Source organism: Pantoea sp. M_10 (assembly GCF_008631515.1).
Lineage (GTDB): Bacteria > Pseudomonadota > Gammaproteobacteria > Enterobacterales > Enterobacteriaceae > Pantoea > Pantoea anthophila.
In genome coordinates, this window is the sequence record NZ_VWUL01000009.1 from 1 (window position 1) to 57,671 (window position 57,671).

Here is a 57,671-nt window from a genome sequence, read left to right on the forward strand (position 1 = left end):
AATTTGCCTGGTGGCTTTAGCGCGGTGGTCCCACCTGACCCCATGCCGAACTCAGAAGTGAAACGCCGTAGCGCCGATGGTAGTGTGGGGCCTCCCCATGCGAGAGTAGGGAACTGCCAGGCATCAAATTTAGTGTGCTGATATGGCTCAGTTGGTAGAGCGCACCCTTGGTAAGGGTGAGGTCCCCAGTTCGACTCTGGGTATCAGCACCAGTTAAGACACGAGTTCGGTAAAGAAAAGAATTTGCCTGGCGGCTGTAGCGCGGTGGTCCCACCTGACCCCATGCCGAACTCAGAAGTGAAACGCCGTAGCGCCGATGGTAGTGTGGGGTCTCCCCATGCGAGAGTAGGGAACTGCCAGGCATCAAATAAGAGAGAGCCCTTCGCGTATGCGAAGGGCTTTTTTCGTTGTGGCTGCAGAAAATGGAGCAGCGCCTTTTCCGGTTATCAATAGTGATAGAAAAGCGTAGTCGCCTCAGTCTGTGCTCCTGTGCTCCTGTGCTCCTGTGCTCCTGTGCTCCTGTGCTCCTGTGCTCCTGTGCTACCCAGCCCAGCCCCCCTTTACTGACCTTTATTCGGGCCATAAAAAACCCGGCACCAGGCCGGGTTGGAAACAACGAGCAGTAGTACCGGTCAGTGAATAACCTGAGACAGGAACGCCCGGGTCCGCTCCGATTTAGGATTCGCAAAGAACTCCTGCGGCGGAGCCATTTCAACGATCTCACCGCGATCCATAAAGATCACCCGGTCTGCAACGGTGCGGGCAAAGCCCATCTCATGCGTCACGCACAGCATGGTCATCCCATCTTCTGCCAGACCAATCATGGTATCCAGTACCTCTTTTACCATCTCCGGATCCAGCGCCGAGGTTGGCTCATCAAACAGCATAATTTTCGGCTTCATGCAGAGTGAACGGGCAATAGCAACGCGCTGCTGCTGACCACCCGAAAGCTGACCGGGGAATTTATGGGCATGTTCCGCAATGCGCACGCGTTGCAGATAGTGCATGGCCAGCTCATCGGCTTCTTTTTTAGGTATCTTTCTCACCCACGTCGGGGCCAGTGTGCAGTTCTGCAGGACCGTCAGATGCGGAAACAGATTAAAGTGCTGAAAGACCATTCCTACTTCGGTACGCACGCGTTCAATGTTACGGATGTCATCGTTTAGGTGAATACCGTCAACAACAATACGTCCCTGCTGATGCTCTTCCAGATGGTTAATACAGCGGATCGTGGTCGATTTGCCGGAACCAGAAGGCCCGCAAAGCACAATGCGTTCACGCGGCTTAACCTGCAGGTTAATGTCTTTCAGTACATGGAATTGCCCGTACCATTTATTCACGTTCTCAAGCGAAATCATCAACGCGTCGGAAGAGTGTGTCATAGAGTCAGTCATGTAAAACCTCAGTGCGATGTACGCCCGGTGTGAAAGCGCTTTTCCAGATACTGGCTGTAGCGCGACATGCTAAAACAGAAGATCCAATAGACCAGTGCAGCGAAGACGTAGCCTTCGGTCGACATGCCCAGCCAGGTGGGGTCCACCGTGGCTTGCTGAACGCTGCTGAACAGATCGAAAAGACCGATGATGATGACCAGGCTGGTATCTTTAAACAGAGCGATGATGGTATTTACCAGCCCGGGGATGGTGAGTTTCAGTGCCTGTGGCAGGATCACCAGCATCTGGGTTTTCCAGTAACCCAGCGCCAGAGACTCAGCCGCTTCATACTGACCTTTCGGCAACGCCTGCAATCCCCCGCGTACCACTTCCGCTACATAGGCGGACTGAAACAGAATGACGCCAACCAGGGCGCGCACCAGCTTATCGATGGTGGTGCCTTCAGACATAAACAGCGGCAGCATCACCGACGACATAAACAGCACGGTGATCAGCGGCACGCCGCGCCAGAACTCAATAAAAATAACCGACAGCGTGCGCACCACAGGCATTCGGGAGCGACGGCCAAGAGCCAGCAGAATCCCCAGCGGCAGTGCGCCCGCAATCCCAACCGATGCAATAATCAGCGTCAGCGTTAATCCACCCCACTGGCGTGTCTCAACGCGCTCCAGTCCCAGATAGCCGCCATACAGCAGAAACCAGACGATCACCGGATAGATGACGGCCCAGGCAGCAATATAGCGCCCGCGGAAGGGCAGGCTTTTCAGGAACATCGGCACAATCGACACCAGGCCAATGATCAGCGCCAGGTTGATACGCCAGCGCAACTCATGCGGATAGAGGCCATACATGAACTGACCGAAACGGGCATGGATAAAGACCCAGCAGGCGCCCTCTTTCGTACAATCGGCGCGGGTGGAGCCGATCCAGTTAGCCTGAAAGACCAGCCAGTTCAGCGCAGGCGGGATCACATGCCAGATTATCCAGATGCACAACAGCGTCAGTAACGTGTTAAACCAGCTGGAAAAGAGATTTTTACGCGCCCAAAGCCAGGCGCGACTGACCGGCGTCGTCGGGACGGGGGTCGTTTCATGCGTAGTTACAGACATAGTCATCCCGTTCTCTTAACGCTCAACCAGCGCAATTTTGCGGTTATAGACGTTCATAAGCAGTGATATCAGCAGGCTGATGATCAGGTACACGCCCATCGTAATAGCAATCGTTTCGATGGCCTGGCCGGTCTGGTTCAGGACCGAGCCGGCAAACAGCGACACCATATCGGGATATCCGATAGCCGCGGCCAGTGAGGAGTTCTTCACGATGTTCAGGTACTGACTGGTCAGCGGGGGAATAATCACGCGCATGGCCTGAGGAATGATCACCTGACGCAGCGTCACCGGATTCGGCAGACCCAGCGAACGTGCGGCTTCGTGCTGACCGTGCGGTACCGACTGGATGCCGGAGCGAATCACTTCTGCAATAAACGACGAGGTATAGATCGACAGGGCCAGCGTCAGTGCCGCCAGCTCCGGGATCATTACCGAGCCACCACGGAAATTGAATCCGCGCAGCTGCGGCACATCCCAGTGCGTTGCGGCGCCAAACCCAAGATGCGCCAGAACCGGAAAAAGAATCAGCATCGCAACGGCGGCAGGCCAGGTGCGACGTAACTCGCCGGTTTTCAGCTGATGCTGACGGTTGAAGCGGTAGAGACCATAGCTGATGGCTAGGGCCAGAAGCAGCGCGATAACAAACGGCCAGCTCCCCGGAGCATAGGTCGGCCACGGTACATAGAGCCCGCGATTACTGACATAGGCCAGGTCAAACGCATTCAGCGCCTGTCGTGGGCCAGGCAGATTGCGCAATACCGCAAAGTACCAGAAGAAGATCTGCAGCAGTGGCGGGATATTACGGAAGGTTTCGATATAGATGGTCGAGAGTTTCCGCAGCAGCCAGTTGTCAGAAAGGCGGGATAATCCCACCGCGAATCCGAGAATGGAGGCGAAAACGATACAGAGTGCCGAGACCAGCAGTGTGTTGGTTAAGCCAACCAGAAACACGCGCGCGTAGGTATCGTCCTCGGTGTACTCAATCAGATGCTGAACGATACCGAAACCGGCAGTGCGCTCGAGAAAGCCAAATCCTGATGTAATGCCGCGATTGGCAAGGTTGATAATGGTGTTATGCACCAGATAACCCACCACACCAAGCACTGCGATAACGGCAATGAACTGATAAATCCAGGCGCGAACCGTGGGATTACCAAATGAAAAATCCCTTTTCACGGTTGGGCGTTGTGACATGTTGAAACCTCAGTAACGAAAGCTGTGGCAGGGCACCGCAGAAGGCGGTGCCCGATTGGCGAGGTCTGTTAACGTACCGGCGGAGCGTACTGAATACCGCCCTGGTTCCACAGCGCGTTCTGACCGCGTGCGATCTTCAGAGCACTGTCTTTACCGACGTTACGATCAAAGCTTTCCTGATAGTTGCCCACCTGCTTGATGATGTTGTAGGCCCACTTATTATCCAGCTTCAGATCTTTACCAAAGTCACCCTCAGCACCCAGCAGATGCGCCATATCTGGCGTGGTCGGCTTGGCTGTCATCTGATCAACATTCTTCGAGTTGATACCCATCTCTTCCGCATTCAGCATAGCGAAGAGCGACCATTTCACGATGGTGAACCAGTCATCATCACCACGACGCACCAGCGGCCCCAGGGGTTCTTTGGAGATTACTTCTGGCAGCACAATAAATTCGTCCGGTTTGCCCAGCTTAATACGCAGTGCGTAAAGCTGAGACTGGTCAGAAGCCAGGGTATCACAGCGGCCGCTGTCCAGCGCTTTGGCTGATTCATCTGAACGGTCGAAGGTGACCGGCGTGTACTGCATTTTGTTGGCTTTAAAGAAGTCCGCGACGTTCAGCTCGGTATCGGTGCCTGCCTGAATACAGACGGTCGCGCCATCCAGCTCTTTCGCACTTTTCAGGCCCGCTTTCTGGTGAGTCAGGAAGCCGATGCCGTCGTAGTAGTTCACGCCCGCAAACAGGAAGCCCATGCCGCCATCACGTGAGGAGGTCCAGGTGGTATTACGAGAAAGCACATCCACTTCGCCTGACTGCAGCGCGGTAAAACGCTCTTTCGCGGTCAGTGGGGTGTATTTCACTTTGGTTGCATCGCCAAACACAGCAGCAGCCGTTGCCCGACACACATCCACATCGATACCGGTGAACTTGCCGCTGGCATCCGCATAGGAGAAGCCCGGCAAGCCGTCACTGATCCCACATTGAACAAAACCTTTTTTCTTAATTGCATCCAGTGTGGCGCCGGCGTGTGCTTGCTGAGTAACGGCAACCAGCGAGGCGGCAGCGATCAGCGTAGAGAGCATCATCTTTTTCATAAAGCATCCTGTGTGGCGGGATCGTATTGTTATGTTTGCGCACTTTAGTGTGCGTTTTCCTGTCTGTGGCGGTCAGCCATTCACGACCCTGCAAAGCTGATGCCAGGTTTGCAGGAGCCTGAATTTGTATGAAAGAACGGTTAATAATCGGAAGCACTTAGAAAGTTCCGCTAATATGGCGCACCAAAAGGAAGCAAAGCGAGTCGACCCGATCACATTTAGTGCAAATAGTTTCACTATATGGAAGCAATGTGAGCCTTCGCGCAGGCAGGCATGTATGAAGGAGACACGTTACTTTTTTAATGCGCGGAAAGTCACACACCCGGAGCGGAAGGGCGCTGTCAGGGGGAAGAGCATTCAGGTCAGCCTGTAATCCAAGCTGAGAGGAGGAATAAGAGAGGGCGAAATATCACGTCTGCGATTGCAACTATAGTTACCATATGAGAGGCAACTGTTTCATCCCTGAGGTCACCGCTTTGTGCCATACCGCACAAATAAAAACGCCAGCCCGAAGGCTGGCGTGATTAACAGACAGAACTCAGAATCAGTTCATGCCGTATTTTTTCAATTTCTTACGCAGCGTACCGCGGTTGATACCCATCATCAGGGCAGCGCGGGTCTGGTTGCCACGGGTATACTGCATCACCATGTCCAACAGAGGCTGCTCGACTTCAGCCAAAACCAGCTCATACAGGTCGCTCACATCCTGACCATTCAGTTGAGCAAAATAGTTCTTCAGTGCCTGTTTAACCGAATCACGCAAAGGTTTTTGAGTTACCTGATCCTGTGAGTTAACGGTAGAAACGGTCAGTACGTCAGAATTTACGCGTTGTTCGAACATAGTTCTTTCAGCTCTTTATTTCGTTACGCAAGATTTTCGAAGTATGCCTCCAACGCCTCCAGCTGTTCGCTGGCATCCTCAATGGCGTTGAATGTGCGCCGAAACTGGTCATTCGGGGCGTGCTCCTGCAGATACCAGGAGACGTGCTTTCGCGCTATACGGTATCCCTTGCCTGAACCGTAAAAGTCGTGCAGCTCACGTATATGCGAAACAAGCAAGCGCTTGACCTCTGCCAGTGGCAGCGGAGCAAGCAGCTCCCCAGTGTCCAGATAATGCTGGATTTCCCGGAAGATCCACGGTCTTCCCTGAGCAGCGCGTCCTATCATCAGAGCATCGGCCCCTGTATAGTCGAGCACCGCTCTGGCTTTATGCGGGTCAGTTATGTCTCCATTCGCGATAATCGGAATGGAAACACTCTGCTTAACTGTCCGAATGCTGTCATATTCAGCTTCTCCGTTGAACAGGCAGGCACGAGTGCGGCCATGTATCGTCAGAGCCTGTATACCGCAGCGTTCAGCCAATTGGGCAATCGCGACACAGTTCCTGTTTTCAGGATCCCAGCCAGTACGAATTTTCAGCGTAACCGGCACGTTCACTGCATTAACCACTGCGGAGAGAATGGACTCCACCACGGCGGGATATTGCAGTAAGGCTGACCCCGCCATTTTGCGGTTAACCTTCTTGGCAGGGCATCCCATATTAATATCGATAACCTGTGCACCAGCCTCGACATTAATGCGTGCAGCTTGCGCCATTTCGCTGGGATCGCAACCGGCAATCTGCACGGCGCGAATGCCTGGCTCATCACTGTGAACCATGCGCAAACGAGATTTGTCACTGGCCCAGACTTCGGGGTTCGAAGACAACATCTCAGAAACTGCCATACCTGCGCCCATTTCGTGACACAGCGTCCTGAATGGCCTGTCGGTAATACCGGCCATAGGCGCCGCAATCAGTCGATTTCTCAGCTGGAGGTTTCCAATACGCATGAAGTCAGAATGGCCATACTGTGTCTGCAAGGCGGCGTATATTACGCATTTTTGCAGGAAGATGAAAGGCCAAACTTTGAACAATCAGCAAGAAAGATCAATGAAATCCGGGTGATGATCGGGTGTGTTTTTAATTACACTTTAATATCAATGGTTTACTGATTTATGCTGAAATTGTGAACAAAAGTTTTTCCAGAAAAGTACGGCAATTCGCCAGATAAAAAACGTCACATGCCGTGATTAACGGTACAACTCTCCATGCCAGCCTGGAAAAGCCCGCAACTTACGCTGCGGGCTGGCTGATTGTGCTGTTTAGCCGCGTTTTGCCGGTTACCGGCATCGCCGTGAGCTACGGCGGAGGCGGACTTCAGGATTTGATGCCGGTAATCCGGCACCACTCCTCTTTCACCGCAACCGGGTCAAGCGTGAACTGACTTTCATAGGCTTCGCAGACACCTTCCGCCTGACTCTCCAGCACGCCTGACAGGCCGAGGTGACCGCCAGACTTAGGCAGCACGCTGATCAGCGGTGCCAGCTCACGCAGCGGACCGGCCAGGATGTTGGCGACCACCACATCCGCCTGCAGGTTTTCAGGCTGCTGGTGGGGGAGATAGAGTGACAGACGATCGGACACGCCGTTGCGCTCAGCGTTATCGCGGCTGGCCTGAATCGCCTGCGGATCGATATCAATACCGATTGCCTGAGCCGCGCCAAGCTTAAGCGACGCGATCGCCAGGATCCCCGAACCACAGCCAAAATCGATCACCGTTTTGCCCGTCAGATCCAGCCCGTCAAGCCAGGTAAGGCAGAGGGAGGTTGTCGGATGCGTGCCGGTGCCAAACGCCAGGCCTGGATCGAGCATGACGTTGACCGCGTCCGGATCCGGCACATCGCGCCAGCTCGGACAGATCCAGAGGCGCTCACCGAAGCGCATCGGATGGAAGTTTTCCATCCACTCGCGCTCCCAGTCTTTGTCTTCGATCTGCTCGATCCGGTGACGAAAATCGGCGCCTAACAGCGGATGCTGCGCCAGCTCGGCGGTAATCAGGCTCATATCGGTTTCAGCATCGAACAGGCCGATAACATCGGTGTCGCCCCACAGGCGGGTCTCACCCGGCAGCGGCTCATAAACCGGGGTATCGTGCGTATCCTGGAAGGTCACTGAGACCGCACCGATATCCATCAGGGCATCGCTCAGCGTTTCCGCGTGTTCACCTGAGCTGTTAATTTTGATTTGAATCCACGGCATAACGTTTCTCTTTCCGTCAATGTTGCGGCGCGTCGACCGGTTGCGGCGCGCGTCCAAACAGGTTGCCCACTAAAAATGCCAGCAGGCTCAGAAGCAGGGAGGGCACGATGGGGTGAAAGCCCAGAATCTGCAGTTTCAGGCTGGCCAGAAACGCATAGCAGCCACCACCCACCACCATGCCGGTGATGGCACCTGCGGCATTGGCGCGTTCCCAGTAGAGACCGAGAACCAGCGGCCAGAGGAAGACCGCTTCAAGCCCACCAAAGGCCAGCAGGTTAAGCCAGATAATCATATCGGGGGGATTCCATGCCGCGATCAGCAGCAGGAGACCCAGGGCGAAAGTAATGGTGCCAGATAACAGTCGCAGCCGCGCCTCATTTTCCATCTGGTGCGGGGCGACCCGCAGATAGAGGTCTTTGATCAGCGTCGCCGACGCCTGAAGCAGCTGGGCATTAATCGTCGACATAATGGCAGCCATGGGCGCGGCTAGAAACAGTCCGGCCGCTAACGGCGGCAGCACGGTAATCATCAGGGTCGGAATGACGCTGTCCGGCACGGTCAGATTTGGCAGTACCGCCCGGCCAAGCGCACCGGCCAGATGCATGCCCAGCATCAGCACCACCACCACAATGGTGCCCAGAATGATCGCCCAATGGACAGCCTTACTGTCCCTGTAGGAGATACAGCGCACCGCCGTATGCGGCAACCCGATAACGCCAAAGCAGACCAGCACAATAAATGAGCTGAGGAAGGTTGGGGTGATAACCTCTCCCGGCCCCTGCGGTGAGAGCAGTGCGGGGTCGATGTCATGCAGTTTCTGAACCGCCGTGCTCAGGCCGCCCGCCTGATGAATCACCGCAAACAGCAGCAGGAAGGTGCCAATCAGCATCACAACGCCCTGCATAGCGTCATTAAGTACGCTAGCGCGAAAGCCGCCAAACGCGGTGTAGAGGGCGATCGTGCCGCCAAAAATCAGCAGGCCGGTGTCATAGGGGATACCGGCAGCGGTTTCGAGCAGCCGCGCACCGCCAATAAACTGTACCGTCATGGCACCGATAAACGCGATCAGCAGGCTCAGACTCGCCAGCCAGATCAGCAGCGGGCTCCGATAGCGCGCATAGAGCATGTCATTCAGCGTGACCGCATTATGCTGACGCGCCAGGATGGCGAACTTTTTCCCCAGCACCCCCAGCGAAAGCCAGACAGCGGGCACCTGCACCATCGCCAGCAGCACCCAGCCCAGCCCATATTTATAGGCGGCACCGGGCCCGCCTATAAATGAGCTGGCGCTGATATAGGTCGTGGTGATGGTCATTGCCAGCACAAAACCGCCCATGGAGCGGCTGCCGAGGAAATATTCCGTCAGGAAACTGCCTTCACGCCGTTTGCGAACGGCAAATACCGACAGTGCGGCGATCAGCACCAGATAAATCAGCAGCGGCAGGATAATTTCACTGTTCATTTTTCTCCTCCAGCGGCATGTCGCGAAAAATCACCCGCACCATCAGCCAGCACAAAAAAATGAAGAACAGGGGGGCAAACAGGCAGGAGAGTTCAAACCAGCGCGGCAGACCGGTGATGCCGGTGTCATTGCCACCCAGCCAGGCGGAAAGCCCCCAGACAGCGAGCCAGAGCAGGGTGAGATAGAGCGACCAGCGCGCCTCTTTATGTGCCTGTATAAAACGAGCATCCATGATTCAACCTTAACGCCCAGCGGCAAAAGAAAAAGGCCGGATTAACCGGCCTCTGACTGACTCAGCGTTGCAATTACTTCTCGTGCAAGCCGAGTTTTTTCTCCAGATAGTGGATGTTGGTTCCACCGTGCTGGAAATTCTCGTCGGACATGATTTTCATCTGCAGGTCGACGTTGGTCTTGATACCGTCGATGATCAGTTCCGCCAGGGCATTTTTCATGCGGGCAATCGCCACGTCACGCGTTTCGCCATAGGTGATCAGCTTGCCAATCATGGAGTCATAATAAGGCGGCACGGTGTAACCGGAGTAAATGTGCGACTCCCAGCGCACGCCAAAACCGCCTGGCGCGTGGAAGCGGGTGATTTTACCCGGGCTTGGCAGGAAGGTTACCGGATCTTCGGCGTTGATACGGCACTCGACCGCATGTCCGCGAATGATCACATCATCCTGTTTGATCGACAGTGGCTGACCAGCCGCAATGCGCAGCTGCTCTTTGATCAGATCGACACCGGTGATCATCTCGGTCACCGGATGTTCTACCTGAATACGGGTGTTCATCTCAATGAAGTAGAACTCACCGTTTTCATACAGGAACTCGAAGGTACCTGCGCCGCGATAGCCAATTTCGATACAGGCTTTAGCACAGCGGTTGCCGATAAAGCTGCGCAGTTCCGGCGTAATGCCTGGCGCTGGCGCCTCTTCGACCACTTTCTGGTGACGACGCTGCATAGAGCAGTCACGTTCGCCCAGATAGATGGCGTTGCCCTGACCATCGGCCAGTACCTGAATCTCGATGTGGCGAGGATTCTCCAGATACTTCTCCATGTAAACCATGTCGTTGTTGAAAGCCGCTTTGGCTTCCGCTTTCGTCATGTTGATGGATTGCTCCAGATCTTTGTCGCTGCGCACAACGCGCATACCACGACCGCCGCCGCCGCCGGACGCTTTGATGATGACCGGATAACCGATGCGCTGAGCAAAGGCACGGTTTTTTTCCATATCATCAGTCAGGGAACCGTCAGAGCCTGGGACGGTAGGGACGCCCGCTTTCTTCATCGCGTTGATCGCAGAAACCTTGTCACCCATCAGGCGAATGGTGTCCGCTTTCGGACCGATAAATATAAAGCCAGAACGTTCAACCTGCTCGGCAAAATCGGCATTCTCAGAAAGGAAGCCGTAGCCTGGGTGAATCGCCACTGCGCCGGTGATCTCTGCAGCAGAGATCAGCGCCGGGATGTTGAGGTAACTTTTGACTGACTGCGCCGGGCCGATGCAGACGGTTTCGTCTGCCAGCAGCACGTGCTTCAGGTCACGGTCCGCGCTTGAGTGAACCGCAACAGTCTTGATGCCCAGTTCTTTACAGGCACGAAGAATGCGCAGCGCGATCTCACCGCGGTTAGCAATAACAATTTTATCCAGCATGATCTGCCCCGTTACTCGATGATAACCAGTGGCTCGTCAAATTCGACCGGCTGACCGCTTTCAACCAGAATGGCTTTCACCACGCCGGATTTGTCAGCTTCGATCTGGTTCATCATTTTCATGGCTTCGACGATGCACAGCGTATCGCCCGCGTTCACTTTCTGACCGACTTCCACAAAGGCTTTCGCATCCGGGCTCGGCGTGCGGTAGAAGGTGCCTACCATCGGTGAACGCACGATGTGACCGCTGATCTCAGCCGGTGCGGCTTCGGCAACGGCTGCAACAGGGGCCACAGCGGTGGCCAGCGCAGGCTGTTGTACCGGTGCAGCGTAAGCCTGCTGCATAACCGGGTAACCTGCGTTTGCAGGTGCGCGGCTGATGCGAACGGACTCTTCACCTTCAGAGATTTCCAGCTCAGAAATGCCAGACTCTTCAACCAGTTCGATCAGTTTTTTAATTTTACGAATATCCATGAGTGGGGTTCCGTACTCAGTTTGATTAATTAGTTTGAGACAGGCGTTTTACTGCCGTTTGTAAAGCCCATGTGTAGCCGTCAGCGCCAAGCCCGCAAATCACGCCAGCAGAGACATCAGAAAGATAGGAGTGATGACGGAAGGGCTCGCGTGCATGCACATTGGAGAGATGAACCTCGATAAACGGTATTTCTACCGCTAACAGGGCATCACGCAGTGCGACACTGGTATGGGTAAACGCGGCAGGATTAATGATGATGTAATCCACATTGCCTTTGGCCTCATGAATGCGATCAATAAGCTGAAATTCAGCGTTGGTTTGCAGGTGGCTCAACTCCACATTCAGCTGGTCTGCCTGATGCGTCAAATCGTCAACGATCTGACGCAGCGTGGTATGACCATACTTCTCAGGTTCACGCGTTCCCAACAGGTTCAGGTTGGGTCCGTTTAAAAGCAGAATATGTAATTTATGCGCCATCTTGCTGCCATCTCCCGCAATCATTGAGGCATCGCGTAAAATACCTTGCGAATCTCCATTTGTCACCTTTCACGGTGAAAAAGAAGACCCGACGAGCAATAAAGCCGGGCATTATATCCGTTTCGTGTCATTTCGCAGCAAAATACTGGTCTTATCTGCGAAGATGATCGGATGTGGCCTGCGGGCCACATCTTTTATCAGAAAACAGCAGCGGAAAACAACGGGTGAAAGCCTAGCGGGGCCACCATTTGAGAAACTTTTTGTAACGCCAGGCTAACAGTATCGCAGCAAGCAGGGCGTAGATAAGTGGCTGGGGTGACAGGATTTTTACCGACCAGATATAGTGAACCGGCACCAGGATCGCGACCAGATAGACCGCGTTATGCAGGGTTTGCCAGCGTTTTCCCAGCCTGCGCTGCGCGCGCTGAAACGAGGTCACCGCCAGGGCCAGCAGGATAAACCAGCTGATGATGCCCAGTGTGAGATAAGGACGGGAGATCAGCTCGCTGCCCAGCAGACGCAGATTGTCCGCACCCAGCTCCAGCAGGTAATAGCTCAGCAGATGAAGAGAGGCCCAGACAAATGTCCAGACGCCCAGCAGGCGGCGGGTGCGGATTAGCAGCGGCTGTCTGCCGTAACGCGCCAGCGGTGAGACCAGCAGCGTTCCCAGCAGCAGTTTCAGCGCCATTCGTCCGGTAAAATGCTGAATATCTTTCGCCGGATCGGCACTCAGCCCGCCCTGCATCGCGGCAAAAATCAGATAAACCAGCGGCAGCAGGGCCGCCAGATGCAGGATCACCTTTAAACCGGTTATCTGTTTTAACGACAGGCGCACCACCTAGTAGTTCTCCCGTAAATCGAGACCGCGATAGAGCGAGGCGACCTGCTCGCCATAGCCATTAAACAGCAGGGTCGGCTGACGCTCGACCTTCAGGCTGCCGCCAGGGCCGATAAAACGCTCGGTGGCCTGCGACCAGCGCGGATGATTAACGTGAGGATTCACGTTGGCGTAAAAACCATACTCATCAGCGGCAATCTGGTTCCAGGTCGTCGGCGGCTGATTGCTGGTCAGCGTGATTTTTACGATCGATTTGATCCCTTTGAAGCCATATTTCCACGGCACCGTCAGGCGAATCGGTGCGCCATTCTGCGGGGGCAGCGCTTTGCCATAGACGCCGGTCGTCAGTATCGTCAGTGGATGCATCGCCTCATCCAGACGCAAACCTTCGACATAGGGATAGTTGAGACCACCGCCAATAAAGCGATCTTTCTGGCCCGGCATCTGCTCAGGATCGTAAAGCGTCTGAAAGGCGACGAAACGCGCTTTGCTGGTGGGTTCGGCCAGCGAAATCAGCTTGTTCAGTTCGAAGCCAATCCAGGGCACCACCATCGACCAGGCCTCCACGCAGCGCATGCGATAGATCCGCTGCTCCATGGCGAACCGTTTAAAGATGTCATCCATATCCAGGGTCACGGGCTTCGCCACTTCCCCATCGATGGTCAGCTTCCAGGGCTCGGTTTTCAGCGTGCCGGCATTGGCGGCCGGATCGGCCTTATCCAGGCCAAACTCATAGAAGTTGTTATAGCCGGAGACCTTATCCGCCGGGGTCAGGGTCAGATCGGCCTGATACTGCGCCGGTTTAGTAAAGTCCAGCGGGCGGCCTGCCGGCGCTGGCGGGCGATCGTTTCCCTTGAACCAGCTGAGAATGTCGGCGTTTGCCACGCCAGGCACGCCGATGGCCGCGGCGCTCAGCCCCAGCGTTTTCAGCACCTGGCGGCGCTTCATATTAAAGATGCTTTCCGGCGTAACGTCGGCTTCAGTCAGGCAGGGTGTACGTTTCATGGGCCTTCTCCAGACAGATTCTTATCGACCAGCATGATGACTATCGCTGATGTCGGCCACTTTCGCTGCGAAAATGTGAAATTTCCTGGCGGGGCGGGGCGGGGCGATGAGAATGCACTGAAAAGTGCCGGTATTCACGTCAGCGAGACAATCCCGACGATATACTTCGGCTTCTGGCGTCCGGGCACTGCCGTCAGCGGTAAATTATGCTATTTTGCTCGCGTTTTCGTCAGGCTGACGGTACAAGGTTGGGTGATCCGGTTATCACCGCAGTAATACAGGCACAGGGATGCGATTAACCACAAAATTATCTGCGTTTATTACCTTTCTTAGCCTGCTGGCCATGTCACTGATGCTGGCTGGCTGCGCATTCAGTTTTTTCTGGTTCAGTCATCAGCGCGTGGAACATCGGGCACAGATCCTGGCGGTCCAGGTGGATCAGGCGATGCTCACCCAGACCCCGGATCAGCTGCATACCTGGCTCACGTCGATCATGCCAATCATGAATGCGGAGCAGATTTTACTGCACAACGGCAGACAGACGCTCCTGACGCTCTCCCGTCATGAAAACCCGATGCTGGAAGATGAACCCAACCGCTTTATCCAGTTCGAGGTGCCGCTGATGCATCAGACCGGCTTACAGCTGCGGGTTGTCACTCTCGATCCTGCCAAAACCTGGCTACGCTCCATCACCGGCACCTCGACGCTGGGCATTCTGTTTACCATCATACTGGTTATGAGTCTGATGCTGCTGATGATGCATCGCTGGCTCAGCCGTCAGTGGCGTGGCATGGAGCATCTCGAAGTGCGGGCCGAGGCGATTATCAACGGCGAACGCGGCGTCATGCCGAAGCGCGGCGTGGATGAGTGGCCGCCCAAGGCGAGCCGCGCGCTGGATCTGTTGCTGGTGGATGTGCAGGAAGCCGCCGAACAGCGTGTGCGTATCGACACGCTTATCCGCACCTTTGCCGCCCAGGATGGCCGGACCGGCCTCAACAACCGACTCTTTTTCGACAATCAGCTGGCGACGCTGCTGGAAGATCAGGAAGATGTGGGCACCCACGGCGTGGTGATGATGGTGCGGCTGCCCGATCTGGATACCCTGCAGGAGACGCTGGAGCCCGCGCTGGTCGACGAGTACCTCTTTAACTTCGTCAACATGCTCTCTACCTTTGTGCTGCGCTACCCAGGGGCGCTGCTGGCGCGCTATTTCCGCAGTGATTTTGCCGTGCTGCTGCCGCATCGCAGCCTTAAAGAGGCGAACAGCATTGCCGACCAGCTGATCAATGCGGTGGATTCACTGCCGCCGATGCGTCAGGTGAACCGTGATGATTTGATTCACATCGGCATCAGCGCGTGGCACAGCGGGCAGACCGTGCCGCAGGTGATGGAGAATGCCGAAATGGCCACCCGCCGCGCGGCTTTACTGGGCGGCAACAACTGGACCAACGGTGCAGGCAATCCGCAGGACGCCGGGCGGGGGAGTGTACGCTGGCGTACCCTGCTGGAGAATACGCTCAGCCGGGGTGGTCCGCGGCTCTATCACAAACCTGCCGTCAATATTGAAGGCAAGGTGCAGCACCGGGTGATGCTGACCCGCATCTTCGACGGCGACAAAGAGGTGCTGGCCGCCGAATATATGCCGCTGGTGCAGCAGCTGGGTATGGCGGATGCCTGGGATCGCCAGCTGATGACCCGCATTGCGGCCCTGTCTGAACTCTGGCCGGAAGAGACCCTGGTCATCCCGCTGACGATGTCCTCACTCCTGCAACGACCCTTTGTGCTTTGGCTGCAGAACATGCTGCTGCAGTGCCCGAAAGGACAAAGAAAACGATTTTTATTTGAACTTGCCGAGGCAGATGTCTGTCAACACATCAACCGCTTAACACCAGTATTCCGTGCGCTTAAGGCGTTTGGTTGTCGGGTGGCGGTGAATCAGGCCGGTTTAACCGTGGTGAGCAGCGCCTATATCAGGCAGCTGCCGCTGGAGCTGATCAAGCTCGATGCCGGCCTGGTGCGCAACATTGAGCGGCGCACTGAAAATCAGCTGTTTGTGCAGAGTCTGCTGGAAGTCTGTAAATCCACCGGCATTCAGGTGTTTGCCACCGGTGTTCGCACCCGATCGGAGTGGCAAACATTAGTGTCGCTGGGTATAGCAGGCGGGCAGGGTGACTTTTTTGCCCCTTCACTTCCGGTTAACAGTAACGTGAAGAAGTATTCCCAACGTTACCGTATTTGATGAATTGCCGTCCTGATGACGGCAATTAGCGCTTTTTTGTCATGTTAAGTCTCGTCTGAGCCCACAACCCGACTGCCGGAAATGTTAAATTTTATGTCGGGAATGGAAAGGCGAAAGGCGGAGAAAAGCAGGAGTGATGGCGTCTGGTCGCCATTCTGCCGATTTCTGTTACGGGTTCAGATGACTTAAACGCAATCAGGCCTCTTTTTTCACCGAAGCAGAACGTTTTTGCGCCTTGTGGCAGCTTCGTGTGGTTGGTAAAGTAAGCGGATTTTATTTTCCGCCCCCAGCTTGCAGGATTATCCCTTAGTATGTTTAAAAAATTTCGTGGCATGTTTTCCAATGACTTGTCCATTGACCTGGGTACCGCGAATACCCTGATTTACGTAAAAGGACAGGGCATCGTGCTGAACGAGCCTTCCGTGGTCGCTATTCGCCAGGATCGTGCCGGTTCGCCGAAAAGTGTCGCGGCCGTAGGTCATGACGCCAAACAGATGCTCGGCCGTACGCCAGGCAATATCGCCGCTATTCGTCCGATGAAAGATGGCGTTATCGCTGACTTTTTCGTTACCGAAAAGATGCTGCAGCACTTCATCAAGCAGGTTCACAGCAACAGCTTTATGCGTCCCAGCCCACGCGTGCTGGTCTGCGTTCCCGTCGGTGCCACCCAGGTAGAACGTCGTGCGATTCGTGAATCCGCTCAGGGCGCAGGCGCGCGTGAAGTCTTCCTGATTGAAGAGCCTATGGCTGCCGCAATCGGTGCAGGCCTGCCTGTTTCCGAAGCGACCGGTTCAATGGTAGTCGATATTGGTGGCGGTACCACGGAAGTGGCGGTGATCTCACTGAACGGCGTGGTTTACTCCTCCTCTGTCCGTATTGGTGGCGATCGCTTCGATGAAGCTATTATTAATTATGTGCGTCGTAACTACGGTTCACTGATTGGTGAAGCGACGGCAGAACGTATTAAGCATGAGATCGGTTCAGCTTATCCGGGCGATGAAGTCCGCGAAATTGAAGTGCGTGGCCGTAACCTGGCAGAAGGTGTACCGCGTGGCTTCACGCTGAACTCCAACGAAATTCTTGAAGCGCTGCAGGAGCCGTTAACCGGTATCGTTAGCGCGGTGATGGTTGCCCTTGAGCAGTGTCCGCCTGAGCTGGCCTCGGATATCTCCGAGCGCGGCATGGTGCTGACCGGTGGTGGTGCGTTACTGCGCAACCTGGATCGCCTGCTGATGGAAGAGACGGGCATTCCGGTTGTGGTTGCTGAAGATCCACTGACCTGTGTGGCACGCGGTGGCGGCAAGGCGCTGGAAATGATCGACATGCACGGCGGCGATTTGTTCAGCGAAGAATAATTGCCTCAACCGGTTAAGAACGCAACGATCATGCAGGGGAGTAGCATGTGAACCGGCGAAATCTGGCCGGTACAGTGCGTTCAGCCCAGGGAAGCGCGGTGGTCAGCCGTCGCTTCCTTACCCGTTGTCGAGGATCACGCAGATTATATGAAGCCGATTTTTAGCAGGGGACCTTCCCTGCAGTTGCGTCTTTTCCTGGCGGTTGTCGTGGCGATTGCCATCATTATTGCCGACAGTCGTGTGGGGTCTTTCACCCAAATACGCAACTATCTGGATACGTCGGTCAGTCCGTTTTACTTCCTGGCGAATGGGCCACGTCAGCTGCTGGACGGCGTCTCAGAGTCGCTGGCATCCCGTCAGCAACTGGAGCAGGAAAACAAAGCGTTACGTCGTGAGCTCTTCCTGAAAAACAGTAACCTGCTAATGCTGGGGCAATATAAGCAGGAAAACGCACGCCTGCGTGAACTGCTGGGTTCACCGCTGCGTCAGGATGAGCAAAAGATGGTGACGCAGGTGATCTCTACCGGCACCGACCCTTACACCGACCAGGTGGTGATCGACAAAGGCAGCGTAAACGGTGTCTACGAAGGTCAGCCGGTCATCAGTGATAAGGGCGTGGTGGGGCAGGTCATCGCCGTCGGGCAGTTGACCAGCCGCGTTCTGCTGATCTGTGATGCGTCCCATGCGCTGCCGATTCAGGTGCTGCGAAATGATATCCGTGTGATTGCCGCCGGTAACGGCTGCACTGAAGATCTTCAGCTTGAGCATCTGCCGGGCAACACAGACATTCGCGTCGGTGATGTGCTGGTCACCTCCGGCATCGGGGGACGTTTCCCTGAAGGTTATCCGGTGGGTGTGGTCTCCTCTGTTAAAGTGGATACCCAGCGCGCTTACACGGTGATTCAGGCGCATCCGACAGCCGGTCTGCAGCGTCTGCGCTACCTGCTGTTGCTGTGGGGAGCGGATCGCAATGGCGATATGCCGTTACCGCAGGATGAAGTGCATCGCGTCGCGAACGAGCGTCTGATGCAGATGATGCCGCAGGTGTTACCGCCTGCCGGGGAGATGGGACCGCCTGCGCCTTCTGCACAGATGGGCCCGCCGGCCCCTTCCGGTAGCAGCAGCGGACAGAGCAGCAGCACCACGCGTTCACGCGGGGGCCAGCCTTGAGTCGATATCGTAGCCAGGGACGTTGGGTCATCTGGCTCTCTTTTTTGGTTGCGCTGATCCTGCAGATCATGCCGTGGCCGGATGAGATCTACATGTTCCGCCCCTCATGGCTGCTGCTGATTCTGATCTACTGGGTGCTGGCACTGCCGCACCGGGTCAATGTCGGCACCGGATTCATGCTCGGTGCCATCATGGATCTGATCGCCGGGTCCACACTCGGCGTGCGTGCCCTGGCGCTCAGCATCATCGCCTACCTTATCGCCTTTAAGTTCCAGTTATTCCGCAACTTAGCGTTGTGGCAGCAAGCGTTAATGGTTATGGTGCTGTCACTGGCGATGGATGTCATCGTCTTCTGGGCTGAATTCCTGGTAATCAACGTTTCATTCCGACCTGAAATTTTCTGGAGCAGTGTTGTCGACGGTATTCTCTGGCCCTGGCTATTCTTGTTAATGAGAAAAATTCGTCGTCAGTTTGCTGTTCAATAAGGAAATTTATGGTAACCCTTTATCTTGCTTCCGGTTCACCGCGTCGGCGTGAGCTGTTAACTCAGCTTGGGCTGACCTTCGAGCGCCTTGTGACGGACGTTGAAGAGCAGCGTCAGCCGGATGAAGCGGCAGAGGCCTATGTGCGCCGTCTGGCCAATGACAAAGCACAGACTGGCGTCAGACTGGCCGCGCAGGATCTGCCGGTGCTGGGCGCCGATACCATCGTGGTGCTGAATGGCAGCGTGCTGGAGAAGCCGCGCGATGCTGAGGATGCCCGCGAGATGCTGCGCAAACTTTCCGGACAGTCGCACCAGGTGATGACGGCGGTGGCGCTGGCCGATCGTCAGCAGGCGCTGGATTGCGTGGTGACGACGGATGTGACCTTCCGCACCCTGACCGCCACCGACATCGACGACTATATTGCGACCGGCGAACCGATGGATAAAGCGGGAGCCTACGGAATCCAGGGCAGGGGCGGAAATTTTGTCCGCAAAATTAATGGAAGCTACCACGCGGTGGTCGGATTACCTTTGGTTGAGACAGCGGAGTTACTCAGCCATTTCCAGTCACTGCGTGCCGTAAGGGGTCACCATGACGGCTGAATTACTGGTTAACGTCACGCCTTCTGAAACGCGGGTTGCCTATATCGACGGCGGCATCCTTCAGGAGATTCACATTGAACGTGAGGCGCGGCGCGGCATTGTGGGCAATATTTACAAGGGACGGGTAAGCCGTGTACTGCCCGGCATGCAGGCCGCCTTTGTCGATATCGGCCTGGAAAAAGCCGCCTTTCTGCACGCCTCAGACATCATGCCGCACACCGAGTGTGTCGCGGGTGACGAAAAGAAAAATTTTGTTGTTCGCGACATCGCCGAGCTGGTGCGCCAGGGGCAGGATCTGGTGGTGCAGGTGGTCAAAGATCCGCTGGGTACCAAAGGGGCCCGGCTGACCACCGACATCACGCTGCCGTCGCGTTATCTGGTCTTTATGCCGGGGGCATCGCATGTGGGTGTCTCTCAGCGCATTGAGAGTGAAAAAGAGCGCGAGCGGCTCAAAGCGGTGGTGGCAGACTACTGTGACGACCTGGGCGGCTTTATCATCCGTACCGCCGCAGAGGGGATCGGAGAAGAGGAGCTGGCGCAGGACGCCGCGTTTCTCAAGCGTCTCTGGACTAAAGTCAGCGAACGTAAAAAGCGTAACCAGACCCGCTGCCTGCTCTACGGTGAGCTGGCGCTGGCGCAGCGTATTCTGCGTGATTTTGCCGGGGCCGCCCTGGATCGCATCCGGGTCGACTCCCGTCTGACCTGTGAAATGCTGGTGGAGTTTACTGCGGAATATATTCCGGAGATGGCGGGTAAGCTGGAGCTCTACAATGGCAAACAGCCTATCTTTGACCTGTTTGATGTCGAAAATGAAATTCAGCGCTCGCTGGATCGTAAGGTTGAACTGAAGTCGGGTGGCTATCTGATCATCGATCAGACCGAAGCGATGACCACCATCGACATCAACACCGGTGCCTTCGTCGGCCACCGCAATCTGGATGAGACGATCTTTAACACCAATGTGGAAGCGACGCAGGCGATTGCCCGCCAGCTGCGACTGCGTAATCTGGGTGGCATCATCATCATCGACTTCATTGATATGAATAATGAAGATCATCGGCGCCGGGTGCTGCATTCGCTGGAGAGCGCACTCAGCAAGGATCGGGTGAAAACCGGGATTAATGGTTTCTCGGCGCTGGGGCTGGTGGAGATGACGCGCAAGCGAACCCGTGAAAGCATCGAGCATATCCTCTGTCAGGATTGCCCGGTCTGTAAGGGACGCGGCACGCTGAAAACAGTTGAGACAGTCTGCTATGAGATTATGCGTGAGATTGTCCGCGTTCATCACGCCTACGATTCCGATCGCTTCCTGGTCTATGTTTCGCCGACGGTGGGGGAGGCGCTGAAAAGCGATGAGTCTCATGCCCTGGCGGAGGTCGAAATCTTTGTCGGCAAGCAGGTTAAAGTGCATGTCGAAGCGCTCTACACTCAGGAGCAGTTCGACGTTGTCATGATGTAACGCCGGCCCGCGCACTGGTTTCTCCGGCTGCCGGGCTGAAAAAACGCCCTTGTTTGGGATAAAATGCGTGTTTTACCGCTTTTGTCTGAAGACGGTCGGGTACGAGAGCCAACTATCCGTCGTTTGCGGAATACAAGGAGAGGCGTGAGTGAGGCAGTTGCCGAGGATTTTGTTACTGCTGGTCGCGGCAATCATCGTGATTGTCGCGCTGCTGGTCAGCGGATTGCGTCTGGTGATGCCGCATCTCGACAGCTATCGCAGCAACCTTCTGCAATTTATCTCCGATCGCAGCGGCGTTCCGGTCAGCGCCAGTCAGCTGCAGGGCAAATGGGAAAATTTCGGTCCCACCCTGCAGGTTCGCGATCTCAGCGTCGATCTCCACGAGAACGGCAAACTCACCATCTCACGCATCAATCTTGCCCTCGACGTCTGGCAATCCCTGCTGCACTGGCGCTGGCAGTTCCGCGACCTCACTTTCTGGCAGCTGCATCTCGACACGAATCGTCCCTTACTCGACAACGATAAAGAGAAAAACAGCTTCCGTCCGGCGCAAATCAACGAACTTTTCCTGCGGCAGTTTGACCACTTTGACCTGCGCGACAGCACCATCGGTTTCCGCACGCCGTCCGGTCAGCATGCCGAGCTGGCCATTCCGCGCCTGACCTGGCTGAATGAGAAAACCCGCCACCGGGCAGAAGGGGAAGTGAGCCTGTCGAGCTTTACCGGCCAGCACGGTGTGGTTCAGGTGCGGCTCGATCTCAACGACAGCAACGGTTTACTGAATGACGGGCGTATCTGGATGCAGGCCGACGATGTCGATGTGCGTCCGTGGCTGGGTCGCTGGATGCGCGACAATACCCGGCTCGACAGCGCCCGCTTCAGTCTGGCGGCGTGGGTGAACCTGCGCGATGGCGACATCTATGCCGGCGATCTGCTGTTGCGTCAGGGCGGTGCCAGCTGGCAGGGCGAGAGCGGACCACACCGGATTGAGGTTGACGGGCTGACCGCGCATCTGTCGCGCTTCCGGAATGGCTGGGTGGTCAATGTGCCGCAGACCCGCCTCAGCACCGACGGCCAGACCTGGCCCGCCGGTCACTTCTCCCTGCTCTGGCGTCCTGAGGATAAGCAGATGTCGGGCACTGACGGCCAGCCTGAGGTCCGGGTGCGCGCCACACAGCTGGTGCTGCGTCATCTTGCCCCTGTTATTCCCCTTTTCGCACCGCTCTCTCCGGCGCTGTTTGAAAACTGGCAGAAGTTACAGCCACAGGGCACAGTTGAGGGACTGGCGCTGGATATCCCGTTAGAACAGCCAGAAAAGACCCGCCTGCAGGTGAAATGGCACGATTTCAGCTGGCAGCAGTGGAAGCTGCTGCCGGGCATCAGTCGGTTGAGCGGGGAGGCTCGCGGCAGTCTGAGCAATGGTCAGGTCAGTGTGGAGATGGGAACCGCCACCGTCCCCTATGGTGACATGTTCCAGGCACCGCTGGAGATTAAACGGGTCACCGGGGCGCTGCGCTGGCTGCGCGATGAACATGGCCTGACGCTGGCGGGTGAGGATCTGGATCTGCAGGCGCGCTCACTCCGGGCGCGGGGCGACTTCAGTTATCAGCAGAACCGTGGCGCGGAGCCGCGTCTTGATATTCTGGCTGGTATCCGGGTCACTGATGCAGGCGATGCCTGGCGCTATTTCCCGGTGCCGCTGATGGGCAGGGGACTCACGGACTATCTGAGCGGGGCCGTGAAGGGGGGCAAAGTCGACAACGCCACGCTGCTGTTTGCCGGTAACCCAGCGCTGTTCCCGTTTAAACACAACGATGGCATGTTCCAGGTCTGGGTGCCGCTGCGCCAGGCGACCTACGCGTTTCAGCCCAAATGGCCGGCGATCAGCAATCTGGATATCGACCTCAACTTCCTGAATGACGGACTGTGGATGCATGCCCCGGTCGCCCGGCTGGGTGACGTTGAAGCGCGCAACGTCAGCGCGGTCATCCCTGACTATCTGAAAGAGAAGCTGATCATCGATGGGGATATCCATGGCGAAGGCCCGCAGGTCGCGGACTATTTTCAGCAGACTCCGCTGAAGTCGTCGCTGGGTGCCGCCCTGGAGCAGCTGCAAATCACGGGCGGCGTAGGGGGGCATCTGAATCTCGATATTCCGCTGGACGGTAAGCAGGTACACGCGCGCGGCAATGTCGATCTGCATAACAACTCTCTGTTTATCAAACCGTTAAAAACGACTATCGCTAACCTCTCTGGCCGCTTCCGTTACGATAACGGCAATCTGGCCAGTGAAGATTTGCAGGCGAACTGGTTTGGTCAGCCCCTGGGCGTCCGGTTCAGCACCATCGAGAACCCGGATGATTTTGGCGTTAACGTCAAACTGCAGGGCGACTGGCAGCCGGCCAGAATCAGCCCGATTCCGGCCGCCGTCAGTAAGCAACTGGGCGGACATCTGCCCTGGCAGGGGAACGTCGATATCACGCTACCCCATCATGGCGGAGCGCGCTATGAAGTGGCCCTGAACGGCAATGCAAAAGAAGTGAGTAGTCGCTTACCTGCACCGCTTGACAAGAAAGCCGGTGAGACGATGCCGGTTACCATTGAGGCCAGCGGCGACCTGAACCACTTCGATCTCAGCGGCAGCGTCAGCGCAAACCACCGTTTTAACAGCCGCTGGCTGCTGGAACCGACGCTGCGCGTGGATCGCGGCATCTGGCTGAATGATGCACAGAAGAAACCCGGGCTGCCCGACCATGCCGGAATGGTGCTGAATCTGCCTGCGCTGGATGGCGAAGCCTGGGTCGGGATGCTGGCAGCTGGAGACGCAACGGGCGGCAGGTCGTCAGGTGGCGGCAGCGATTTCCAGACCGGCGGCGTGACGCTGCCCGGCAATATCACGCTGCGCAGTCCGGCGGTCACGCTGGCGGGGCAGCAGTGGCATGAGGTTGAGGCGACGCTGGCACAGCGTTCAGCCGGCAGTGGCAATGTCAGCGTCAGGGCGCAGGAGCTGCGTGGTGAGCTGTCAATGGCACCACAATCCCCGTGGCAGGTGAATCTGGATTACCTTTATTACAATCCGCAGTGGAACAGCGAGACGACCAGAGGCAGCAAAGCGAGCACTCAGCAGGCCAGTAATATTAATTTCAGTCAGTGGCCGGCTCTGCAACTGCGCTGTAAAGAGTGCTGGGTTCTGGGGCAGAAATATGGTCAGGTCTCTGCGATGCTGCAACCCAAAGGGGATACGTTAGCGCTTACTAACGGCAAGGTGGATACCGGCAGTTCACAGCTGAAAATCAGCGGGGAGTGGGTAAATCGCCCGAACGACCCGCGCACCTCGCTGAAGGGCACGCTGAAAGGTCCTAATATCAATAATGCGACCAACTGGTTTGGTGTGAATACGCCGCTGCGTGATGCGCCATTCGACATTGCCTATGACCTGCACTGGCGGTCGGCGCCTTGGCAGCCCTCCGCAGAGACGCTGAGTGGCACCCTGAAAACACACTTTGGCAAAGGCCAGATTGCGGATGTGGACACCGGCACGGCTGGCAAGATCCTGCGACTGGTGAGCTTTGATGCACTGCTGCGCAAGCTGCGCTTCGATTTCAGCGACACCTTTACCAACGCGTTCTACTTCGATTCGATTAATGGCACGGCCTGGATCGAGAACGGCGTGATGCGCACCGATAATCTGCTGGTGGATGGGCTGGAAGCTGACATCGCTATGCAGGGCAATCTCGACCTGGTGAAGCGTCAGATCGATATGGAAGCGGTGGTGGCGCCGGAGATCTCCGCCTCGGTGGGTGTCGCAACCGCCTTCGCGATTAACCCGGTGGTGGGCGCGGCGGTTTTCGCCGCCAGTAAGGTGCTGGCTCCCTTGTGGAACAGGATATCGTTGCTGCGTTATCACATCAGCGGGCCGCTGGATAAACCGGAAATCAATGAAGTGCTGCGTAAACCGCGTGAAACAGACAACAAGTGAATTTGACGCCGTACCGGAATTACCGCAGGCTATGATTATCTGAGCACATAATGAGTGAGAAACGATGACTCTGAACCTGGTAAGTGAGCAGTTACTGACTGCTAACGGCATTAATCAGCAGGACCTATTTTCCCTGTTAGGGCAGCTTTCAGAACGTCGTCTGGATTATGCCGATCTCTATTTTCAGTCCAGCTTCCACGAATCCTGGGTGCTGGAAGACAAAATCATTAAAGATGGCTCTTACCATATCGACCAGGGCGTGGGCGTTCGCGCGGTCAGCGGTGAAAAAACCGGCTTCGCCTATGCAGACCAGATTACGCTGAATGCGCTGCGTCTCTCCTCTGACGCCGCTCGCAGCATTGTCCGTGAACAGGGCAACGGCAAGGCACATACGCTTTCAGCCGTCATGAACCGTTCGCTTTACCCGGCGGTCGATCCGCTAAACAGCCTGACGCGCGAAGAGAAAATTGCGCTGCTGCATCGCGTTGACCAGGTGGCCCGTGCGGCGGACCCGCGCGTGCAGGAGGTCAATGCCAGTCTGACCGGCGTTTACGAGCAGGTGCTGGTGGCTGCGACGGATGGCACGCTGGCGGCGGATGTCCGTCCGCTGGTGCGTCTCTCTGTCAGCGTCCAGGTGGAAGATCAGGGTAAACGTGAGCGCGGCGCCAGCGGCGGCGGTGCACGCACCGGTTATGCGTTTTTCCTGGCCGATGAGAATGGCGAAGTGCGTGCGGACGCTTGGGCGCGTGAAGCCGTTCGCATGGCGCTGGTTAATCTCTCTGCCGTGGCGGCCCCGGCGGGCGCATTGCCGGTGGTGCTGGGCGCGGGCTGGCCTGGCGTGCTGCTGCATGAAGCGGTGGGGCACGGTCTGGAAGGCGACTTCAATCGCCGTGGCACCTCCGTGTTCAGCGGTAAAATCGGTCAGCAGGTCGCGTCAGAACTCTGCACCGTGGTGGATGACGGCACCCTTGAAGGGCTGCGGGGTTCACTGGCGGTCGATGACGAAGGCGTGCCGGGTCAGTACAACATGCTGATTGAGAATGGCGTGCTGAAAGGCTATATGCAGGACAAGCTGAATGCGCGACTGATGGGCGTCAGCCCGACCGGTAACGGTCGCCGCGAATCCTATGCGCATCTGCCCATGCCGCGTATGACCAACACCTATATGCTGGCAGGCAAATCAACGCCGCAGGACATCATCGAAAGCGTTGAATATGGCATCTATGCGCCCAACTTTGGTGGCGGCCAGGTGGATATCACCTCCGGCAAGTTTGTCTTCTCCACCTCAGAGGCCTATCTGATTGAGAAGGGCAAGATCACCAAACCGGTTAAAGGTGCAACCCTGATCGGCTCCGGTATTGAAGCGATGCAGCAGATCTCGATGGTCGGGAATGACCTGGCGCTGGATAAAGGCGTGGGCGTCTGCGGCAAAGAGGGGCAGAGCCTGCCGGTCGGTGTCGGTCAGCCAACGCTGAAGCTGGACAAACTCACCATCGGCGGCACCGCCTGATGTGACCCCGACAACCCGCCCGCTGGCGGGTTGTCAGCTTTTGCGGTGCATCTGATACTGTTCCGCTACCTGCTCAAAATAGCCGGTCAGATAGTCGATACAGACCTGTACCTTGAGCGGCAACTTATCCTTCTCGGTATAGAGCGCATAGACCGGTCGCGGATCGGACTGATATTGCGGAAAGAGAATATCGACCTCACCTGCGGTGATCTCATCAATCACCCACATCATCGGCACATAGGCGATGCCGTTACCGGACTTCAGCCAGCGTAACAGCGTCAGCGAATCATTGGTGACAAACCGTCCCTGCGGTGCCAGCCGGGTGACGATGCCTTCTGGCGCAATCAGCTCGAAGTTGTTGTCGGGCCGAACGCTGTATTCCAGCCAGGAAAAGTTATCGATATCCCCCGGTTTCTCCGGCGTGCCATGCTGCGCCAGATAGCTCCTGGCGGCGCACACCACCATCGGCATCGCGCCAAGGCGACGTGAAAACAGGCTGGAATCTTTTAAGGCCCCGACCCGAATCACCAGGTCCAGACCGTCCGCGATCAGGTCCGGAGCGGGGACGCCGGTCACCAGGTTTACGCTCAGCCCCGGATAGTCGCGCAGCATATCGCTGGTCATGCCCGCTAACACGTTCTGTGCCATGGTCGAGGAGCTGCCGATACGCAGCACCCCAATGGGCGTGTTGTTAAACGCATAAAGCTGTTCATGCACCTGCGTCGCTTCCGCCAGCATACGGCGGCAGCCCTGATAGTAGATTTTGCCCGCTTCGGTGAGCCCGATACTGCGGGTACTGCGATTCAGCAGCTTAACCTGTAACGTATCTTCCAGCTTCGCGACGATCTGGCTGATTGAGGAGACACTCAGATGAAGCTGACGCGCCGCCGCGGTAAACGAACCAAGTTCGACCACTTTGGCGAAGACAGACATGCCCTTCAGTCGTTCCATTATTTACTCTGGCTTAAAAGTGATTTAGATCACATTCTGTAGAAAACTTATAGTCAGGCGCGTTATTATAAGCGCGCCGGGGTATCTCCCGGTGACTCTTCATTGCCTGATGCCCTGTGATGATACGCTATTATTAAGCCAGCTGCGGTTTGTATCGCGCTGTCAGCTGGGTTTGCTGTGACAGCTGAAAAGGCAAAGGAGACTCCCGGCAAGGTTGAACTAAGGATTTCTGATGAGTGTGCTTCCGGTATTTGTCATGTTTGGGCTCTCGTTTCCGCCCGTATTCATCGAACTTATTCTCTCACTGATGCTGTTCTGGTTAGTGAAACGTGTGCTGACGCCGAGCGGTATTTACGATCTTGTCTGGCATCCGGCACTTTTTAATACAGCGCTTTACTGCTGTGTGTTTTACCTTGTCTCCCGTTTATTAGTCTGAGGTTTAAGTGAAAGCACTCATAAGAAAAATCGCGCGTTACGCGATTACACTCCTGCTGGTTATCATTGCTGTAGTTATCATCTTCCGTGCCTGGGTGTTCTATACCGAATCCCCCTGGACGCGTGATGCGCGCTTCGCGGCAGACGTAGTGGCGATCTCACCTGACGTGACCGGCCTGATCACCGACGTTCCGGTGCACGACAACCAGCTGGTGAAGAAGGGCGACACGCTGTTTGTGGTTGACCGTCCACGCTATCAAAAGGCGCTCGAGCAGGCTCAGGCAGACGTGGAATATTACCAGGCGCTGGTGAGTGAGAAGCGGCGCGAAGCCGGCCGCCGTAACCAGCTCGGCACCTCGGCGATGTCGCGCGAGGCGATTGAGCAGTCCAACAACGATCTGCAGACCAGCGAACATCAGCTGGCGAAATCGGTGGCGACACGCGATCTGGCGAAGATCGATCTGGAGCGCACCACCGTGAAAGCGCCCTCCGATGGCTGGGTCACCAACCTGAATGTCTATCAGGGCGAGTTCATTACCCGCGGCTCTGTGGCGGTCGCCCTGGTGCAGCAGCACTCCTACTATGTGCTGGCCTATCTGGAAGAGACCAAGCTGCATGGCGTAGAGAAGGGCTTCCGTGCGGAAGTGACGCCACTTGGCAGCAACATTGTGCTGCGGGGTACCGTAGACAGTGTGGCGGCCGGTGTCACTAACAGCAGCAGCTCGGTTGACAGTAAAGGCATGGCAACGGTCGATTCCAACCTGGAGTGGGTCCGTCTGGCGCAGCGTGTTCCGGTGCGCATCCGTCTGGATCAGCAGCCCGGCAACCGCTTCCCGGCCGGGACAACGGCGACCGTGGTCATTACCGGTCAGGCCGATCGTCAGCCTGAGCAGGTTTCACCGATGGTCCGCCTGTTTAATCGCCTGCGTGAGTTTGGTTAAGAGGGCGATATGATTGAGTTCCTGCGGTTCCCGGTAAAACTGACCTTTGCGCTGGTGTTAGCGCTGATGGTCGGCTTTCACTTCAACCTCGAAACGCCGCGCTGGGCGGTGATGACTGCCGGTATTGTGGCGGGCGGCACCGCGTTTGCAGCGGGGGGCGATCCCTATTCGGGGGCGCTTCGCTATCGTGGCGTTTTGCGCATTATCGGGACCTTTATCGGCTGTATCGCCGCGCTGACCATCATGATCGCCACCGTTCGTGCGCCGGTTGTGATGCTGCTGCTGTGCTGCATCTGGGCAGGGCTCTGCGTCTGGCTCTCTTCGCTGATCAAAGTTGAAAACTCTTACGCACTGGGACTGGCGGGCTACACCGCGCTGATTATCGTGGTGACCGCTGACGCCAGCGGTGGTCTGACCCTGGTGCCGCAATATGCGGTCGAGCGCTGCAGTGAAATCGTGCTCGGCATTCTGTGTGCCATTCTGGCCGACATGATCTTCTCACCACGCTCGATCAAAAAAGTGATCGACGCGGAGGTCGACTCGCTGCTGGTGGCGCACTATCAGCTGCTGCAGCTCTGCGTCGCCCACGGTGACAAAGAGGAGGTCGATAAAGCCTGGAGCGCGCTGGTCCGGCGCACCACCGCCCTTAACAGCATGCGCAGCCAGCTGATGATGGAGTCGTCACGCTGGAAGAACAGTAACCGCCGGCTGCAGATGCTTAATACCCTGTCGCTGACCCTGATTACGCAGGCAGCCGAAACCTTTCTGATCCAGAATTCGCGTCCGGACTACATCCCCCCTCAGTATCGCCTGATGATTGAAAAGCCCGCCACGACGGTTGATGAGGTGCACAAGCGGATGAAGGTGATGCGGCGGGTGATGGGGGCCAGAGACAAAACGGCCCCGGTGACGCTGAGTAGCTGGGTGGGTGCCGCGACGGAATATCTGCTGCTGCTGAAAGGCATCCGAAGTAACAGCCGGATCACGTCGCTGGAGGAGGAGATCCTGCAGCGCGAGGTGGTGATTCAGGCGCGCTCCGCCGAAACACATCATGCGATGATCAACGGTATCCGCACCTTTGTGGCGACCGCGCTGGGCTCTCTGTTCTGGCTCTACACCGGCTGGACGTCGGGCAGCGGCTGTATGGTCATGCTGGCGGTTATCACTGCGCTGGCGATGCGGATGCCTAATCCACTGATGATGGCAAAAGATTTTCTCTACGGCATGACGGTTGCGGTGCCGCTGGGCGCGCTCTACTTTATGTATGTGCTCCCCTCGACCCAGCAGAGCGCACTGCTGCTCTGCATCGCCATCGGCCTGCTGGGCTTTATCGGTGGCATCTTCATTCAGCGGCGTCAGCTCGGCACGCTGGGGGCGCTGATCGGCACGCTTAACGTGCTGGTTCTCGATAATCCGATGCAGTTCCACATCAACGTCTTTCTCGACAATGTGCTCGGCCAGGTCATCGGCTGCTTTGTGGCGATGATGGTTATTCTGCTGATTCGAGACAAATCGAAGGCCCGCACCGGCCGTAAGCTGCTGAACCGCTTTATGTATGCGGCGGTTTCAGCCATGACGACTAATCAGGCGCGTCGGCGTGAAAACCATCTGCCGGCCCTCTATCAGCAACTGTTTCTGCTGCTGAACCTGTTTCCGGGTGATATCAATAAATATCGTATTGCCCTGACGCTGATTATCGGTCATCAGCGGCTGCGTGACGCAGACATTCCGATTAACGCGGATCTCTCTGCTTATCACCGGCAGCTGCGCTATACCGCTGACCGGGTCATCTCTGCCAGCAGCGATGACAAGCGACGCTACTATTTTGAACGCCTGTTGAAAGAGCTGGACCTCTATCAGGAGAAACTGGTCCATTACGAGGCGCCTGTCAGCGTTACGGAACCGGTCAAACGACTGGCCGTGATGCTGGATAAGTACCAGAACACGCTCATCCAAATCTGAATCTGGCCGCTGCGATCGGCAGCGGCCTGCGCAATCCCCGCCCGTCACAAAACCTGTCGCTTTTGCCAACTATACTCTTCAGACGGAAGCGTAAAACTGACAGGAGCGAATCAATGACATCACTGCAACAGAGCGAGCTGTTTCAGACCGGCTATCTGGCAGACGGCCAGTGGCACCCGGCGACATCCACCTTTGACGTAACCAATCCGGCAACCGGCGAGGTCATTGCGCAGGTCGCCAAAGCGGGCAAGGCTGAAACGGAACAGGCGATCGCCGCAGCAGAACGCGCCTTTCCCGCCTGGCGTGCGCAGACGGCAAAAGCGCGTGCTGAGATTCTCACTCGCTGGTACCAGCTCATCATTGAGAACAAACGCTGGCTGGCCGAACTGATGACGACGGAACAGGGTAAGCCGCTGAAAGAGGCGGAGGGTGAAGTGGAGTATGCCGCCAGTTTTATCCAGTGGTTTGCCGAACAGGCGAAGCGAGCCAATGGCGAGATCATTCCGCCCGCCAAAGCGGGTTCCCGCATCCTGGCCACCCGTGAACCGATTGGCGTTGTGGCCGCCATCACACCGTGGAACTTCCCGATGGCGATGCTGACCCGCAAGCTGGGGCCCGCACTGGCCGCAGGCTGTACCGGGATCATTAAACCCGCTAATAACACGCCACTCTCCGCCTTTGCCCTGCTGGCCCTGGCGAAACAGGCTGGCGTCCCGGATGGCGTGCTGAACGCCGTAGCGGGTGACACCCATGCCATCAGCGACGCCATTATGGCCAGCAAAGCGGTGCGGAAGATTTCGTTCACCGGTTCAACCCAGGTGGGCAAGCTGCTGATGCGCAATGCGGCCGAAACCATGAAGAAAGTGTCCATGGAACTGGGCGGTAACGCGCCTTACATCGTCTTTGACGATGCCGACATCGATGCCGCCGTTCAGGGTGCTATTGCGAACAAATTCCGCAATGCGGGTCAGGTGTGCGTCAGTGTGAACCGTTTCTACATCCACAATCGTGTTTACGATCGTTTCACTACGCAGCTGGCCGCAGAGGTGAACAGGCTTAAGGTGGGTAATGGTCTGGATGAGGGCGTGATTGTCGGGCCATTGATTGAAGCGTCGGCGGTGGAGAAAGTGGAGCAGCACGTCAATGACGCGCTGGCAAAAGGCGGCAAACTGCTGGCCGGCGGCGAGCGCCATGCGCTGGGCGGCAACTTCTGGCAGCCAACCGTGATCGCCGAAGCACACGAAGGGATGCAGCTCGCTCAGGAAGAGACCTTTGGCCCGGTTGCCGCCTGCTTCCGCTTCGATGATGAAGATGAGGTGATCCGCCGCGCCAATGATACGCCATTTGGCCTGGCCGCCTACTTCTACACGCAGAATCTGCAGCGGGTGTTCCGCGTTTCAGCGGCGCTGGAAAGTGGCATGATCGGCATTAACGAATGTGCCGTTTCAACTGAGCTGGCACCCTTTGGCGGCGTTAAAGAGTCGGGTCTGGGCCGTGAGGGTTCGGTACTCGGCATGGAAGAGTATCTGGAGGTCAAAGCGCTGCATCTGGGCGGTTTGGGCTAGCAGAAGGGCACGGGCGGCGAAGGTCGCCCGCAGACGGAGCATGGGAGCCGTCAGCATGAAAACCGAGCATTTTGATTTTAATGAAATTGTCGACCAGGCCCATTTTTTCCGCCAGTTCAGCGAGCGATTTGCGCTGGATGAGCGTCGCATCTGCGATCTGGATGGGTTATGGGATGTGGTGACGGGGGATCTGCTCCCGATGCCGCTGGAGATTGAGTTCATCAATCTGGGCAGAGGACAGCGACGGCGTTATGGGGCCCTGATTTTACTCTTTGATGAAGCTGAAGAGGAGCTGGAAGGTCAGCTTCACTTTAACGTCAGATGAAAAAAGGCCCCGGCGAGCGGGGCCAAAGGGTTCGTCATGATAGTGACGAGGAATTACTTATAAAGCTGTGCAGTGATGTGGTAGTTGTCACCGGTGCGCGCCTCGATCACTTTATAGGCGCTGGCACCCTGTTCATCGGCTTTCTGAGACAATTCAGCGCGATAATCCATCGGTGCGCCCGCAGTACCACTGATGGTTACGGTGCCCGCAGGCTGCAGGTTCTGCGTCTGATCGCCGGTTACCAGCTGCGCGGCGGAAGCGCCGAAAGCCATAGCGGAAAGCAGACTGACTGTAGCGATGGTTGTTTTGATGTTCATGTTCGTCTCCTCATTACATTCAACAACCTGCGGTTAATCATTGGTGCGGGTCGTCGATATTTTCAACGCCACAAGGCGTCATCACAGTGAATTATTTATACAGCTCAGCGGTCACATGCCAGGTGTTGTCCTGGTTGTTTTCGATGATGCGATAGTGGCTTGCGCCCTGCGCATCCGCTTTCTCCGACAGAACCTGACGGATATGCGTCTGGTCGCCGTTACGGCCCGCAATGCTGATGGTCTGGTTCATTGACTGCAAACCCTGCGCCTGTTCATTGGAAACCAGGCTGGCGGCACTGGCACCTGCTGAAAACAGGGCGATGCTCAGTGCAGCGATGGCAAGTTTGGTTTTCATTTTCTGCTCTCCTGAAATTCTGCTTACGCTCTCCGGCACGCGGCTTATCGCGTCAGACGGAGTGAGGCGACGCCTTAGTTATAAAGCGCGGCGGTCGCGTGGTAATTGCCGTTGTTGTAAGCCTCGATGACGCGATAGGCTTTTGCGCCCTGCTGATCGGCTTTGTCGCTCAGTTTCTGTCGGATATCCATCGGTGAGCCCGCTACGCCGCTGACACTGATGGTGCCGACAGCCTGCAGATCCTGTGCCTGAGAGGCGGTGATAGATTCTGCTGCCACAGCACCGAATGACAGGGCAGAGAGCACGCTAAGAACAGCGATGGTAGTTTTTACGTTCATGAAATTTTCCTCGTCGTCTGTTTTTATCTTTTTAGTTAGTGTGATTTGCATCACGAAAAGAAGTATAGGACTAATAACGTCAGAAATTAATATCGCGCTAATAATGTTTTTTTGTGATTCTTTATCCTTATGGCTACTTTTAATAACCGGACGTTATAAAAACAGGGTGAAAAATGAGCTTTGAGCGTGTTTTAGCAGCAGAAACAAGGGGATAAATGACTTTAACGTTTCGTGCGAAAGAAGGTGGTATATCGGGCTGGTGTTTGATCTGGATCCGGGCAATGCGGTCGGATTAGTGATGTAAAGCAGTGTAAAATAGCGCAAAATGTAAAGCAGACGACGCTATCTGACCACCAGCCTGCTGCCTGAAAGCGGGGGCAAGCCTCGCAGAACGGCAGTCACGAGAGGAGCGCGTAACGGGAAGAGGAGAAGCGCAAACCGCAGAGAAAGCGCGGGCAGAGAGATGAACTGACGACCAGGCGCAGGATGGCCGGCCGCCAGTCAGCGATCAGAGTTCCTGTTCAAACAGGTTGAGGATCGCGCTGTGCAGTTGCTTGACCGTGAAGTCACGCGCACGGGTAATAAAGATGGTGTCATCCCCGGCAATGGTGCCAAGAATTCCTTCCGACTTTCCTAATGAATCCAGCAGGCGTGCAATCAGCTGCGCTGCGCCCGGACTGGTGTGAATGACCACCAGCGCATCGTTGTAGTCGATATCCAGCACCAGGTTTTTTAACGGGCTGGTGGTCGTCGGCACACCCAGTTCGGCAGGCAGGCAATAGACCATTTCCATTTTGGCATTACGGGTGCGCACTGCGCCAAACTTGGTCAGCATCCGCGAGACTTTGGACTGGTTGATATTTTCAAAGCCCTCATCCTGAAGCGCCTGAACAATTTCGCCCTGGGAACTGAATTTTTCTTCTTTTAATAAGGCCTTGAAAGCCTTGATCAGATCGTCTTGTTTCGATGGGTTTCGCATAGGTTACCAATAAATAGAAAGAATAACCGCGCATCCGCCCGCGGCAGAGTGGTGATTATGCATTTAAATGCATTTTTATGCAATCGGTCGATTGATGAGCAGGGTTCGGGCGGCTAGCGGGCGGCGATAATAGCAAATAAATCCCTTCAGACCAAAACCCCTGTCACAGCCCCGAAAGGCGAAGGTTGCAAAGTTGTTATACTATTGGTGGTGTAGTAACAGAAAACGAACATAGCCGTTCTCTGTCTGACGACGGCACGGTTGTCGGTCATTCAGGCGACATGATAAGTAACTTTTGAATCCGGCGATTAAGTGTGAAAACACGTAGAATTAACAGCGGATTATCATTATCGCCTGAGCAGTTGATTAAGGTCTGACACAGATAGAATTTCGGCCCATCTCTGCCCCACCTTAATAAGGAGTCAAGAATGAAAGTTGCCGTTCTCGGTGCCGCTGGCGGCATAGGCCAGGCGCTCGCACTTCTGCTCAAAACCCAGCTTCCGGCAGGTTCAGCACTCTCACTGTATGACATCGCCCCGGTGACACCGGGTGTTGCCGTTGATCTCAGCCATATTCCCACAGCCGTCACTATTGAAGGGTTCAGCGGAGAAGACGCGACGCCAGCCCTGAAAGGTGCCGACGTGGTACTGATTTCAGCAGGTGTCGCACGTAAACCCGGTATGGATCGTGCGGACCTGTTTAATGTTAACGCCGGTATCGTCCGTAACCTGATAGAACAGGTGGCGGCAACCGCGCCAAAAGCCCTGATCGGGGTGATCACTAACCCCGTCAACACCACCGTTGCTATCGCGGCGGAAGTGCTGAAAAAGCATGGCGTCTACGATAAGAACCGTCTGTTTGGCGTCACCACGCTGGATATCATTCGCGCCAATACTTTTGTCGCGGCGCTGAAAGGCAAGCAGCCTGACCAGGTTGAAGTGCCGGTGATTGGCGGCCACTCTGGCGTGACCATTCTGCCGCTGCTCTCTCAGGTCAAAGGAGTGAGCTTCAGCGATCAGGAGGTGGCGGATCTGACCAAACGTATTCAGAACGCTGGCACCGAGGTCGTGGAAGCCAAAGCCGGTGGCGGTTCGGCCACGCTGTCGATGGGGCAGGCAGCTGCGCGTTTCGGGCTGTCACTGGTACGCGCGCTCAATGGCGAAGCGAACGTGGTAGAGTGTGCCTATGTGGAAGGTGAGGGCGAACATGCGCGCTTCTTCTCACAGCCGCTGCTGCTGGGTAAAAACGGGATTGCTGAACGCAAGCCGATCGGCACACTCAGTGCGTATGAGCAGCAGGCGCTGTCAGGCATGCTGGAAACCCTGAAGAAAGATATCGAACAGGGAGAGGCGTTCGTTAAGCAGTAGCAGACGTCGCTGACTGAAAACGCCCGGCGAAAGCCGGGCGTTTTGTTTGTGACAAATTCGGGTTCATCTGGCTGTGAGAGGGTGCCTGCGCGGGGAACACGGTCAGATCGGAAAGACGCAAAAGCCGTCATCCATGACACGCTCGGCCCGCACCATCCTTGGTGCGGGACGCTTTCCTCTTCTGACCGTGTTCCCCTCGCTTCAGGTTTATTCGTCGCGGTTAAATTCACCCTGCGCACACTTTATCAGCTTAACTTCACGTCCCCGACTCTGCCAGGCATGCTCTCTTACAGGCCACCCGATTTATAGGCACGGGCCGCCGGTGTCCCGTTACTGGCAGGCAGCTTCTTACCCAGGGTCTCCATGCGCATCTGGAACGGCGGGAACGGCATCTCAATACCGTGCTGCTCAAATCCACGCAGGATGAGCTGATGCAGCTCGTGACGCAGGGGCATACGATGTCCCATCTCCGCGGCATGCACCCGGAGTTCAAACAGCTGAATCCCCTGCTGCAAATCGACCAGGAAGGCTTCCGGCTGCGGTGTATCCAGCACATAACTGCAGCGTTCCGCCGCCTGCGTCAGGATGGTGGTGACCTGTTCGCTGCTCACTTTGGCCGGGGCCGGGATGGTAAGCACCACACGCGTAACGGAATCGGAAAGCGACCAGTTAATAAACTGTTCGGTGATAAAGGCCTTGTTCGGCACGATAATCTCTTTACGGTCCCAGTCGGTAATGGTGGTGGCACGGGTGTTGATCCGCGTAATGCTGCCGGTCAGGTCGCGAATCGTCACGGTGTCGCCAATACGAATCGGTTTTTCAAACAGGATGATCAGGCCTGAGATAAAGTTGGCAAAAATCTCCTGCAAACCAAACCCCAGTCCCACACCTAATGCGGCAACCAGCCACTGCAGCTTCGACCACTCGATGCCGATCATGGAGAAACCAATGAGTCCGCCAATCAGCAGCAGCAGATATTTGGTCAGTGTGGTGATGGCGTAGCCGGTGCCCGGCGTCAGATTAAGATGCTGTAACAGCGCCAGCTCGAGCAGGGCTGGCATGTTGCGCACCAGCTGAGTCGTGATGATAAACACCAGAATAGCAATCAGTACCGACCCCAGGGTAATCGGCTGAATCGACTCCACGCCCTGCACGGAGGTACTGACATCCCACAGCTGGATATTCTCCAGGAAGCCGAAGGCCGAGTGAATTTCGGACCACAGGACAATCACCGAGACCAGGGCGATCAATGTCAGAAGGGAGCGCACCAGCCGCAGCGACTGCGCACTGATCGCATCCAGGTCGATCACCGGCTCCTCAACTTCAATCGCGTCGGTGTTCTGGTTACCTTGCTCTTTCTCTTCTTCACTGCGCGCCCGGTTCGCCAGCATATCGGCACGGCGCTGACGAGCGCGATCAAAGCCCAGACGCCGCCGCTGAATCAGCATCCAGCGGCGGATGATGTGATAGATGACCAGCAGCAGGAACCAGATAGCGACTGAGGTTTCCAGACGAGCCAGCAGCGCCTGCGCGGTCGCCAGATACCCTACGGCAGAGGCGAGGGCTGCCATCAGCGGCATGGCGATCATCATGTTCCAGAGCATCCGGTTCACTATGTTATCGCCGTTCCCCTCTTTATCGAGATAGAGCGGGATGCCGGAACGCTTCAGGCTGACGGTGACGATGCTGATGGCCCCGCAGATCAGGATGAAACAGAGGCGGCCCAGCGATGCTGAGAACTTCCGGTCTTCAAGATTACCAAACGCGATAAGCAACATGATCAGCGGCACAATCAGCCCGATACTCAGCGAGTAGTAGCGCATGGCGCGCGCGACCCGGTTCTGCGGCCAGCGGAAATGGACGATGAACAGTCCGTTGGGGCGGGCAAAGGCGGCGCTGATCATGAATGCCCACAGCAGCGGCAGCGTGGCGGTAATGCCATCACCAATCGCCACTGCGATAGGGTAGGGCCAGGCGTTCTGCAGGCCATACCCCAGCGTACCCCACAACACCGGCAGCGGCAGCGCCACCAGAATCGACCAGAACACGGTGCGGATGGTCAGACGGAAGCGATCCTGTGTCACTTTGCCGACTTTGCTGGCAGAACGATCCAGAAAAGCATTGAAGTGGCGTCGCGAGCTGATACTGAAGCCAACCAGCAGCAGCGCACCAATAATTGGCAGCACCGTGTTGCGACTGGTAAACATCATTGCTATCGCTTTCCCAAGCTGACCCAGCGTATCCAGCGACAGCAGCCGGGAAAGATCTCTCGCCAGGTCCAGCGGATAGCTTAACCCAATCGGGCTGACGTCGGCGGTCCAGAAGAGATAGCGGTGCGTCGCATCTTTGACTTCACTGAGCGCATCCTGAAGCTGAGTATTGCCGACCTTCAGCTTGGTGATCTCCAGAATCAGCGTGTCACAGCCGGAGATCAGCGAATTGAGCAGTTCACGCTGGGTGCGGAGCTGCGCATCGAGGATACGCTTCTGCTCGGCGGTAAAGGGCTGACCATTGGCCTGATGCCCCTTACGCAGGGTTTCCTGCTGCGCCATCAGATCTTCGTAGTAGAGACGCTGCACGCGAAGTTGCGCCATCTCGCTGTCAATCTGCTGGGACTTTGGCATCTCGGGCAGCCGGGCAACCTGCGCCCGCAGCGCTTCACCCAGCAGGTTAGAGGCACCCAGCCACTGCGACTGCTCACGCAGCGTCGAGAGAGCCTGACGAACCTGAATGATCTGGTTAGTGGCGAGACGCTGTTGCGACGCAACCAGATCCATCCGCTGCGCCTGCTGATTCAGGGCGACAGAGAGTTCACGGTTAACCCGGAACTGATCGCTGATATCCTGCGGCAAATCACCGCTGTTTTCTGCCAGCTGCTCGGTGCGGGCCAGCGCAACTTCGGCTTCGCGTTGCCGCTGGTCATTGAGTTGATTGCGCAGCGCCTGCAGGTAGTTATCCAGCTGCGTTGCTTTACGCTGATGGGCTTCCGCCCGCATCCGCGCCAGTTCCTGACGGTTATTGGCAGAGAGTTGTGCCAGGTCAAGCTCATCGACGAGTGCTTTATTCGCCGCATTTTCCGCCTGGCGAGCCGCCAGCTGAAGCTGCCCCTGCGGCGAGCTGCTGTTGCTGGCACTCTGCAGACGACGCTCACTCTCCGTCATCGCCCGGCGGGCATCCGTCTGCTGCTGCGGCAGTTGCGACAGCGAATCACTGATTTCCCGCGCCCGATCCTGCTCCTGGCGCGCCTGCCGCCCCTCTTCCAGAAGCTGACTGCTGACCTGCAGGATCTCCTGATCCAGTTCGGCGCTGCTCATATTACTGCGCACTGTTTTTCCGCTGTCGCTGAGCGTGGCGATCTGCTGACGCAGCTCCCGCGCCAGACGCGGAAAATCATCAATGACCTGCTGATACTGCGCTGCGCGCTCCAGGGAGTCATCACGTTCAGAGAGGAAATTCAGGGCGGCTTCAATCGACTGGATCTGCTCTGCCTGCGCGGGCGAGCTTTTGGCCGATTTTATCTCTTCCAGCTGCTGTTTGAGCTGGCTGGCGTCAGGAAGGCTGGCCGCAAAGGCCGGGCTGCTGAGCCAGAGGCTCAGCAGCAGGAGGAGAATCGAACGCACGGAGGACACTCAATTTAGTCGACGATGACGTCGGAGAGGTCTGTCGCGACCGGCAGCGCCAGGGCCAGCGGTTGTCCCAGACGGGTTTTACTTTCCGCTTCCAGGCTTTCAGCCAGTTTAACGCGGCCCGGTGCGAACAGGTTGATGACGGTAGAGCCGAGTTTGAAGCGACCCATCTCCTGACCTTTCAGCAGGACCACGGCGCCTTCATCATCCGCTGCCGGATAGTGCCAGCGCTTAATTACGCCTTCACGCGGTGGCGTAATCGTGCCTGCCCAGACGGTTTCGATACTGCCAACAATAGTGGCGCCCACCAGGATCTGCACCATCGGCCCGATATCGGTTTCAAAGTAGCAGATGACGCGTTCGTTACGGGCGAACAGATTCGGGATGTTACGCGCGGTCAGCGGATTGACCGAGTAGAGATCGCCAGGCACATAGATCATCTCACGCAGGATACCGTTGCACGGCATATGAACGCGGTGATAATCACGCGGGGCCAGATAGGTCGTGACGAATTCGCCCTCCACAAACCGGGCCGCCATTCGCTCATCACCCGCCAGCAGTGCTTCAAGCGAGTAGTGATGACCTTTGGCCTGGAAAATCTGGTCACCGTCGATGTGGCCGAGCTGGCTGATAGCGCCATCTGCGGGCAGGGCGATCAGGCTGGCGTCAGCATCCACCGGACGCGCATCTTCTTTCAGCGGACGCACGAAAAAGTCATTAAACGTCCGATAGCTGGCGGTGTCGGGCTTTCGTGCTTCCGCCATGTCGACTTTGTAAAACCAGACAAAGATGTCAATGACCAGTTTGGTCAACCAACCACCGCGGCGACTGGCGCCCCAACCGGCGAGTTCAGTCAGCCATTTCTTCGGGAGAATATGATTCAAGCCGAGTTTTAAACGATCAAACACCTTAGCCTCCTGGCTATTTTATGACGTTGAAAAAAAGGAAGCGGATTGTAGCAGTGCCCCGTTCTGATGGCGACTATACCTGATTCCGCGCATGCTGCACGGTCTGGGTCGCCGAATGGAAGGCACCTCGCAAAATCTTCTGGTCAGACCGGATCACGCGGTTATACCGGTTAACTCTCACCGTCAGGGAAATTTTTACGCGTTTTTACCTGCGCCATGCTCTCCAGGATACGGTGGTAGTTGTCGAAACGGGAGCGATGAATTTTACCGGCTTCCACCGCTTCGCGAATCGCACAGCCCGGGTCGCTGCCATGTTTGCAGTCGCGGAATTTGCATGCACCCAGAAAGGCGCGAAATTCGACAAATCCGCGGGTAATCTGTTCCGGCTCCAGATGCCATAAGCCGAACTCGCGCACGCCGGGTGAGTCGATAACATCCCCGCCGTGCGGGAAGTGATAGAGCCGTGAGGCGGTGGTGGTGTGCTGACCTAAGCCGGAGCCGTCTGACACCTCGTTGGTCAGAATCGCGAGCTGCTCTTCTTTGTCGAAGCCGAGCAGGGCGTTCAGCAGGCTCGACTTGCCGACGCCGGACTGACCGGCAAAGATACTGACGCGATCGGTTAAGGCGGCTTCGAGATCGTCCAGGCCATTTTTCGCCCGGCTGGAGACCATCACTACGCGATAGCCAATCGCACGGTAGATATCCATCTGCTCATCGACCACGGCGCGCGCGCGCTCATCCAGCAGATCGGTTTTGTTGAGGACCAGTAGCGGCTCGATCTCCAGGGTCTCGCTGGCCACCAGATAGCGATCGATGATGTTAAGCGACAGCTCCGGCAGGATCGCAGAGACAATAATGATCTGATCGATGTTGGCCGCCATCGGCTTCACACCGTCATAAAAATCGGGACGGGTCAGTACGCTGGTGCGTTCATGCACCGCTTCCACAATCCCTTTGCCGCCGCTGGTTGCCGGACGCCACAGCACCCGATCGCCGGTCACCAGCGAACGGATCGTGCGGCGGATATTGCAGCGGTGGGCAACGCCTGCGCTATCCTCAACGTCAGCGTGCATGCCGAAACGGCTGACAACAACCCCATCTGCGGCTTCCCCAAACAGGTTGTCGTCCGCTTCCGGGCGATCTTTACGCTGATTGAGACGGCGATCGTGGTTAGCGCTTACGCGGCGTTGTTGGCCCTTCGACAGTTTATTTTTACTCACTCACCCTCACAGCATTAGCCAGATTTCGCCCGGCTGGGCAAAACGTCTATGATACACCTTATTCATTGTGAATGACGACTATAGCAACCGCAGGAAACAGCATGGCTACTGGAAATGAACAGAACCTGATCTGGATTGATCTTGAGATGACCGGGCTTGATCCGGCTCACGACCGTATTATTGAGATTGCGACCCTGGTGACTGATGCCAACCTGAACATTCTGGCGGAAGGGCCGGTTATCGCGGTTCATCAGTCTGACGCGCAGCTGGCGCTGATGGATGAGTGGAATGTCCGCACCCATACCAACAGCGGTCTGGTTGAGCGGGTGAAGGCGAGCACGATTGACGATCGCGCGGCTGAGCTGGCCACCCTGGAATTTCTGAAGCAGTGGGTGCCGGCGAACACCTCGCCTATCTGCGGCAACAGCATCGGGCAGGATCGCCGCTTCCTGTTTAAGTACATGCCTGAGCTGGAGGCGTACTTCCACTATCGCTATCTGGATGTCAGCACCCTGAAAGAGCTGGCCCGCCGCTGGAAACCCTCTATCCTGCCAGGCTTCAAAAAAGGCGGCACACACCAGGCGCTGGATGATATCCGCGAGTCAGTGGCGGAGCTCGCTTACTACCGCGAACACTTTTTGCAGCTTTAATCCGCGAAGGGTGCGCATGAAATCGCCAGGTTGCCGATTTAATCGGCAAACGCGCTGAAAACGAAAAATTCTGCTTTCAGACGCTTGCAGCAGCAACGATTTCTCGTATAATGCGCACCCCGTACCGGTGAAGAATTTAGTGTCGGTACAAGGCGCGGGAATAGCTCAGTTGGTAGAGCACGACCTTGCCAAGGTCGGGGTCGCGAGTTCGAGTCTCGTTTCCCGCTCCAGTTTTAATCAGCAGTACCCTCTTTGCGGGAATAGCTCAGTTGGTAGAGCACGACCTTGCCAAGGTCGGGGTCGCGAGTTCGAGTCTCGTTTCCCGCTCCAGTTTTGTTTAGCAGTGCCCTTCTATGCGGGAATAGCTCAGTTGGTAGAGCACGACCTTGCCAAGGTCGGGGTCGCGAGTTCGAGTCTCGTTTCCCGCTCCAGATTTAACATCAACCTCATTGTGATCAGTTATCCGACGGTTTATCGTCGTCTGATTTTGATTGTCAGCCTAAGGTTATCCACAGCACGGCACCCCATCGTCTGCGCCTTTTACGGCGATCTGTAAAATGTTTCTGAACAGAGTTATCCACAGCTTTATCGTTAAAACGAAGCGGTAGACTCATTATTAAATAAACACAACTTTTTCTTAAGTTGTTGATATTTATGATTATGAGGATATTTCAATTTGTTATTCCAGCGTGAAACGCCCGTTATTGCAGTTGAATGACAACAGCTTTTTATTTTTATTCACAGCGTGTGGAAAACGATAAACTGCCGGCTGGCTGGTTAATCACGCATCACGGGGTAAACCTTTTTCAACGGCACGCACCAGACGTTTCTGCTGAGCAGGCTGTACGTCCACGACGAGTTGCTGGCGTTTCTGCTGCTGACAGGCGACCGCCCACAGAATATGTTCATCCAGCAGTTCACTCTCTCCGAGCCGCTGTTCCAGTACTGGCACAATATCCGCTGACCAGGGCGCATTACCCAGCGCTACCGCAATATTACGCAGCCAGCGCAAATGACCAATCCGTCGAATCGCCGAGCCTTCGGTGATACGCAAAAACTTCGCCTCATCCCACTGAAACAGATCGATAAGCTCCGGTGCATGCAGGGCCGCGCGGGGAGAGAAGTCGCTTTCATCGCTGAGTTGCCCGTAACGATTCCACGGACAGATCAACTGGCAGTCATCACAGCCATAAATCCGGTTGCCCATCAGCGGGCGAAACGCTTCCGGGATCGCCCCTTCCAGCTCGATAGTAAGATAGGAAATACAGCGCCGGGCATCCACGACGTAAGGCTCAACGATAGCGCTGGTCGGGCAGATGGTCATGCAGGCGACACAGCGGCCACACTGCTCCTGCTGCGGCGTATCAATCGGCAGGGGTATATCGATCAGCAACTCGCCGAGGAAAAACCACGAGCCAGCTTCACGATTCAGAATCAGCGAATGTTTGCCGGTCCAGCCCAGTCCTGCTTTAGCTGCCAGCGGTCGCTCAAGCAGCGGGGCCGAGTCCACAAAGGGCCGGAAGTTAAGCTCGCTGCAATGCTGCTGGATCATTTCTCCGAGCTTTTTCAGGCGATTGCGCAATACTTTGTGGTAATCGCGGCCTAATGCATAACGGCTGACATAGCCCAGTCGGGGATTTTTCAGCGTGCTGGCAAAGGCGGCTTTGGCCGGAAGGTAGTTCATGCGAACGCTGATGACGCGCAGCGTGCCGGGAAGCAGTTCATGCGGACGCGCCCGCATCATGCCATGTCGCGCCATCCACTCCATCTCGCCATGATACTGCTTCTCCAGCCACGCCTGCAGGCGCGGCTCTTCCGCACTGAGATCGGTATCGGTGATGCCGACCTGCTGAAAGCCGAGATCTAATCCCCACTGTTTAATCTGTTGTGCGAACTGATGAAGATCGAGAGGGTATGACATGAGTGACCAGGATTCGAAGAGAAACGACCGCAGTTTACCATATTCTGTCTGGTCTGCGCAGGCGGTGGCGCAGCTTGAGCAGCAGGGAGCCGATGCCCTTGGCATTACCCTCTATGAACTGATGCTGCGCGCCGGGCAGGCCGCCTATGAGCATCTGAACCGGCACTGGCCTGACGCCCGCCACTGGCTGATCTTGTGCGGCCACGGTAACAACGGCGGGGATGGGTATGTGCTGGCCCGACTGGGGCAGGCGGCGGGTAAAACCATCACGCTGCTGGCGTGTGACAGTGAAAAAGCGTTACCGGAAGAGGCGCAGCGCGCCCGGGACGCCTGGCTGGATGCGGGCGGCGAGATCCATGCGGCTGGTGCGGCCTGGCCAGAGCAGGTGGATGTGATTATCGATGCGCTGCTGGGTACCGGCACACAGCGCGCGCCTGCGGAACCCTACGCCACGCTGATTCAGCAGGCAAACGCCCACGCGGCACCGATCCTCGCCATCGACATGCCGTCCGGCTTATCCGCGCGAAACGGCACGACGCCCGGTGAGGTGATTAACGCCACACATACCCTGAGCGTCGTGGCGCTGAAGCCGGGCCAGCTTACCGGCAAAGCCCGCGACGTTATCGGCACGCTCTATTATGCCGACCTTGGCATGGCGACGTTTCTTGCGGGAGAAACCGCGCCGATGGCGCGTTATGATGCCAGCGCACTGACCCGCTGGCTCAAGCCGCGCAAACCCACCTCGCATAAAGGCAACCATGGCCGTCTGCTGGTCGTCGGGGGCGATGCCGGAACGGCCGGGGCAGTGCGCATGACGGCTGAGGCCGCGTTGCGCACCGGCAGCGGATTGGTGCGAGTACTCACTCACAAAGATAACATTATCCCAATCCTGACAGCCCGCCCCGAAGTGATGGTCGATGAACTGACCGATAAACGCCTGAAAGAGGCGCTGGAGTGGGCCGATGTCATCGCGGTCGGGCCTGGATTAGGACAGCGCGAGTGGGGTAAGCAGGCGCTGAAAGCAGTGGCAGGCAGTGAAAAGCCGATGCTTTGGGACGCAGATGCACTTAACCTGCTGGCAATCAGTGCGGAGAAACGTCAGAATCGCATCATTACGCCGCATCCTGGCGAAGCGGCACGTTTGCTGAATATCGAGACCAGTGAAATTGAGAGTGACCGCTTACATGCAGCGCAGATACTGGCGCAGCAATATGGTGGCGTAGTGGTACTGAAAGGTGCCGGTACGATTATTGCCAGTGAGCAGGGCGAAATGGCCTTTGCTGATGTAGGCAATGCCGGTATGGCCTCCGGCGGTATGGGCGACCTGTTGAGTGGCATCATCGCCTCGCTGATGGGTCAGCAACTGCCGCTGTTCGGGGCGGCCTGCGCTGGCTGTGTGGCGCATGGTGCCGCAGCCGATGCGGTGGCGGCACAACGCGGCACGCGCGGTATGCTGGCAACAGATTTACTGGATCTACTGTGGCAGTTTGTTAATCCTGAGATGAATAAAGAAGCATGAAGACCTGTGTTATCTCTTTGCCCGATGAGGCGGCTACGCTCAGTTTGGGCGCTCAGCTGGCGCGCGCCTGTGGCAGCGCGGCAGTGATTTATCTCTATGGCGATCTGGGGGCGGGTAAAACCACCTTCAGCCGCGGCTTTCTTCAGGCGCTCGGCCATCAGGGCAACGTTAAAAGCCCCACTTACACGCTGGTGGAGCCTTATGCGCTGGGTGATCGCACCCTTTATCATTTTGACCTCTACCGCCTGGCCGATCCCGAAGAGCTGGAGTTCATGGGGATCCGCGACTATTTCAGCGGCGAGGCAATCTGTCTGGTCGAATGGCCGCAGCAGGGCGCTGGTTTTCTGCCGTCGCCCGATGTCACACTGACGCTGCGCTATGTGGGTGAGGCGCGGGAAGCGGAGCTGACGGCACAATCCGCAGCCGGACAGCAATGGATTGAATACGTTGATCAGGGCAGGGATCAGGCATGATGTCACGGATGAAAATCGCGCTGGTGACACTGCTGCTGCTGGTCTGTACGCCGCTGTTTGCCGCCACGTTGTCCGATATTAAAGTGGCTAACGGCGACAGCCAGGCCACCATTACCCTGAACTTTGCCGGACAGCCTGTTTACGGCTTCTTCCCGCTGCGCAATCCCGATCGTGTGGTGCTTGATGTGCGCCAGAGCGGCGTGGTTCAGGGACTGCCGCTGAACTTCAGCGGGGAAAATATCGTAAAGCGGATTCGGACCAGTACCCCGAAAGATAAACAGAGCGTGCGGCTGGTGTTTGAGCTGACGCAGGCGGGGAAAACCCGTGCGGTTACCCAGCGCAATGGCAACAGCTACAGCGTGGTCTTCACGATTACCGGTAAAGCGCCGGCGGTGACGCGCAGTGCACCCGCTCCGGTGACAGCCCCGCCGCGAGCGCCCATCCAGAGTGCCGCTGCCAATCCGTTTAACGCCAATCCGGTTACCTCAGTGAGCAGTTCCGCCAGCACGGTACGCCCTGGCGCGACGGTCAGCCACAACGACACGGTGATTGTGGCGATTGACGCCGGGCATGGCGGTCAGGACCCGGGCGCCATCGGACAGCGCGGGCTGCAGGAGAAGAACGTCACTATCGCGATTGCGCGTAAACTGCGGGTGCTGCTGAACAACGATCCGATGTTCAAAGGCGTTCTGACCCGCGATGGAGACTATTTTATCTCGGTGATGGGCCGTTCTGACGTGGCGCGTAAAGCCAATGCGAACGTGCTGGTGTCAATCCATGCGGATGCGGCACCGAGCCACGCAGCCACCGGTGCATCGGTCTGGGTCTTATCCAACCGCCGTGCCAATAACGAGATGGCTAACTGGCTGGAGCAGAAAGAGAAACAGTCTGAGCTGCTGGGCGGCGCAGGCGACCTGCTGGCTAACAGCCAGGCGGATCCCTACCTCAGCCAGGCGGTGCTGGACCTGCAGTTTGGTCACTCGCAGCGCGTCGGGTATGACATCGCGCAGAAAGTGTTGCAGCAGCTGCGCGGCGTCACCTCGCTGCATAAACGGCTGCCTGAACATGCCAGCCTGGGCGTGCTGCGTTCACCTGACATTCCTTCTCTGCTGGTGGAAACCGGCTTCATCAGTAATTCCTCGGAGGAGCGACTGCTTGGCAGTAGCGCACACCAGGATAAGATTGCGCAGTCGATCTACAAAGGTCTGCGCACTTATTTCCTGGCGCACCCGCTGCAATCCATCCCAAAGGAGGAAAACCGGCCGCTGGGCTCGTCGCCGGCGGTTAGCGTCGCCAGCAACCCGGCGACCGGGGTGACGCAATATACCGGGGCAACGCAGCGTCATACGGTGACGCGCGGTGAGACGCTTTCCGGTATTGCCGCGAAGTATGGCGTCAGCATGGCGACGCTGCGTGAGCTGAATACGCTGAAGCGGGATGTGGTCTGGGTCGGACAGCGGCTGAAGGTGCCCGCCAGTGCCACGGCCAGCCGCACGACCCGCGCCCGGGGTGTTGTGCGGCACAAAGTGGTCGTCGGGGATTCCCTGACCGGTATCGCCGCACACTATGGCGTCAGTCCAAAAGCGATAATGCAGACCAACAATCTGAAGTCGACCAACGTAATGTTGGGGCAGAACCTGAAAATCCCTGCATCCTGATTGTTCGCCCGGCTACGCGCCGGGCTGTCAGCCAAAAGGATATCCACCATGCCGATACAAATTTTACCGCCTCAGCTGGCAAACCAGATTGCGGCGGGGGAAGTGGTTGAGCGTCCTGCATCGGTTGTAAAAGAGCTGGTGGAAAACAGCCTTGATGCTGGCGCAACGCGCATTGACGTTGATATTGAAAAAGGGGGCGCAAAGCTTATCCGCATCCGTGACAACGGCTGCGGCATCGTGAAAAGCGAACTCTCAATGGCGCTCGCCCGGCACGCCACCAGTAAAATTGCCTCGCTGGATGACCTGGAGGCGATTATGAGTCTGGGGTTCCGGGGGGAAGCGCTGGCCAGTATCAGTTCGGTCTCCCGCCTGACCTTAACCTCGCGTACTGCCGATCAGACCGAAGCCTGGCAGGCTTATGCCGAAGGGCGTGAGATGGCGGTGACGGTCAAACCGGCTGCGCACCCCTGCGGCACCACGCTGGAAGTGCTGGACCTGTTTTATAACACCCCCGCGCGGCGCAGATTCATGCGCACCGAGAAAACTGAATTTGGTCACATCGACGAGGTGATTCGTCGTATTGCGCTGGCGCGGTTTGATGTCGCCTTTTCGCTCAGCCATAACGGCAAAATGATGCGTCAGTATCGGGCCGTCAGCGAGGAGAGTCAGCGCGAACGACGGCTGGCCGCCATCTGTGGCACCACCTTTATGCAGCATGCGCTGCGCATCGACTGGCAACATGACGATCTTTCGCTGCGCGGCTGGGTCGCCGATCCCGCCGGGTCGCGTCAGGTCAGCGAGCTGCAATATTGCTACGTCAATGGCCGCATGATGCGTGACAGGCTGATCAACCACGCTATCCGCCAGGCTTTTCAGGACCAGCTGCAGGATGAGCAGCAACCCGCTTACGTGCTCTATCTGGAGATCGATCCGCATCAGGTGGATGTCAACGTCCATCCGGCCAAACACGAAGTGCGGTTTCATCAGTCACGTCTGGTGCATGACTTTATTTATCAGGGCGTGGTCAGCGCGCTTCAGGCGGTTGCCGCACCAGCATTGCCCGCGCTGAAAGCAGAAGAACCGGCCCCACGCTGGCAGCCGGAGAATCGTCAGGCCGCCGGGGGCAACCATTTTGCCCAGCCTGCGACCTCCGCCAGTGAGAAGCGACCGGCCGCGCCCGCCCGTGAGCCAGCCCCCGCATGGCAAAACAAAGAGAACGTCTATCGTCAGCGTGAAGGCGCGGTTTATCAGCAGCTGCTGAAAACGCCTGCCGCCAGTGCGGCGGCGCCTGAAGCCCGCGAACCGGCTGCGCGGCGTCAGCCGGAGAAAGCCACGCCGCTGGCGGCCCATGCGCAGAGTTTTGGCCGGGTGCTGACCGTCCTGCAGAACCACTATGCGCTGCTGGAACAGGACCAGAAACTGTTCCTGATGGCGCTGCCGGTCGCGGCGCGCTGGCTGAAGCAGGCGCAGCTCGAACCGGGCGAAGAGGGGCTTAAACCACAGCCCCTTCTGATTCCGGTGCGCCTGAAAATGGCGCGGGAGGAGTGTCAGGCCGCCAAAGAAAACAGCAGTCTGCTCAGTCAGATGGGTATCGATCTGCAGCCTGACGGTGACCACGTGACCCTGCGTGCGGTGCCTTTACCGTTACGAACACAAAATTTACAAATCTTGATTCCTGAACTGTTAGGCTATCTCGCCCGGCAGCAGGAGAACTCTGCGACGCAGCTGGCCCAGTGGCTGGCACGGCGTCAGGATGCAGCGTCCTCCGACTGGAATCACTCACAGGCGATCAACCTGCTGGCAGAGCTCGAACGGCTTTGCCCACAGTTACTGAAATCGCCACCTTCAGGCTTGTTACAGCCCTTAGAGATTGAGAGCGCGATTAACGCGTTGAAGCATGAGTGAACTGAACCAGGCTGGCCGGCCAAAGGCGATTTTTTTGATGGGACCCACTGCATCGGGTAAAACCGCATTAGCCATTGAACTGCGCAGGCAGTTACCGGTGGAACTAATCAGCGTCGATTCTGCCTTAATCTATCGTCAGATGGATATTGGTACGGCAAAACCGTCGGCTGAGGAGTTAGCAGTGGCCCCCCATCGTCTGCTCGACATCCGCGATCCCGCAGAAGCCTATTCGGCTGCGGAGTTCCGGCGCGATGCTTTAGCAGAAATGGCGGATATCGTTCAGGCTGGACGAATTCCGTTGCTTGTTGGTGGAACCATGCTCTACTTCAAGGCGTTACTTGAAGGATTGTCGCCGTTGCCCTCGGCCGATCCCGACGTTCGTCAGCAGATAGAGCAAACGGCGCGTGAAAAAGGCTGGGAAGCTTTGCACCGCCAGCTGTGTGAGATCGACCCGGTTGCTGGTAGTCGTATTCATCCGAATGATCCGCAGAGACTTTCGCGAGCACTGGAAGTTTTTTTTATTTCGGGTAAAACTTTAACGGAACTGACAAAAACCTCCGGTGAAGCGTTACCCTACGACGTGCATCAGTTTGCCATCGCCCCCGCGAGCCGCGAACTGCTGCACCAGCGCATCGCGTTACGTTTTGAGCAGATGTTGGCGTCAGGATTTGAAGCGGAGGCTCGGGCCCTGTTTGCACGAGGTGATTTGCATACGGACATGCCTTCCATTCGTTGTGTTGGCTATCGTCAGATGTGGTCTTATTTATCAGGCGAAATCGATTACAGCGAGATGGTTTATCGGGGAATTTGCGCAACCCGGCAGCTCGCTAAGAGACAGATGACCTGGTTACGTGGCTGGGAAAACGTTCACTGGCTTGACAGTGACGAGCCCCGGCTGGCGCGTGATACGGTGTTACAGGTTCTTAGTGCGAAGCATGGGTGATTGTGTACAATTGATGAGTTATCGTGCGCAAATTTTTACGCAGTTTTTTTCAGAACCATAGGTTCTACGAGCAACAAACAACAAGCATATAAGGAAAAGATAGAATGGCTAAGGGGCAATCATTACAAGACCCGTTTTTGAACGCACTGCGTCGTGAACGTGTTCCGGTTTCGATTTATCTGGTTAACGGTATTAAGCTGCAGGGTCAGATTGAGTCATTTGATCAGTTCGTCATTTTGTTGAAAAACACGGTAAGTCAGATGGTTTATAAACATGCCATTTCTACCGTTGTTCCTTCACGCCCGGTTTCTCACCATAGCAATAATACCGGTGGCGGCAGCAACAATTACCATCATGGTGGCAGCAACACATCTGCGCAGCCACAGCCACAACAAGACGGTGATAACGCAGAGTAACGCGTCGCCGTACAGCCAGGATCGGAGAACAGTGGTTTTCCGTCCTGGTCTTTTATTTTAGCGAGGTTATAGCTTGTTTGACCGTTATGATGCCGGTGAGCAGGCCGTACTGGTACACATCTGGTTCTCCCAAGACAAAGAAGTAGAAGATCTGCAGGAGTTTGAAACCCTGGTCTCTTCTGCTGGCGTTGAGGCGCTGCAAGTGGTAACTGGCAGCCGTAAAGCGCCACACCCCAAGTATTTTGTCGGTGAAGGAAAAGCCGTTGAAATTGCCGATGCGGTAAAAACAACAGGAGCATCGGTCGTCTTATTCGATCATGCCCTTACGCCCGCTCAGGAAAGAAACCTCGAGCGCCTGTGCGAATGCCGGGTCATTGATCGCACCGGTTTAATTCTGGATATCTTTGCCCAACGGGCACGCACCCACGAAGGTAAATTGCAGGTCGAGCTGGCACAGCTTCGCCATCTCGCCACACGTCTGGTGCGCGGCTGGACCCACCTTGAACGCCAGAAGGGCGGGATTGGTTTGCGGGGTCCGGGTGAAACCCAGTTAGAAACAGACCGCCGTCTGTTACGCGGACGCATCAGCCAGATTCTGTCTCGCCTTGAGCGGGTTGAAAAGCAGCGCGAACAGGGGCGTCAGTCACGTGCCAAAGCGGATGTGCCGACCGTTTCGCTGGTGGGGTATACCAACGCCGGCAAATCGACCCTCTTTAATGCCATGACCTCGGCCAACGTCTTTGCCGCAGACCAGCTGTTTGCGACGCTCGACCCTACGCTGCGCCGTCTGAATGTGGCTGATGTCGGGGAAGTCGTGCTGGCGGACACGGTCGGGTTTATTCGCCATCTTCCTCACGACCTGGTTGCCGCGTTTAAAGCCACGCTGCAGGAGACACGCCAGGCGACGCTGCTGCTGCACGTGGTTGATGGCGCCGATGTTCGCGTCACCGATAATATGGCTGCCGTCGATGCCGTCCTCGAAGAGATTGAGGCGGATGAGATCCCGACGTTACTGGTGATGAATAAAATCGATATGCTCGACGGATTTGAGCCGCGTATCGATCGCAACGAAGAGAATCTGCCGATTCGTGTCTGGCTCTCTGCCCAGACCGGTGCAGGCCTTCCGTTGCTCTGGCAGGCGCTCTCTGAGCGGCTGTCCGGGGAGATTGCTCAGCATGCATTACGTCTGCCACCGGAAGCGGGGCGACTTCGCAGTCGCTTCTATCAGTTGCAGGCGATTGAGAAAGAGTGGAATGAAGAAGACGGCAGTGTAGGATTGCAGATACGTATGCCCATTATTGAATGGATGCGTTTATGTAAGCAGGAACCGTCGCTGACCAGTTACATTGTTTGATATTGCCAAAACGCATTTACCTTAACATTAGACGATTGTCGCATCCGAAAAATGAAGGGTAAAAACCGTAATTACAATAAATGGAGTAGAACATGGCGTGGAATCAGCCCGGAAATAACGGACAGGACCGCGACCCGTGGGGAAGCAGCAATAATCAAGGCGGCAACTCTGGGGGGAATAAGGGAGGACGGGAATCCGGGCCTCCTGATCTGGATGATATCTTCCGTAAACTGAGCAAGAAGCTTGGCGGACTGGGCGGTGGCAAACAGAGCGATAACGGTCAGCGCGGCTCCGGCAGCGGTGGCAAACTGGCTGGCATCGTCGCGGTAGCGGCGGTCGTCATCTGGGCTGCAAGCGGTTTCTACACCATCAAAGAAGCGGAACGGGGCGTGGTCACGCGTTTCGGTAAGTTCAGTCACCTGGTCGAACCGGGTCTGAACTGGAAGCCGACCTTCATCGATCAGGTTCGTGCGGTCAACGTCGAGTCGGTGCGTGAACTGGCGGCGTCTGGCGTCATGCTGACCTCCGACGAAAACGTGGTGCGCGTAGAGATGAACGTGCAGTACCGCGTGACCGATCCGGAACGCTATCTTTATGCGGTCACCAGCGCCGACGACAGCCTGCGTCAGGCGACAGACAGCGCGCTGCGTGGCGTAATTGGCCGTTCTACCATGGATCGCATTCTCACCGAAGGCCGTACCGTGGTGCGTAGCGATACCCAGCGTGAAATTGACGAGACGATTCGCCCGTACAACATGGGCATCGCGGTACTGGACGTCAACTTCCAGGCGGCCCGTCCGCCAGAAGAGGTGAAATCTGCGTTTGATGACGCTATCGCCGCACGTGAAAACCGCGAGCAGTACGTCCGTGAAGCGGAAGCCTACGCTAACGAAGTTCAGCCTCGTGCGAATGGCCAGGCGCAACGTATTCTGGAAGAGGCGCGCGCTTACAAAGAGCGAACCGTTCTGGAAGCGCAGGGTGAAGTGGCGCGTTTCGCCAAGATTCTGCCGGAGTATAAAGCGGCGCCAGAGATCACCAAAGAGCGTCTCTATATTGAGACCATGGAACGCGTACTGAGCCATACCCGCAAAGTTCTGGTTAACGATCGCGGTAATAATCTGATGATGCTGCCGCTGGACCAGCTGATGCGTGGCGGTCAGGCTGCATCCGGCCAGCACGGTCAGAAGGGCGGAACCAGCTCGTCACTGCCTGCGCTCTCCGATCGCAATGCCAGCCGCAATGACACGTCGTCATACAGTCCGGACAACATCATGGATCAGCGCCGGGCGAATGCTCAGCGCAGCGACAGCCAGCGCGAAGGGAGAGAGTAATCGATGCGTAAGCCAATAATATTTTTAATTATCGTCGTGCTGGTGGCGCTCTATGCGTCGCTGTTTGTGGTGCAGGAAGGCGAGCGCGGCATCGTGCTGCGCTTCGGTAAAGTCCTGCGCGACGGCGAAAACAAGCCGCAGGTGTTTGAGCCGGGTCTGCATTTCAAGATCCCATTCCTGGAAACGGTTAAGACGCTGGATGCACGTATCCAGACCATGGACAATCAGGCCGATCGCTTCGTCACCAAAGAGAAGAAAGATCTGATCGTGGACTCCTACATCAAGTGGCGTATCAGCGACTTCAGTCGTTACTACCTGGCCACCGGTGGCGGGGATGTCTCTCAGGCGGAAGTGCTGCTGAAACGTAAGTTCAGTGACCGCCTGCGTTCTGAAATGGGCCGTCTGGATGTGAAAGATATCGTTACGGATTCCCGCGGTCGCCTGACCACGGACGTGCGTGACGCGCTGAACACCGGTTCTGTCGGCAGCGATGATGAAGTAGCGACGCCAGCGGCGGATGACGCGATTGCCAGCGCAGCGGCCCGTGTTGAGCGTGAAACCAACAGCAATGAGCCCGCTCCGAATCCGAACAGTATGGCCGCGTTAGGTATTCAGGTCGTTGATGTGCGCATCAAGCAGATCAACCTGCCGACCGAAGTGTCTGATGCGATCTTCAACCGTATGCGCGCTGAGCGTGAAGCGGTTGCACGCAGCCAGCGTTCACAGGGTCAGGAAGAGGCGGAAAAACTGCGCGCCCAGGCGGACTATCAGGTCACGCGTACGCTGGCCGAAGCGCAGCGTGAAGCGCTGATCACCCGCGGTGATGGTGATGCGGAAACGGCCCGGTTGTTTGCCGATGCGTTCAGCAAAGATCCTGACTTCTACGCCTTTATTCGTAGCCTGCGTGCTTACGAAAACAGTTTCAGCGAAAATCAGGACGTGATGGTGTTAAGCCCGGATAGCGACTTCTTCCGATATATGAAGGCGCCCTCTAACGCGACACGCTAAGAACTGATATAACCTACAGGCCGACAATGTTGTCGGCCTTTTTTTTGGGTATCAGAATGAAAACAAGCATCTGGATGGCACTGGCGCTGGTGTTAGTGCTCGAAGGGTTGGGGCCGATGTTTATGCCACGCCTCTGGCGACGCATGATCCTGTCGATGACCCGGTTACCGGATCGTCTGCTGCACCGTTTCGGTGGCGGACTGGTGGTGGCAGGCATGGTCATCTACTGCATGCTGAGTCTGCACGGCAACGTCTGAAACCGTGGCTGAAACCGGCTAAATTGTGCCTTTTTGCGCCAGAATCCCCAACATGTTGTAGTGATCAAAACTCAGGCAAAAAAGCGCGCAATCGTATGCTAAAAGTGCTGAAAACAGCGGGATCAGATGGTAGAATCCTTTTTTAAGCAATCGGTGATTTTGAGAAATGGGTAAGAACGTCGTCGTACTGGGCACCCAATGGGGTGACGAAGGTAAAGGTAAGATTGTAGACCTTCTGACTGAACGCGCGAATTACGTTGTGCGTTATCAAGGCGGCCACAATGCGGGCCACACGCTTGTCATCAACGGTGAAAAAACCGTCCTCCACCTGATCCCTTCTGGCATTCTGCGCGATAACGTGACCAGCATCATTGGTAACGGTGTTGTGCTCTCTCCTGAAGCCTTAATGAAGGAGATGAAAGGTCTGGAAGCGCGCGGGATTCCGGTACGTGAACGTCTGCTGATTTCTGAAGCCTGTCCGCTGATCCTGCAATATCATGTTGCGATGGACATGGCGCGTGAACGTGCGCGCGGTGCCAAAGCGATCGGGACCACCGGCCGTGGCATCGGACCGGCTTATGAAGATAAAGTGGCGCGTCGCGCACTGCGCGTCAGCGACCTGTTCAACAAAGAAACCTTTGCTGCCAAGCTGAAGGAAGTGGTCGATTTCTACAACTTCCAGCTGGTGGAGTACTACAAAGAGCCAGCCGTCGATTTCGACAAAGTGCTGAGCGATGTGATGGAAGTCGCTGACATCCTGACCGGCATGGTGGTTGACGTCTCTGAACTGCTGGACAGCGCGCGTAAGCGTGGCGATCTGATCATGTTTGAAGGCGCGCAGGGTACCCTGCTGGATATCGACCACGGGACCTATCCTTACGTGACCTCGTCCAACACCACCGCAGGTGGCGTGGCGACTGGTTCAGGTATCGGCCCGCGTTATGTCGACTACGTGCTGGGTATTGTGAAAGCGTACTCCACCCGCGTAGGTGCAGGCCCGTTCCCGACCGAGCTGTTCGATGAAACCGGTGAGTTCCTGTGTGCACAGGGCAACGAGTTTGGTGCGACCACCGGACGTCGTCGTCGTACCGGCTGGCTGGATGCGGTGGCCGTTCGCCGTGCAGTTCAGATCAACTCCCTGTCAGGTTTCTGCATGACCAAGCTGGACGTGCTGGATGGCCTGAAAGAGGTGAAAATCTGTGTCGCTTACCGTATGCCGGATGGCCGCGAAGTGACCTCTACGCCGCTGGCAGCAGAGAACTGGGAAGGCATTGAGCCGATCTACGAAACGCTGCCAGGCTGGAGCGAGACAACGTTTGGCGTTAAGACGCTGGAAGGTTTACCTCAGGCGGCGCGTGATTACATCAAGCGCGTTGAAGAGGTAACGGGTGTGCCGATTGATATTATTTCAACCGGTCCCGATCGCAGTGAAACAATGATTCTGCGCGATCCGTTCGACGCATAATGATTGAGGCCGGACGCTGTCCGGCCCTTGTTTTTCCACTCTCTGATGCCACTTATCTTCCCTTCGCTTGTCAAACCCGGTGCTGACTGAAAAAAACGCACGGCCAATCACACTCTGGTTTATCATCGTAGTTAATCGAATGGCGATCCGATTTAATCCCGACACCCATTGTAAGGCGAACAATGTCATGCCACGCCTGAAGGTTCACTGAGGTTACTGTGCAGCTCACGAGTTTTACTGATTATGGCTTACGGGCCCTGATTTATCTGGCCTCGTTACCCGAAGGCCAGCAGACCAATATTACTGCGGTAACCGACACGTACGGTTTGTCGCGTAACCATATGGTCAAAATCATTAATCAGCTGAGCCGGGCGGGCTATGTCGCTGCAACACGGGGTAAAAATGGCGGTATTCGTCTGGGTATGCCGCCGCGTCAGATTGTGATTGGTGAAGTGGTCCGCAGGATGGAGCCGCTACAATTAGTCGATTGCCCCTCCTGCTCCATTTCGCCCGCCTGCCGTCTTAAACAGGCGCTGCATGATGCAGTACAGCGATTTTTGCAGGAGCTGGATAACTATACGCTGGCCGATTTGGTCGAAGGCAATACGCCACTTTATGAAATCATACTGTCCAGATCGCCGGCGGATATAAATATTAAATGACATCGGAGGAACCGTTATGTCAAAAGATCCTTTTCAGGATAGAGAAGCTGAAAAATACGAAAACCCTATTCCAAGCCGTGAATTTATCCTGGCTTTATTAGAAAAACGTGAAAAACCGGCCAGCCGTGAAGAGCTGGCTGAAGAGATGAATCTGCACGATGAAGAGCAGCTCGAGGCGCTGCGTCGCCGCCTTCGCGCCATGGAGCGTGATGGTCAGCTGGTCTTCACCCGCCGTCAGTG

Annotated in this window: 51 protein-coding genes, 4 tRNA genes and 2 rRNA genes (1 of these 57 running past the window's edge); 34 read left to right on the forward strand and 23 right to left on the reverse strand. The window is 56.5% G+C overall.

The features are described 5' to 3' along the window. Positions 1-6: 6 nt before the first annotated feature. The 3 genes from rrf (F3I47_RS19330) (at position 7) to rrf (F3I47_RS19340) (ending at position 362) form a co-directional block, all read left to right on the forward strand. A 5S ribosomal RNA gene (gene rrf / locus F3I47_RS19330) occupies positions 7-122 on the forward strand. Between the two features lie 14 nt (positions 123-136). Continuing rightward, positions 137-212 (forward strand) — tRNA-Thr (locus F3I47_RS19335). A gap of 34 nt (positions 213-246) precedes the next feature. After that, positions 247-362, forward strand: a 5S ribosomal RNA gene (gene rrf, locus F3I47_RS19340). A gap of 270 nt (positions 363-632) precedes the next feature. Here the strand turns inward: rrf (F3I47_RS19340) and F3I47_RS19345 are convergent. The 14 genes from F3I47_RS19345 to msrP all read right to left on the reverse strand — a co-directional run bounded on the left by F3I47_RS19345 (position 633) and on the right by msrP (position 13,781). Beyond that, positions 633-1,394 (reverse strand): amino acid ABC transporter ATP-binding protein, encoded by a 762-nt coding sequence (locus tag F3I47_RS19345; protein WP_009087542.1) that lies wholly within the window; start codon positions 1,392-1,394, stop codon positions 633-635. 8 nt (positions 1,395-1,402) lie between these two features. After that, a complete protein-coding gene (locus F3I47_RS19350) occupies positions 1,403-2,503 on the reverse strand; it encodes an amino acid ABC transporter permease (protein ID WP_009087540.1) in 1,101 nt (366 codons plus the stop codon). 15 nt (positions 2,504-2,518) lie between these two features. Beyond that, positions 2,519-3,697 carry an amino acid ABC transporter permease gene (locus tag F3I47_RS19355; protein WP_150030260.1) on the reverse strand — a complete coding sequence of 393 codons (1,179 nt, stop codon included), beginning with the start codon at positions 3,695-3,697 and terminating at the stop codon, positions 2,519-2,521. Between the two features lie 68 nt (positions 3,698-3,765). Next, positions 3,766-4,791 carry an amino acid ABC transporter substrate-binding protein gene (locus tag F3I47_RS19360; RefSeq protein ID WP_009087536.1) on the reverse strand — a complete coding sequence of 342 codons (1,026 nt, stop codon included), beginning with the start codon at positions 4,789-4,791 and terminating at the stop codon, positions 3,766-3,768. Between the two features lie 544 nt (positions 4,792-5,335). Continuing rightward, positions 5,336-5,632 (reverse strand): DNA-binding transcriptional regulator Fis, encoded by a 297-nt coding sequence (fis, locus tag F3I47_RS19365; protein WP_003855228.1) that lies wholly within the window; start codon positions 5,630-5,632, stop codon positions 5,336-5,338. Between the two features lie 23 nt (positions 5,633-5,655). Continuing rightward, on the reverse strand, positions 5,656-6,621 hold the full coding sequence (gene dusB / locus F3I47_RS19370) for a tRNA dihydrouridine synthase DusB (RefSeq protein ID WP_009087532.1): 966 nt from the start codon (positions 6,619-6,621) through the stop codon (positions 5,656-5,658). A 367-nt stretch (positions 6,622-6,988) separates the two neighbouring features. Beyond that, positions 6,989-7,870, reverse strand: a complete 882-nt coding sequence (prmA, locus tag F3I47_RS19375; RefSeq protein WP_150030259.1) for a 50S ribosomal protein L11 methyltransferase — start codon at positions 7,868-7,870, stop codon at positions 6,989-6,991. A 16-nt stretch (positions 7,871-7,886) separates the two neighbouring features. Further along, positions 7,887-9,332 (reverse strand): sodium/pantothenate symporter, encoded by a 1,446-nt coding sequence (gene panF, locus F3I47_RS19380; protein ID WP_150030258.1) that lies wholly within the window; start codon positions 9,330-9,332, stop codon positions 7,887-7,889. Further along, positions 9,322-9,564 carry a YhdT family protein gene (locus F3I47_RS19385; protein ID WP_009087527.1) on the reverse strand — a complete coding sequence of 81 codons (243 nt, stop codon included), beginning with the start codon at positions 9,562-9,564 and terminating at the stop codon, positions 9,322-9,324. Before F3I47_RS19385 ends, panF begins: the two co-directional genes overlap by 11 nt. A gap of 73 nt (positions 9,565-9,637) precedes the next feature. Next, positions 9,638-10,987: an acetyl-CoA carboxylase biotin carboxylase subunit gene (accC, locus tag F3I47_RS19390; protein WP_009087525.1), complete on the reverse strand. Its 1,350-nt coding sequence runs from the start codon at positions 10,985-10,987 to the stop codon at positions 9,638-9,640. An 11-nt stretch (positions 10,988-10,998) separates the two neighbouring features. Next, positions 10,999-11,460 carry an acetyl-CoA carboxylase biotin carboxyl carrier protein gene (accB, locus tag F3I47_RS19395; protein WP_009087523.1) on the reverse strand — a complete coding sequence of 154 codons (462 nt, stop codon included), beginning with the start codon at positions 11,458-11,460 and terminating at the stop codon, positions 10,999-11,001. A 25-nt stretch (positions 11,461-11,485) separates the two neighbouring features. Further along, on the reverse strand, positions 11,486-11,938 hold the full coding sequence (gene aroQ / locus F3I47_RS19400) for a type II 3-dehydroquinate dehydratase (protein ID WP_009087521.1): 453 nt from the start codon (positions 11,936-11,938) through the stop codon (positions 11,486-11,488). 232 nt (positions 11,939-12,170) lie between these two features. Further along, a complete protein-coding gene (msrQ, locus tag F3I47_RS19405; protein WP_046102638.1) occupies positions 12,171-12,773 on the reverse strand; it encodes a protein-methionine-sulfoxide reductase heme-binding subunit MsrQ in 603 nt (200 codons plus the stop codon). 3 nt (positions 12,774-12,776) lie between these two features. Further along, positions 12,777-13,781, reverse strand: a complete 1,005-nt coding sequence (gene msrP / locus F3I47_RS19410; RefSeq protein WP_140029577.1) for a protein-methionine-sulfoxide reductase catalytic subunit MsrP — start codon at positions 13,779-13,781, stop codon at positions 12,777-12,779. 289 nt (positions 13,782-14,070) lie between these two features. On the opposite strand from msrP, the gene csrD reads away from it, so the two are divergent. The 8 genes from csrD to tldD all read left to right on the forward strand — a co-directional run bounded on the left by csrD (position 14,071) and on the right by tldD (position 26,580). Further along, positions 14,071-16,020, forward strand: a complete 1,950-nt coding sequence (gene csrD, locus F3I47_RS19415; protein ID WP_150030257.1) for an RNase E specificity factor CsrD — start codon at positions 14,071-14,073, stop codon at positions 16,018-16,020. A 311-nt stretch (positions 16,021-16,331) separates the two neighbouring features. Continuing rightward, positions 16,332-17,375 carry a rod shape-determining protein MreB gene (gene mreB, locus F3I47_RS19420; RefSeq protein WP_003855260.1) on the forward strand — a complete coding sequence of 348 codons (1,044 nt, stop codon included), beginning with the start codon at positions 16,332-16,334 and terminating at the stop codon, positions 17,373-17,375. A gap of 147 nt (positions 17,376-17,522) precedes the next feature. Further along, complete coding sequence (gene mreC / locus F3I47_RS19425) at positions 17,523-18,545, forward strand: rod shape-determining protein MreC (protein ID WP_009087515.1); 1,023 nt, start codon at positions 17,523-17,525, stop codon at positions 18,543-18,545. Beyond that, positions 18,542-19,030, forward strand: a complete 489-nt coding sequence (gene mreD, locus F3I47_RS19430; protein WP_009087513.1) for a rod shape-determining protein MreD — start codon at positions 18,542-18,544, stop codon at positions 19,028-19,030. The genes mreC and mreD overlap by 4 nt, the downstream gene beginning before the upstream one ends. Before the next feature lie 8 nt (positions 19,031-19,038). Continuing rightward, complete coding sequence (locus F3I47_RS19435) at positions 19,039-19,632, forward strand: nucleoside triphosphate pyrophosphatase (RefSeq protein WP_150030256.1); 594 nt, start codon at positions 19,039-19,041, stop codon at positions 19,630-19,632. Next, positions 19,622-21,091: a ribonuclease G gene (rng, locus tag F3I47_RS19440; RefSeq protein ID WP_009087509.1), complete on the forward strand. Its 1,470-nt coding sequence runs from the start codon at positions 19,622-19,624 to the stop codon at positions 21,089-21,091. Before F3I47_RS19435 ends, rng begins: the two co-directional genes overlap by 11 nt. A 148-nt stretch (positions 21,092-21,239) precedes the next feature. Beyond that, on the forward strand, positions 21,240-25,070 hold the full coding sequence (gene yhdP / locus F3I47_RS19445) for an AsmA2 domain-containing protein YhdP (RefSeq protein WP_150030255.1): 3,831 nt from the start codon (positions 21,240-21,242) through the stop codon (positions 25,068-25,070). Between the two features lie 64 nt (positions 25,071-25,134). Then, positions 25,135-26,580, forward strand: a complete 1,446-nt coding sequence (gene tldD, locus F3I47_RS19450) for a metalloprotease TldD (RefSeq protein WP_009087505.1) — start codon at positions 25,135-25,137, stop codon at positions 26,578-26,580. Between the two features lie 33 nt (positions 26,581-26,613). Here the strand turns inward: tldD and aaeR are convergent, their stop codons facing one another. Next, complete coding sequence (gene aaeR, locus F3I47_RS19455; protein WP_150030254.1) at positions 26,614-27,531, reverse strand: HTH-type transcriptional activator AaeR; 918 nt, start codon at positions 27,529-27,531, stop codon at positions 26,614-26,616. 232 nt (positions 27,532-27,763) lie between these two features. Here aaeR and aaeX point away from each other — a divergent pair, with 232 nt between their 5' ends. The 5 genes from aaeX to F3I47_RS19480 all read left to right on the forward strand — a co-directional run bounded on the left by aaeX (position 27,764) and on the right by F3I47_RS19480 (position 32,759). After that, positions 27,764-27,967, forward strand: coding sequence for a p-hydroxybenzoic acid efflux pump operon protein AaeX (aaeX, locus tag F3I47_RS19460; RefSeq protein ID WP_009087501.1), 204 nt, complete (start codon positions 27,764-27,766; stop codon positions 27,965-27,967). Between the two features lie 7 nt (positions 27,968-27,974). Next, positions 27,975-28,907, forward strand: a complete 933-nt coding sequence (aaeA, locus tag F3I47_RS19465; RefSeq protein ID WP_009087499.1) for a p-hydroxybenzoic acid efflux pump subunit AaeA — start codon at positions 27,975-27,977, stop codon at positions 28,905-28,907. A 9-nt stretch (positions 28,908-28,916) separates the two neighbouring features. Beyond that, positions 28,917-30,869, forward strand: coding sequence for a p-hydroxybenzoic acid efflux pump subunit AaeB (gene aaeB / locus F3I47_RS19470; RefSeq protein ID WP_009087497.1), 1,953 nt, complete (start codon positions 28,917-28,919; stop codon positions 30,867-30,869). Positions 30,870-30,982: 113 nt separating this feature from the next. Then, positions 30,983-32,434, forward strand: a complete 1,452-nt coding sequence (locus tag F3I47_RS19475) for an NAD-dependent succinate-semialdehyde dehydrogenase (RefSeq protein WP_150030253.1) — start codon at positions 30,983-30,985, stop codon at positions 32,432-32,434. Positions 32,435-32,489: 55 nt separating this feature from the next. Next, positions 32,490-32,759 carry a barstar family protein gene (locus tag F3I47_RS19480; protein WP_150030252.1) on the forward strand — a complete coding sequence of 90 codons (270 nt, stop codon included), beginning with the start codon at positions 32,490-32,492 and terminating at the stop codon, positions 32,757-32,759. Between the two features lie 53 nt (positions 32,760-32,812). On the opposite strand, the gene yhcN (F3I47_RS19485) is transcribed toward F3I47_RS19480, so the two are convergent. The 4 genes from yhcN (F3I47_RS19485) to argR form a co-directional block, all read right to left on the reverse strand. Further along, positions 32,813-33,076, reverse strand: coding sequence for a peroxide/acid stress response protein YhcN (gene yhcN, locus F3I47_RS19485; RefSeq protein ID WP_150030251.1), 264 nt, complete (start codon positions 33,074-33,076; stop codon positions 32,813-32,815). Between the two features lie 91 nt (positions 33,077-33,167). Next, positions 33,168-33,431: a YdgH/BhsA/McbA-like domain containing protein gene (locus F3I47_RS19490; RefSeq protein ID WP_009087488.1), complete on the reverse strand. Its 264-nt coding sequence runs from the start codon at positions 33,429-33,431 to the stop codon at positions 33,168-33,170. Positions 33,432-33,505: 74 nt separating this feature from the next. Then, positions 33,506-33,769: a peroxide/acid stress response protein YhcN gene (gene yhcN / locus F3I47_RS19495; RefSeq protein WP_150030250.1), complete on the reverse strand. Its 264-nt coding sequence runs from the start codon at positions 33,767-33,769 to the stop codon at positions 33,506-33,508. A gap of 508 nt (positions 33,770-34,277) precedes the next feature. Beyond that, positions 34,278-34,748 (reverse strand): transcriptional regulator ArgR, encoded by a 471-nt coding sequence (gene argR, locus F3I47_RS19500; protein WP_009087485.1) that lies wholly within the window; start codon positions 34,746-34,748, stop codon positions 34,278-34,280. Positions 34,749-35,176: 428 nt separating this feature from the next. Between argR and mdh the strand changes: the two genes are divergently transcribed. Then, positions 35,177-36,115, forward strand: coding sequence for a malate dehydrogenase (gene mdh / locus F3I47_RS19505; protein WP_009087483.1), 939 nt, complete (start codon positions 35,177-35,179; stop codon positions 36,113-36,115). A 287-nt stretch (positions 36,116-36,402) separates the two neighbouring features. On the opposite strand, the gene mscM is transcribed toward mdh, so the two are convergent. The 3 genes from mscM to rsgA all read right to left on the reverse strand — a co-directional run bounded on the left by mscM (position 36,403) and on the right by rsgA (position 41,869). After that, positions 36,403-39,735, reverse strand: coding sequence for a miniconductance mechanosensitive channel MscM (gene mscM / locus F3I47_RS19510; RefSeq protein WP_150030249.1), 3,333 nt, complete (start codon positions 39,733-39,735; stop codon positions 36,403-36,405). A 14-nt stretch (positions 39,736-39,749) separates the two neighbouring features. Further along, positions 39,750-40,649 carry an archaetidylserine decarboxylase gene (gene asd, locus F3I47_RS19515; protein WP_009087480.1) on the reverse strand — a complete coding sequence of 300 codons (900 nt, stop codon included), beginning with the start codon at positions 40,647-40,649 and terminating at the stop codon, positions 39,750-39,752. 170 nt (positions 40,650-40,819) lie between these two features. Then, positions 40,820-41,869, reverse strand: a complete 1,050-nt coding sequence (gene rsgA / locus F3I47_RS19520) for a small ribosomal subunit biogenesis GTPase RsgA (protein ID WP_150030248.1) — start codon at positions 41,867-41,869, stop codon at positions 40,820-40,822. Between the two features lie 101 nt (positions 41,870-41,970). Between rsgA and orn the strand changes: the two genes are divergently transcribed. The 4 genes from orn to F3I47_RS19540 all read left to right on the forward strand — a co-directional run bounded on the left by orn (position 41,971) and on the right by F3I47_RS19540 (position 42,950). After that, positions 41,971-42,519 carry an oligoribonuclease gene (orn, locus tag F3I47_RS19525; RefSeq protein ID WP_009087476.1) on the forward strand — a complete coding sequence of 183 codons (549 nt, stop codon included), beginning with the start codon at positions 41,971-41,973 and terminating at the stop codon, positions 42,517-42,519. A gap of 154 nt (positions 42,520-42,673) precedes the next feature. Continuing rightward, positions 42,674-42,749 (forward strand) — tRNA-Gly (locus F3I47_RS19530). A 24-nt stretch (positions 42,750-42,773) separates the two neighbouring features. Next, positions 42,774-42,849, forward strand: a tRNA-Gly gene (locus F3I47_RS19535). Positions 42,850-42,874: 25 nt separating this feature from the next. Next, a tRNA-Gly gene (locus tag F3I47_RS19540) sits at positions 42,875-42,950 on the forward strand. Between the two features lie 350 nt (positions 42,951-43,300). Here F3I47_RS19540 and queG read toward each other — a convergent pair. Beyond that, positions 43,301-44,440, reverse strand: a complete 1,140-nt coding sequence (gene queG / locus F3I47_RS19545) for a tRNA epoxyqueuosine(34) reductase QueG (protein WP_046102615.1) — start codon at positions 44,438-44,440, stop codon at positions 43,301-43,303. Here queG and nnr point away from each other — a divergent pair. The 13 genes from nnr to rnr all read left to right on the forward strand — a co-directional run. Then, entirely contained in the window at positions 44,439-45,959 is a 1,521-nt protein-coding gene (nnr, locus tag F3I47_RS19550; RefSeq protein ID WP_150030247.1) for a bifunctional ADP-dependent NAD(P)H-hydrate dehydratase/NAD(P)H-hydrate epimerase, read from the forward strand. The two genes, queG and nnr, sit on opposite strands and share 2 nt — an antisense overlap. Further along, positions 45,956-46,432, forward strand: coding sequence for a tRNA (adenosine(37)-N6)-threonylcarbamoyltransferase complex ATPase subunit type 1 TsaE (tsaE, locus tag F3I47_RS19555; RefSeq protein WP_150030246.1), 477 nt, complete (start codon positions 45,956-45,958; stop codon positions 46,430-46,432). The genes nnr and tsaE overlap by 4 nt, the downstream gene beginning before the upstream one ends. After that, on the forward strand, positions 46,429-48,090 hold the full coding sequence (gene amiB, locus F3I47_RS19560) for an N-acetylmuramoyl-L-alanine amidase AmiB (RefSeq protein ID WP_150030245.1): 1,662 nt from the start codon (positions 46,429-46,431) through the stop codon (positions 48,088-48,090). Before tsaE ends, amiB begins: the two co-directional genes overlap by 4 nt. Positions 48,091-48,138: 48 nt before the next feature. After that, positions 48,139-49,995 (forward strand): DNA mismatch repair endonuclease MutL, encoded by a 1,857-nt coding sequence (gene mutL / locus F3I47_RS19565; protein WP_058956516.1) that lies wholly within the window; start codon positions 48,139-48,141, stop codon positions 49,993-49,995. After that, positions 49,988-50,938, forward strand: coding sequence for a tRNA (adenosine(37)-N6)-dimethylallyltransferase MiaA (gene miaA, locus F3I47_RS19570; RefSeq protein WP_046102612.1), 951 nt, complete (start codon positions 49,988-49,990; stop codon positions 50,936-50,938). The genes mutL and miaA overlap by 8 nt, the downstream gene beginning before the upstream one ends. A gap of 104 nt (positions 50,939-51,042) precedes the next feature. Next, positions 51,043-51,354: an RNA chaperone Hfq gene (hfq, locus tag F3I47_RS19575; RefSeq protein ID WP_009087468.1), complete on the forward strand. Its 312-nt coding sequence runs from the start codon at positions 51,043-51,045 to the stop codon at positions 51,352-51,354. Between the two features lie 73 nt (positions 51,355-51,427). After that, entirely contained in the window at positions 51,428-52,708 is a 1,281-nt protein-coding gene (hflX, locus tag F3I47_RS19580) for a ribosome rescue GTPase HflX (protein ID WP_009087467.1), read from the forward strand. Between the two features lie 92 nt (positions 52,709-52,800). After that, positions 52,801-54,039 carry an FtsH protease activity modulator HflK gene (hflK, locus tag F3I47_RS19585; protein WP_009087466.1) on the forward strand — a complete coding sequence of 413 codons (1,239 nt, stop codon included), beginning with the start codon at positions 52,801-52,803 and terminating at the stop codon, positions 54,037-54,039. 3 nt (positions 54,040-54,042) lie between these two features. After that, positions 54,043-55,047, forward strand: a complete 1,005-nt coding sequence (gene hflC, locus F3I47_RS19590; protein WP_009087465.1) for a protease modulator HflC — start codon at positions 54,043-54,045, stop codon at positions 55,045-55,047. Positions 55,048-55,103: 56 nt separating this feature from the next. Beyond that, positions 55,104-55,304, forward strand: coding sequence for a DUF2065 domain-containing protein (locus tag F3I47_RS19595; protein ID WP_009087464.1), 201 nt, complete (start codon positions 55,104-55,106; stop codon positions 55,302-55,304). A gap of 166 nt (positions 55,305-55,470) precedes the next feature. Further along, a complete protein-coding gene (locus F3I47_RS19600) occupies positions 55,471-56,769 on the forward strand; it encodes an adenylosuccinate synthase (RefSeq protein WP_009087463.1) in 1,299 nt (432 codons plus the stop codon). 218 nt (positions 56,770-56,987) lie between these two features. Beyond that, the gene (gene nsrR / locus F3I47_RS19605; RefSeq protein ID WP_111208582.1) at positions 56,988-57,431 is read left to right on the forward strand and encodes a nitric oxide-sensing transcriptional repressor NsrR; all 444 of its coding nucleotides are present in this window, start codon (positions 56,988-56,990) and stop codon (positions 57,429-57,431) included. A 16-nt stretch (positions 57,432-57,447) separates the two neighbouring features. Then, positions 57,448-57,671, forward strand: the 5' portion of a protein-coding gene (rnr, locus tag F3I47_RS19610) for a ribonuclease R (protein WP_009087461.1). The gene runs 2,269 nt beyond the window's last position; 224 of the gene's 2,493 nt are visible here — the first part of the coding sequence; the start codon lies at positions 57,448-57,450; its stop codon lies off the right edge, out of view.

Coding starts and splice junctions, on each gene's coding strand:
- F3I47_RS19350 (WP_009087540.1), bottom strand. CDS start 2,503: ATGTCTGTAACTACGCATGAAACGACCCCCGTCCCGACGACGCCGGTC.
- accC (WP_009087525.1), bottom strand. CDS start 10,987: ATGCTGGATAAAATTGTTATTGCTAACCGCGGTGAGATCGCGCTGCGC.
- aaeX (WP_009087501.1), top strand. CDS start 27,764: ATGAGTGTGCTTCCGGTATTTGTCATGTTTGGGCTCTCGTTTCCGCCC.
- F3I47_RS19355 (WP_150030260.1), bottom strand. CDS start 3,697: ATGTCACAACGCCCAACCGTGAAAAGGGATTTTTCATTTGGTAATCCC.
- tsaE (WP_150030246.1), top strand. CDS start 45,956: ATGAAGACCTGTGTTATCTCTTTGCCCGATGAGGCGGCTACGCTCAGT.
- hflK (WP_009087466.1), top strand. CDS start 52,801: ATGGCGTGGAATCAGCCCGGAAATAACGGACAGGACCGCGACCCGTGG.
- F3I47_RS19490 (WP_009087488.1), bottom strand. CDS start 33,431: ATGAAAACCAAACTTGCCATCGCTGCACTGAGCATCGCCCTGTTTTCA.
- mreC (WP_009087515.1), top strand. CDS start 17,523: ATGAAGCCGATTTTTAGCAGGGGACCTTCCCTGCAGTTGCGTCTTTTC.
- prmA (WP_150030259.1), bottom strand. CDS start 7,870: ATGCCGTGGATTCAAATCAAAATTAACAGCTCAGGTGAACACGCGGAA.
- mutL (WP_058956516.1), top strand. CDS start 48,139: ATGCCGATACAAATTTTACCGCCTCAGCTGGCAAACCAGATTGCGGCG.
- yhcN (WP_150030250.1), bottom strand. CDS start 33,769: ATGAACGTAAAAACTACCATCGCTGTTCTTAGCGTGCTCTCTGCCCTG.
- F3I47_RS19345 (WP_009087542.1), bottom strand. CDS start 1,394: ATGACTGACTCTATGACACACTCTTCCGACGCGTTGATGATTTCGCTT.
- mreB (WP_003855260.1), top strand. CDS start 16,332: ATGTTTAAAAAATTTCGTGGCATGTTTTCCAATGACTTGTCCATTGAC.
- aaeB (WP_009087497.1), top strand. CDS start 28,917: ATGATTGAGTTCCTGCGGTTCCCGGTAAAACTGACCTTTGCGCTGGTG.
- aroQ (WP_009087521.1), bottom strand. CDS start 11,938: ATGGCGCATAAATTACATATTCTGCTTTTAAACGGACCCAACCTGAAC.
- hflC (WP_009087465.1), top strand. CDS start 54,043: ATGCGTAAGCCAATAATATTTTTAATTATCGTCGTGCTGGTGGCGCTC.
- fis (WP_003855228.1), bottom strand. CDS start 5,632: ATGTTCGAACAACGCGTAAATTCTGACGTACTGACCGTTTCTACCGTT.
- tldD (WP_009087505.1), top strand. CDS start 25,135: ATGACTCTGAACCTGGTAAGTGAGCAGTTACTGACTGCTAACGGCATT.
- F3I47_RS19480 (WP_150030252.1), top strand. CDS start 32,490: ATGAAAACCGAGCATTTTGATTTTAATGAAATTGTCGACCAGGCCCAT.
- yhcN (WP_150030251.1), bottom strand. CDS start 33,076: ATGAACATCAAAACAACCATCGCTACAGTCAGTCTGCTTTCCGCTATG.
- msrP (WP_140029577.1), bottom strand. CDS start 13,781: ATGAAACGTACACCCTGCCTGACTGAAGCCGACGTTACGCCGGAAAGC.
- miaA (WP_046102612.1), top strand. CDS start 49,988: ATGAGTGAACTGAACCAGGCTGGCCGGCCAAAGGCGATTTTTTTGATG.
- rng (WP_009087509.1), top strand. CDS start 19,622: ATGACGGCTGAATTACTGGTTAACGTCACGCCTTCTGAAACGCGGGTT.
- orn (WP_009087476.1), top strand. CDS start 41,971: ATGGCTACTGGAAATGAACAGAACCTGATCTGGATTGATCTTGAGATG.
- dusB (WP_009087532.1), bottom strand. CDS start 6,621: ATGCGTATTGGAAACCTCCAGCTGAGAAATCGACTGATTGCGGCGCCT.
- F3I47_RS19475 (WP_150030253.1), top strand. CDS start 30,983: ATGACATCACTGCAACAGAGCGAGCTGTTTCAGACCGGCTATCTGGCA.
- F3I47_RS19435 (WP_150030256.1), top strand. CDS start 19,039: ATGGTAACCCTTTATCTTGCTTCCGGTTCACCGCGTCGGCGTGAGCTG.
- F3I47_RS19600 (WP_009087463.1), top strand. CDS start 55,471: ATGGGTAAGAACGTCGTCGTACTGGGCACCCAATGGGGTGACGAAGGT.
- argR (WP_009087485.1), bottom strand. CDS start 34,748: ATGCGAAACCCATCGAAACAAGACGATCTGATCAAGGCTTTCAAGGCC.
- csrD (WP_150030257.1), top strand. CDS start 14,071: ATGCGATTAACCACAAAATTATCTGCGTTTATTACCTTTCTTAGCCTG.
- F3I47_RS19385 (WP_009087527.1), bottom strand. CDS start 9,564: ATGGATGCTCGTTTTATACAGGCACATAAAGAGGCGCGCTGGTCGCTC.
- F3I47_RS19595 (WP_009087464.1), top strand. CDS start 55,104: ATGAAAACAAGCATCTGGATGGCACTGGCGCTGGTGTTAGTGCTCGAA.
- mdh (WP_009087483.1), top strand. CDS start 35,177: ATGAAAGTTGCCGTTCTCGGTGCCGCTGGCGGCATAGGCCAGGCGCTC.
- amiB (WP_150030245.1), top strand. CDS start 46,429: ATGATGTCACGGATGAAAATCGCGCTGGTGACACTGCTGCTGCTGGTC.
- queG (WP_046102615.1), bottom strand. CDS start 44,440: ATGTCATACCCTCTCGATCTTCATCAGTTCGCACAACAGATTAAACAG.
- accB (WP_009087523.1), bottom strand. CDS start 11,460: ATGGATATTCGTAAAATTAAAAAACTGATCGAACTGGTTGAAGAGTCT.
- panF (WP_150030258.1), bottom strand. CDS start 9,332: ATGAACAGTGAAATTATCCTGCCGCTGCTGATTTATCTGGTGCTGATC.
- nnr (WP_150030247.1), top strand. CDS start 44,439: ATGAGTGACCAGGATTCGAAGAGAAACGACCGCAGTTTACCATATTCT.
- aaeR (WP_150030254.1), bottom strand. CDS start 27,531: ATGGAACGACTGAAGGGCATGTCTGTCTTCGCCAAAGTGGTCGAACTT.
- F3I47_RS19360 (WP_009087536.1), bottom strand. CDS start 4,791: ATGAAAAAGATGATGCTCTCTACGCTGATCGCTGCCGCCTCGCTGGTT.
- hfq (WP_009087468.1), top strand. CDS start 51,043: ATGGCTAAGGGGCAATCATTACAAGACCCGTTTTTGAACGCACTGCGT.